The organism is Burkholderia sp. BDU5 (genome assembly GCF_001522845.1).
Lineage (GTDB): Bacteria > Pseudomonadota > Gammaproteobacteria > Burkholderiales > Burkholderiaceae > Burkholderia > Burkholderia mayonis.
The window spans coordinates 1-57,671 of the sequence record NZ_LOWC01000157.1 but is presented as its reverse complement, the minus strand read 5'-3'; the positions used below and the strand labels follow the sequence as shown (position 1 = coordinate 57,671).

38 protein-coding genes and 2 pseudogenes (1 of these 40 running past the window's edge) are annotated in these 57,671 nt (G+C 68.2%); 18 read left to right on the top strand and 22 right to left on the bottom strand.

The window, feature by feature from the left end:
* Nucleotides 1-943, top strand: the 3' portion of a protein-coding gene (locus WS69_RS24345; protein WP_059473217.1) for a sensor domain-containing phosphodiesterase. The gene continues 344 nt to the left of window position 1, outside the view; 943 of the gene's 1,287 nt are visible here — the last part of the coding sequence; its start codon lies off the left edge, out of view; it ends in the stop codon at nt 941-943.
* Between the two features lie 573 nt (nt 944-1,516).
* Here the strand turns inward: WS69_RS24345 and arfB are convergent.
* Genes arfB through recC form a run of 4 tightly spaced genes read right to left on the bottom strand, consistent with a single transcriptional unit; the run spans nt 1,517 to nt 11,620 of the window.
* Nucleotides 1,517-1,921 (bottom strand): alternative ribosome rescue aminoacyl-tRNA hydrolase ArfB, encoded by a 405-nt coding sequence (arfB, locus tag WS69_RS24340; RefSeq protein ID WP_059473216.1) that lies wholly within the window; start codon nt 1,919-1,921, stop codon nt 1,517-1,519.
* Nucleotides 1,918-4,500, bottom strand: coding sequence for an AAA family ATPase (locus WS69_RS24335; protein ID WP_059473215.1), 2,583 nt, complete (start codon nt 4,498-4,500; stop codon nt 1,918-1,920). Before WS69_RS24335 ends, arfB begins: the two co-directional genes overlap by 4 nt.
* A complete protein-coding gene (gene recB, locus WS69_RS24330; RefSeq protein WP_059473214.1) occupies nt 4,497-8,285 on the bottom strand; it encodes an exodeoxyribonuclease V subunit beta in 3,789 nt (1,262 codons plus the stop codon). Before recB ends, WS69_RS24335 begins: the two co-directional genes overlap by 4 nt.
* A complete protein-coding gene (gene recC / locus WS69_RS24325; protein WP_059473213.1) occupies nt 8,282-11,620 on the bottom strand; it encodes an exodeoxyribonuclease V subunit gamma in 3,339 nt (1,112 codons plus the stop codon). The genes recB and recC overlap by 4 nt, the downstream gene beginning before the upstream one ends.
* Before the next feature lie 402 nt (nt 11,621-12,022).
* Here recC and WS69_RS24320 point away from each other — a divergent pair, with 402 nt between their 5' ends.
* From WS69_RS24320 to WS69_RS24315, 3 genes are read left to right on the top strand one after another with little or no spacing between them, the layout of a single operon-like run.
* Nucleotides 12,023-14,299, top strand: coding sequence for an FUSC family protein (locus WS69_RS24320; RefSeq protein WP_059473212.1), 2,277 nt, complete (start codon nt 12,023-12,025; stop codon nt 14,297-14,299).
* Entirely contained in the window at nt 14,296-14,487 is a 192-nt protein-coding gene (locus WS69_RS32135; protein ID WP_082716446.1) for a rod shape-determining protein MreB, read from the top strand. Before WS69_RS24320 ends, WS69_RS32135 begins: the two co-directional genes overlap by 4 nt.
* A complete protein-coding gene (locus WS69_RS24315) occupies nt 14,484-15,845 on the top strand; it encodes an amino acid permease (protein WP_059473211.1) in 1,362 nt (453 codons plus the stop codon). The genes WS69_RS32135 and WS69_RS24315 overlap by 4 nt, the downstream gene beginning before the upstream one ends.
* Before the next feature lie 16 nt (nt 15,846-15,861).
* On the opposite strand, the gene WS69_RS32130 is transcribed toward WS69_RS24315, so the two are convergent.
* On the bottom strand, nt 15,862-16,035 hold the full coding sequence (locus tag WS69_RS32130; RefSeq protein ID WP_082716445.1) for a hypothetical protein: 174 nt from the start codon (nt 16,033-16,035) through the stop codon (nt 15,862-15,864).
* Between the two features lie 254 nt (nt 16,036-16,289).
* On the opposite strand from WS69_RS32130, the gene WS69_RS24310 reads away from it, so the two are divergent.
* Genes WS69_RS24310 through WS69_RS24300 form a run of 3 tightly spaced genes read left to right on the top strand, consistent with a single transcriptional unit; the run spans nt 16,290 to nt 19,813 of the window.
* Nucleotides 16,290-17,327 (top strand): Fe(3+) ABC transporter substrate-binding protein, encoded by a 1,038-nt coding sequence (locus tag WS69_RS24310; protein WP_059473210.1) that lies wholly within the window; start codon nt 16,290-16,292, stop codon nt 17,325-17,327.
* Nucleotides 17,317-19,032 (top strand): ABC transporter permease, encoded by a 1,716-nt coding sequence (locus WS69_RS24305; RefSeq protein ID WP_059473209.1) that lies wholly within the window; start codon nt 17,317-17,319, stop codon nt 19,030-19,032. Before WS69_RS24310 ends, WS69_RS24305 begins: the two co-directional genes overlap by 11 nt.
* A gap of 10 nt (nt 19,033-19,042) precedes the next feature.
* On the top strand, nt 19,043-19,813 hold the full coding sequence (locus tag WS69_RS24300) for an ABC transporter ATP-binding protein (RefSeq protein WP_059473208.1): 771 nt from the start codon (nt 19,043-19,045) through the stop codon (nt 19,811-19,813).
* Between the two features lie 30 nt (nt 19,814-19,843).
* Here WS69_RS24300 and WS69_RS24295 read toward each other — a convergent pair whose 3' ends face one another.
* On the bottom strand, nt 19,844-20,311 hold the full coding sequence (locus WS69_RS24295) for an Lrp/AsnC family transcriptional regulator (RefSeq protein WP_059473207.1): 468 nt from the start codon (nt 20,309-20,311) through the stop codon (nt 19,844-19,846).
* 146 nt (nt 20,312-20,457) lie between these two features.
* Between WS69_RS24295 and WS69_RS24290 the strand changes: the two genes are divergently transcribed.
* Complete coding sequence (locus WS69_RS24290) at nt 20,458-21,108, top strand: cysteine dioxygenase family protein (protein WP_059473206.1); 651 nt, start codon at nt 20,458-20,460, stop codon at nt 21,106-21,108.
* Between the two features lie 381 nt (nt 21,109-21,489).
* On the opposite strand, the gene WS69_RS24285 is transcribed toward WS69_RS24290, so the two are convergent.
* From WS69_RS24285 to WS69_RS24270, 4 genes are all read right to left on the bottom strand, one after another.
* Nucleotides 21,490-24,009: a mechanosensitive ion channel family protein gene (locus WS69_RS24285; RefSeq protein WP_082716444.1), complete on the bottom strand. Its 2,520-nt coding sequence runs from the start codon at nt 24,007-24,009 to the stop codon at nt 21,490-21,492.
* A gap of 193 nt (nt 24,010-24,202) precedes the next feature.
* Nucleotides 24,203-24,844 (bottom strand): NAD(P)-dependent oxidoreductase, encoded by a 642-nt coding sequence (locus tag WS69_RS24280; protein ID WP_059473205.1) that lies wholly within the window; start codon nt 24,842-24,844, stop codon nt 24,203-24,205.
* A 266-nt stretch (nt 24,845-25,110) separates the two neighbouring features.
* Nucleotides 25,111-25,572, bottom strand: coding sequence for an Rrf2 family transcriptional regulator (locus tag WS69_RS24275; RefSeq protein ID WP_059473204.1), 462 nt, complete (start codon nt 25,570-25,572; stop codon nt 25,111-25,113).
* A gap of 90 nt (nt 25,573-25,662) precedes the next feature.
* Entirely contained in the window at nt 25,663-26,136 is a 474-nt protein-coding gene (locus WS69_RS24270) for a hypothetical protein (RefSeq protein WP_059473203.1), read from the bottom strand.
* Nucleotides 26,137-26,456: 320 nt separating this feature from the next.
* Here WS69_RS24270 and WS69_RS24265 point away from each other — a divergent pair, with 320 nt between their 5' ends.
* The 6 genes from WS69_RS24265 to WS69_RS24235 all read left to right on the top strand — a co-directional run bounded on the left by WS69_RS24265 (nt 26,457) and on the right by WS69_RS24235 (nt 39,116).
* The gene (locus WS69_RS24265) at nt 26,457-28,412 is read left to right on the top strand and encodes a PhoX family protein (RefSeq protein WP_059473202.1); all 1,956 of its coding nucleotides are present in this window, start codon (nt 26,457-26,459) and stop codon (nt 28,410-28,412) included.
* A gap of 540 nt (nt 28,413-28,952) precedes the next feature.
* Nucleotides 28,953-29,780, top strand: a complete 828-nt coding sequence (locus WS69_RS24260; protein ID WP_059473201.1) for an IclR family transcriptional regulator — start codon at nt 28,953-28,955, stop codon at nt 29,778-29,780.
* A 437-nt stretch (nt 29,781-30,217) separates the two neighbouring features.
* On the top strand, nt 30,218-31,567 hold the full coding sequence (locus WS69_RS24255) for an MdtA/MuxA family multidrug efflux RND transporter periplasmic adaptor subunit (RefSeq protein ID WP_059473200.1): 1,350 nt from the start codon (nt 30,218-30,220) through the stop codon (nt 31,565-31,567).
* Nucleotides 31,568-31,580: 13 nt separating this feature from the next.
* On the top strand, nt 31,581-34,691 hold the full coding sequence (locus WS69_RS24250) for an MdtB/MuxB family multidrug efflux RND transporter permease subunit (protein WP_059473199.1): 3,111 nt from the start codon (nt 31,581-31,583) through the stop codon (nt 34,689-34,691).
* Nucleotides 34,692-38,006, top strand: a complete 3,315-nt coding sequence (locus tag WS69_RS24245; protein ID WP_059473198.1) for an efflux RND transporter permease subunit — start codon at nt 34,692-34,694, stop codon at nt 38,004-38,006. It abuts the gene before it with no gap.
* Between the two features lie 480 nt (nt 38,007-38,486).
* A complete protein-coding gene (locus tag WS69_RS24235) occupies nt 38,487-39,116 on the top strand; it encodes an SDR family oxidoreductase (protein ID WP_059473337.1) in 630 nt (209 codons plus the stop codon).
* Nucleotides 39,117-39,237: 121 nt separating this feature from the next.
* Here the strand turns inward: WS69_RS24235 and WS69_RS24230 are convergent, their stop codons facing one another.
* Nucleotides 39,238-39,786: a peroxiredoxin gene (locus WS69_RS24230; RefSeq protein WP_059473196.1), complete on the bottom strand. Its 549-nt coding sequence runs from the start codon at nt 39,784-39,786 to the stop codon at nt 39,238-39,240.
* 290 nt (nt 39,787-40,076) lie between these two features.
* On the opposite strand from WS69_RS24230, the gene cdpA reads away from it, so the two are divergent.
* Nucleotides 40,077-41,819 carry a cyclic di-GMP phosphodiesterase CdpA gene (gene cdpA / locus WS69_RS24225; RefSeq protein WP_082716462.1) on the top strand — a complete coding sequence of 581 codons (1,743 nt, stop codon included), beginning with the start codon at nt 40,077-40,079 and terminating at the stop codon, nt 41,817-41,819.
* Between the two features lie 34 nt (nt 41,820-41,853).
* A complete protein-coding gene (locus tag WS69_RS24220; RefSeq protein WP_059473194.1) occupies nt 41,854-43,311 on the top strand; it encodes an HDOD domain-containing protein in 1,458 nt (485 codons plus the stop codon).
* Between the two features lie 379 nt (nt 43,312-43,690).
* Here the strand turns inward: WS69_RS24220 and WS69_RS24215 are convergent, their stop codons facing one another.
* The 7 genes from WS69_RS24215 to WS69_RS24185 form a co-directional block, all read right to left on the bottom strand.
* The gene (locus tag WS69_RS24215) at nt 43,691-44,473 is read right to left on the bottom strand and encodes a c-type cytochrome (RefSeq protein WP_059473193.1); all 783 of its coding nucleotides are present in this window, start codon (nt 44,471-44,473) and stop codon (nt 43,691-43,693) included.
* Nucleotides 44,470-46,095, bottom strand: a complete 1,626-nt coding sequence (locus WS69_RS24210) for a b(o/a)3-type cytochrome-c oxidase subunit 1 (RefSeq protein ID WP_059473192.1) — start codon at nt 46,093-46,095, stop codon at nt 44,470-44,472. Before WS69_RS24210 ends, WS69_RS24215 begins: the two co-directional genes overlap by 4 nt.
* Nucleotides 46,082-46,639: a cytochrome C oxidase subunit II gene (locus WS69_RS24205; protein ID WP_059473191.1), complete on the bottom strand. Its 558-nt coding sequence runs from the start codon at nt 46,637-46,639 to the stop codon at nt 46,082-46,084. The genes WS69_RS24210 and WS69_RS24205 overlap by 14 nt, the downstream gene beginning before the upstream one ends.
* Nucleotides 46,640-46,664: 25 nt before the next feature.
* A complete protein-coding gene (locus WS69_RS24200; RefSeq protein ID WP_004534842.1) occupies nt 46,665-46,847 on the bottom strand; it encodes a hypothetical protein in 183 nt (60 codons plus the stop codon).
* A 7-nt stretch (nt 46,848-46,854) separates the two neighbouring features.
* On the bottom strand, nt 46,855-48,153 hold the full coding sequence (locus WS69_RS24195) for a c-type cytochrome (protein ID WP_059473190.1): 1,299 nt from the start codon (nt 48,151-48,153) through the stop codon (nt 46,855-46,857).
* Complete coding sequence (locus WS69_RS24190; RefSeq protein WP_059473189.1) at nt 48,153-48,869, bottom strand: c-type cytochrome; 717 nt, start codon at nt 48,867-48,869, stop codon at nt 48,153-48,155. The genes WS69_RS24195 and WS69_RS24190 overlap by 1 nt, the downstream gene beginning before the upstream one ends.
* 411 nt (nt 48,870-49,280) lie before the next feature.
* Nucleotides 49,281-50,390: an aspartyl protease family protein gene (locus WS69_RS24185; protein ID WP_059473336.1), complete on the bottom strand. Its 1,110-nt coding sequence runs from the start codon at nt 50,388-50,390 to the stop codon at nt 49,281-49,283.
* Between the two features lie 238 nt (nt 50,391-50,628).
* Between WS69_RS24185 and WS69_RS24180 the strand changes: the two genes are divergently transcribed.
* On the top strand, nt 50,629-51,654 hold the full coding sequence (locus WS69_RS24180) for a sulfonate ABC transporter substrate-binding protein (RefSeq protein ID WP_059473335.1): 1,026 nt from the start codon (nt 50,629-50,631) through the stop codon (nt 51,652-51,654).
* A 386-nt stretch (nt 51,655-52,040) separates the two neighbouring features.
* Here the strand turns inward: WS69_RS24180 and WS69_RS24175 are convergent.
* The 3 genes and pseudogenes from WS69_RS24175 to WS69_RS24165 all read right to left on the bottom strand — a co-directional run bounded on the left by WS69_RS24175 (nt 52,041) and on the right by WS69_RS24165 (nt 55,721).
* Nucleotides 52,041-52,687 (bottom strand): annotated as a pseudogene (locus WS69_RS24175) (transposase).
* A 391-nt stretch (nt 52,688-53,078) separates the two neighbouring features.
* Nucleotides 53,079-54,284 carry a phosphoglycerate dehydrogenase gene (gene serA, locus WS69_RS24170; protein ID WP_226382754.1) on the bottom strand — a complete coding sequence of 402 codons (1,206 nt, stop codon included), beginning with the start codon at nt 54,282-54,284 and terminating at the stop codon, nt 53,079-53,081.
* 399 nt (nt 54,285-54,683) lie between these two features.
* Nucleotides 54,684-55,721 (bottom strand): AraC family transcriptional regulator, encoded by a 1,038-nt coding sequence (locus WS69_RS24165; protein ID WP_059473187.1) that lies wholly within the window; start codon nt 55,719-55,721, stop codon nt 54,684-54,686.
* Nucleotides 55,722-55,907: 186 nt separating this feature from the next.
* On the opposite strand from WS69_RS24165, the gene WS69_RS24160 reads away from it, so the two are divergent.
* The gene (locus WS69_RS24160; protein ID WP_059473186.1) at nt 55,908-56,987 is read left to right on the top strand and encodes a fatty acid desaturase; all 1,080 of its coding nucleotides are present in this window, start codon (nt 55,908-55,910) and stop codon (nt 56,985-56,987) included.
* A 139-nt stretch (nt 56,988-57,126) separates the two neighbouring features.
* Here WS69_RS24160 and WS69_RS24155 read toward each other — a convergent pair.
* Nucleotides 57,127-57,459 (bottom strand): annotated as a pseudogene (locus WS69_RS24155) (M24 family metallopeptidase); the annotation flags it as partial.
* Nucleotides 57,460-57,671: the final 212 nt, after the last annotated feature.

The window sequence follows — 57,671 nt, the reverse complement described above, 5'->3', positions numbered from 1 at the left end:
CGGCGTCGCGCCGCGCGAGTTCATCGAGGCGCTGTGCGCGCACTTCGCACTGCCGCCGACGCGCGTCGTGCTCGAAGTGATCGAGCAGCCGTCACGCAACGAAGCCGCGCTCGCCCGCACGCTCGACATGATCCAGCACGGCGATTTCCTGATCGCGATCGACGATTTCGGTACAGGCTTCTCGAACTTCGACCGCATCTGGCAGATGAAGCCCGACATCGTGAAGCTCGATCGCTCGATCGTCGAACGCTCGCTCGCGGCAAGCGACGCGCACCGGATCGTCCATCACCTCGTCACGATGCTGCACCACGCGGGCACGATGGTGCTCGCGGAGGGCGTCGAGAACGAAGACGCTCTACAGATCCTGATGGATGCCGACGTCGACTTCGTCCAGGGCTTCTGCTTCGGCCAGCCCGATCCGTCGCTCGAGCGCGCGCGCCGTTACGCGCCGACATGCATCGAGGCCGCATGGGCGCGCTTCGCCGAGCGCGTGCAGGAGCGGCGCAGCGGCGCCGTGCATCCCGGGTTCGACACGATCGAGCGGATCGTGCTCGCGGGCGCCGCCGATTACGCCGAAACCCAGGACCTGCGCGGCACCGCGCAACGGCTGCTGACGAATCCGATCGTGCGGCGCGTGTTCGTCGCCGAGGCGAACGGCGACCAGATCGAGCCGTCCGTCACGCCAGAGACGCCGGATGCGCCGAGCGTGACGACGCGGCGGCTCGCGCCGCTGCTGCCGGAATTGCATAGCAACTGGTCGCGGCGCGCGTATTTCCAGCGTGCGGTCGCGGCGCCCGGACGCGTCGCGCTGATGGGACCGCACTTCTCGCTGACGGACGGCCGCGACTGCTACACGGCGGCCGTCGCGATCCATCTCGGAACGACGCTGAAGGTGTTTTGCGTCGACTTCGATTTCTCCTCGTCGGACGGCGACGGGCAGTAGGGGCGCGGCGGAGGCGGCGTGCGGATCGAACACCGCCTCGCTTGCGAGTGCCTCGCGGACAGGGATGGACGAATGGAGATATGAGCGGCGCAGCGATACGCCGCGTGCATTTGTCCATTCGACGTCCGCTCGATGAAGGCGATATGCCATTCGATGTGTATAGACACTCGATCCGAATGCGAGGCGCACGATGGGTGCGGGTGCGGCTGCGGCTCGAGCAGGCAGCTTTCGAGTTGCCATGCCGCGCCGCTCGCTCGAACCTCGGTTTCGTTCGCTGGCCGAGCAACGGGTGTCCCGTTTGACCGCCGTTCACCGGCTTAGGCGCACACACAACAGCATTTGCGGAGCCGTGCGTCGACCTAGCTGCTGCCGGCCTTCGCGCCGGGCCCGGTCGATCGTTGTCATCGGCACGCTCGATCCGCGTGCGACGTGCCGCACATCGAACGTCGCTTGCGGCTTTCGGCTTTGAACTTCCAGCTTTGAACGTCGAGCTTCGAGCTTCGAGCTTCGAGCTTCGAGCTTCGAGCTTCGAGCTTCGAGCGCCGCATATCGAGCGCCAAAAGCCGAACGCGTTCAATCGACGATTCTGCCGCGCCCCGACTTCACCTCGCCGCGCCGGCTCTTCTCGGCAAGCCGGCGCTCCTTCGACGCACGCGTCGGCCGGGTCGCAATCCGCTTGCGCAGCGTCACGCCGGCGCTGCGGATCAGCATATCGAGCCGCGCGAGCGCGGCCGCGCGGTTCTTCTCCTGCGTGCGGTACTCCTGCGCCTTGATGACGACGACGCCTTCGCGCGTGATCCGCTGATCGGAACGCGCGAGAAGCCGCGCCTTCACTTCGTCCGACAGCGACGACGCGCGGATGTCGAAGCGCAGGTGAATCGCACTCGACACTTTGTTGACGTTCTGCCCCCCGGCACCCTGCGCGCGAACCGCCATCAACTCGACCTCATCCGGCGAGAATGCGTAGCGCAGCGTCATCGCGTCCCCTCCGGCCGAGCGCGCAGCGCGTCTGCGATTCGCGCGGCCAACCCGGAATCGCGCGCGGTGCGCGTCGCGATCGCGAGCGCGAGCACCGCGCGCGGGCCGATGATCTGCACCCGCGAACGCGCGCGCGTGATTGCCGTATAGACGAGTTCGCGCGACAGCACGCGATTGAACGACGCGGGCAGGATCAACGCCGCGTCGTCGAACTCCGAGCCCTGCGACTTGTGGACGGTCAGCGCGAACGCCGTGTCGTGCGGCGGCAGCGCGGCGGGCGACACCGCGCGCGCGCGGCCGTCCGCGCCGCGGAACCAGACGCGCAGCGCGCCGCGCGCGTCCGGCAGCGCAATGCCGATGTCGCCGTTGAACAGCCCGAGCGCGTAATCGTTGCGCGTCACCATCACGGGCCGTCCCGCGAACCAGTGCGCGCCGATCGCGAGCGGCACGCGCATCGCACGGCGCACCTCGGCCGCGACGCGCGCATTGACCTCGTCCGCGCCGCGCGCGCCCGTGCGCGTCGCGCAAAGCACGCGGAAGCGGTTGAGCACGTCGAAGAGCGGCAGCGAATCGGGCACGGGCGTCGCGAGTGCGTCGCGCAGCGCGGCCGCGTAGCCGGCGAAGCCCTGCGCGATCCGTTCGATCGTCGCGGCCGACAGCGTCGCGCCGCCGTCGTCGCACAAGCGTGCGGCCGCATCGTCGGCTGTCGACAACGCATCGAGTGCATCCTGCACCGCGCCGCGGCGGATCGCGAGCGACAGCCTGCCGATCGGCGAATCGAGGCCGAAACGATAGTTGCGCTCGAGCCAGACGACGCAGTCGGTCAGCGGCGCGGCGGCAAGTGCTGCCGACGATGTGGATTCGACGGGCGTCATCGATGCCGAAGCGCCCGGTTCCACGCCCGCATCGGCGCTCATGCCGGTTACTGCATCGGCACGCACGCGTGCAACGGCTCCGGCTGCCGATACGGTGCCCGGCTCGCCCGACGCGGCATGCGTCGCGGCGTCTTCGAGTGACGAGAAGGACGCGTTGTCGAGCCACGCGAGCTCGCCTGCGTCGATCCACGCAGCCGGCTCGGCGGCGGACGCGTCCCACGGCAAATCGGCCGGAATTCCGTCATCGGCCGGTGCCGGTCTGCGTTGCGCGCCACCCATGCCGTGAACATCCCGCACGTTCGACGCCCCGTGCACGCCCGATGTGTCGCGCCGATTCTGCTGCGCGTCGCCCAGTGCGTCATCGCCCCGCGTGCTTTCGTCGTCGAACGCGAACAGCGATCCCTGCGCATCGTCGGCCGCGCGTTTCGATTCGCGTGCGCCGCCTCGCCGACCGGCGCGCGGCGGCGCAGGTTCGGCAGCGGCCTTGTCGGCCGCCATGGCCATGGCTCGCGCCGCAGGAACGGCCGCATTGGCCAAAGCGCACGCCGCTGCGCTCGCATCGATGACGGCCTCGCGTGTATCCGCAGTGGCCGTCCGAATCCCCGCCGCGTCGCGGACGATCCCGTCCGGCAGCGCCGCCACGAACTCGGCCTCGTCGATGCCGAGCGCGCGCGCGATCGTCGTGCACGCCGTCGCGCTGAACGCAGGCTGCGCGCTCAGCTCCGCGAACACCGCGCCCGCTTCGACGGCCGCGAGCTGATCCTTGTCGCCGAGCAGCACGAGGCGCGTGTTCGGCGCGAGCGCGTCGAGCAGGTGCGCGGCGAGCGCGACGTCGATCATCGACGCTTCGTCGACGATGACGAGGTCGTACGGCAGCGGGTTGTCGCGGTGATGCGCGAAGCGCCCGCCCGGACCGCCGCCCAGCAGCCTGTGCAGCGTGTACGACTTCTGCGGCAGGCGCATCGCGAGCTCGGCCGGCAGGCTGCCGGCGCGCGCGTGCAGCGCCTCTTGCATCCGCTGCGCCGCCTTGCCGGTCGGCGCGGCAAGCGCGATCCGCAAGTCGGGATGCGCGTCGAGCAGGCACGCGATCACGCCGGCGACCGTCGTCGTCTTGCCAGTGCCCGGCCCGCCGCTCACGATCGTCACGCCGCCCGTCAGCGCGACGAGTGCCGCGACGCGCTGCCAGTCGACGCCCCGCTCCTTCTGCGGTCCGAAATAGCGAACGAGCCGCTCGCCGAGCGCCTCGGGCGCGAGCCCGCCGACGCCGCCCATCGCGGCATCGGCGGAACGGGCTCGCGCGACGAGCGCGGTCGCGAGCCGCGTCTCATATTCGAAGTAACGCGCGAGATACAGGCGCCCGTCACGATCGACGACGAGCGGACATTCACCGCCGCGAGCAATCCCGCCGAACGCGGTCACGCCGCTCGCCGCAAGCGTATCGCTCACGTCGGCGAACGGCTCGTCGTAGCGCTGCGCGAGCGCGTGCAGCGACACGCACACGTGCCCCGCCGCCGTCGCGCGGCTCGCGGCAAACGCTGCGCGCGCCGCCCAGCGCGCCGCCGCGGCGGGTGCGCCGAGGCGGCGCGACAGCATGCCGATCCGGCGCGCGAAGCCTTCGGCGAGCGCGAGGCCGAAATCGGCCGGCTCGGGCAGACGGTCGGCGAGGCCGCCCGTCCAAGCGAAGCGTTCGTCGACCGTACTCATGCCGCCCCCTCGCGCATCAGCGCATCGAGCGCTTCGACGAGCGCGCGCGCCGGCCGTCGCGCATGCACGCCCGCCGGTGCGTCGCCGCTGCGCCAGCCGGGCCGCACGCCGCGCACGAACAGATACAGATAGCCTGCGATGTGCGCGTCGTAGTCGTAGTCGCGCATCCGCACGCGCAGATAGCGATGCAGCGCGACCGTATAGAGCAGCGCCTGCAGGTGATACGCGTGGTGCGCCATCGCGGCGTCGAGCGCGCGCGGGCCGTACGCATCGGGCGTCGCGCCGAGATGATTCGACTTCCAGTCGACGATCCAGAAGCGGCCGTCGTGCTCGACGATCATGTCGATGAATCCTTTGACGAATCCGGCAAGCGTGCCCGCTTCGAGCGCGACGTCCGGATAGCCGTGCGCGGCGAGCAGCCGCCGCAACGCGTTGAAATCGAGCGCGGGCGCGGGAAACAGGAATTCCATTTCCGTCAGGCGCCGCGCCGGATCGAGCGCCGCCAGGCGCATGCCCGGCACGAGCTCGGTTGCAGCGAGATCAGCGACGAGCCGCGTCATCATCGCGGGCAGCCGCGCGGCGAGCGCGAGCTCTGCTTCGACCGGGCGCTCGTGCAGCGCGCGCAGCGCGGCCGCCGGCCATGTGGACGCGTCGGAGAAATCGCTCAGCTCGAACAGCCGGTGCAGGCATTCGCCCGCCGCCGCGCCGCGCGGGAATGCGAGGATGTCGTCTTCGGCGGGCTCGCGCGCGACGGCAGTCGCCGCTCGTGCGGCGGCGTCGGGCGCGTCCGCATCGATCGCGGCGGCGAGCGCGTCGTGATCGGGCCGCGTTTCTTCGTCGGCGACGCCCGCGATACCGCCCTCCTCGCGCGCGAGCGCCGACGTGAGCGAACTGAAACTCGCGATCCGCCATGCGTCGCGCAGCCCGCGCGTCGCGCGTCGCGCCGCTCGCGTCGCGTCCGTCTCGTGGCCGGCCGCGAGCGGCTCGCGATGCGCCGGTACGGGCAGCGCGCCGAGCGTCACGGGGCCGCCTGCGAGCGCCTGCCAGCGCTCGGCGAGCTCCGCGTCTTCGGGCGGCTCCTTGAGCCATGCGTCGAAATCGCGGCCCGCGCCCGCGACGAGCCAGTTCAGCACGCTGCGCCGCGCCTCCTTCGTCGAGCGCGACGACACGTATGTGCCCGCGACCAGATAGCAGCGGTAGACGGCGCGCGTGAGCGCAACATAGACGAGCCGCGCGCGCTCCGCCGCCTGCTCGCGCATCGCTTCGCGCGACGCGCGTTCAGCCGCCTCGTCGTCGCAGCCGTAATGCAGCACCGCGCCGCCCGCTTCGTCGTGATACTCGCGCGCATCGGGCAGGCCCGAGCCGCTCGGCTCGCGCAACCCGCCGTCGTTCAGGAACGGACAGAACACGATCGCGTATTCGAGCCCCTTCGACTTGTGCACGGTGACGATCTGCACGAGGTTGCGATCGGACTCGAGCCGCAGTTGCGCATCGTCTCCACCGCCTTCGAGGCGCTGCGCGGCGAGCCAGCGCAGCGTCGGCGCGATGCCCGGCTGCGCGGATGCGCGCGCCTGTGTCAGCTCGGCCAGATGGTTGACGTCGGTCACGCGCCGCTCGCCGTCCTGACCGGCCATCAGCCGCTCGGCGATCCGCAGCTCGTTCGCGAACGTGCGCCACATCACCGCAAAGCCGCGTTCGCGCCACAACAGCCGATAGCGGGAAAAGCGCTCGACCCAGCCCATCGCGTCGGCATCCGCCGAAGGCGGCGCGGCAGCGCTCGCCGATGCGCGCGCGCGCCCGTCGTCCGCAGCTACGCGCGCTGCGTCCTCGACGTCGCCCTGTGCCGCGTCGCCTTGCTCGAGACGCCAGAGCGCCGCCGCATCGAGCCCGAACCAGTCGGATGCGAGCGCCGAGCGCAAACGCCGCAGGTCGCCGGGTGCATCGATCGCCGCAAGCACGCGTTCGAGCTGCTCGGCGTCGATCGTCGCAAACACCGACGCCTGCGCAAGCTCGACGCTGCCGATGCCCCATGCGGCGAGCACGCGCTTCACGAGACTGCCCTGCCTATGGGTCTGCACGAGCACCGCGATGCCGGACGCCGCCAGCGGCTCGCCGCCGAGCGTCACCTCACGCTCGCGCGCGCCGCGCATCAGCCGCGCGATCTCGGCCGCGCACGCATGCGCCGCCTGCCGCTGCGCGTCGCGCTTCGTCAGCCCGCCGTCGCCGGCGGGCAGCGTCCACACGCGGAAGTCGCCCGCGCCCGCGAGCGGATCGGTCGTATCGACGAGCGGCGCACGCATGCGCGAGCCGGCGCGCACCGGCTCGTAATCGAGTCCGTCAAGCACGAACGCGCGGGCATTCGCGCCGAACACGCGGTTGCACGCGTCGACGATCGCGGGCGTCGAGCGCTGGTTCACCGCGAGCGTGTAGCGCGCGGATGCCCGCGCACGCGCGGCGAGATACGTATGCAGGTCCGCCGCGCGAAAGCTGTAGATCGCCTGCTTCGGATCGCCGACGAGAAAGAGCGGGCCGGCAGGCGCGAAGATCGTGTCGAAGATCGCGAACTGCAGCGGATCGGTATCCTGGAACTCGTCGATGAGCGCGGCCGGATAGCGCGCACGCAGCGTCTCGCGCAGCCATGGATGCGCTTCGAGCGCGTGATACAGGTTCGCGAGCAGATCGTCGAACGACACGACGCGGCGCGTGCGCTTGCGCTGCGCGAGCTCGGCAGGCGCGGTGTCGAGCCATTGCGCGACGATCGACAGCCAGCGCGCGCGCTGCGCGGCCTCGACCGCGACAACGGCCGCCTCGAGCGCCTGCGCGACGTCGAAGAATGCGTGGCGCGGCGTCGCGCCGCCTTTTTTCGTCGCTTTTTCAAGCGCGGCCTGCGTGAGCTTGAGCGCCGCGCGCGGCAACGCGGCCACCACGCTCGCCTGCTCGAAGTAGCGCGCCCACGCGTCGAGCGCCTCGGCCACCGCCTCCGGCTTGTGCGAGCGCTGGTTCAGCGACGGCTGCGCGCCGGCGAGCAACGCGTCGAGCGCGCCGCGTTCGGCGCGCCAGATGCCGGCCGCCGCGTCGAAGTGCTCGCGGGCGGCGGCCTCCGCATCGTCGTCGGCCGTGTGCAGTCCGTCCCAGCGCAACTCGGCGAGCGGCTTTTTCAAGCGCCGCGCGAGCTGCGCGTCGAGCGCAGCAGGACTCGCACCGTATTCGACGAGCCACTCGGCGAACGCCGGATGCGCCGCCGCAACCGGCTCGACGCGCGTACGCCAGAAATCGGCGGCAAGTTCGAAGCGCAGCGCGCCGTCGTCCGCCTCCATCTCGAACGCGAACGGCATCGCGGCCGCGAACGGCGCTTCCTGCAGCGCGCGCTGGCAGAACGCGTGGATCGTGTGGATCGCCGCCTGGTCGAACGCGCGCAGCGCGCGTCGCACGCGCTTTGCGGCCGTCTCCGGATCGAGACCGCGCTCGGGCAAAAGCGTCGTCTCGAACAGGCGCGCGACGAACGGATCGTTGCCGTCGTCGCCCGTGTCGAGCGCATGCGCGAGCTGGGCGAGGCGCCCGCGAATCCGCTCGTGCAGCTCGGCCGTCGCCGCCTTCGTGAAGGTGACGACGAGAATCTCGTCCGCGCCGAGATCCTTTTCGAGCAGCAGGCGCACGTAGAGCGCACAGATGTTCCAGGTCTTGCCGGTGCCCGCCGACGCTTCGATCTGGTTCACGCCGTCGAGCGCGCACGCGAAGACGTCGAGCTCGCTCGTCGACAGGCCGGACAGTGCGGCGCGGCTCATGACGCCCTCCGCAAATGCTCGACGAGCGGATCGAACACGAGATGCGCGAGCGCGCCGAACGGCTCGTCGAGCGACGGATTCGCACCGCGCCATGCGAGGGCGAGCGCGGCATCGTCGGCTTCGCCCGCGACGCGGTCGTTGATCCATACGCCAGCCGCCTTCGATTCGCTCTCCGACACGAGCGCCCATGCGCTCCTCGGGAAAAACGCGAGCGGCATCCGGCGGCCCGCGCGGAACAACGCGGCGAGCGGCGCAAGCTGCTCGAGCGGCGCGGCGACGGGCGCGAATTCGAACGTGTCGCCGCTGCCGAACCACCGCGTGCGGCGCGGTCCGTCGGGATCGATCGTGCAATAGACGAGATGCGCGAGCCACGCGGACAGATAGTCGCGGGCGCCCGGCCGCGCGTAGCGGTAGATCACCTGCCCCGCCGCCGTCAGCCGCGCGAGCGCGCCATGCAGACGCAACGGCTCGCGCGTCGCCGCGAACGCGAGTTCGGCGTCGTGCGCGCCGAACCATCGCGCATCGCCGGCTGCGGGCCAGGCGGGGGCAATCTCGAATGCGAACGGCACGCGCGTCGCGCCGTCGGCAAGCGCGCGCCGAACGTTGCCCGCGAGCTGCGCAAGCGCGTCGAGCTCGTGGTCGCGCCGCACCGCGCCCGTCGCGCCGCCCGGCACCTCGGGGCTCGCGTCGGCGACGCGCAGCACACGCTCGAACGCTGCCGCATCGGCCGTCTCGATCAGGAACGGCAGCACACGCTCGGCGAGCGCGTCGCTGCCCGCGTAATCGAGCTCGAACGGCTCGGTGTCGACGAGTTCCGCCTGTGCGTCCGCGAGCACGATGCCGAGCCGCGCACGCAGCAGCGAGCGCGCCGGATGGCGCCAGAAGCGCTCGAAATCGGCGAAGGCGACGGGCTCCGCAGGCTCGGCCGGCAGCGGCCCGGAGAAAAACGGCTGCGCCGCCGCTTGGCCGCCTTCGGCAAGGAGGCGCGCGAGCGTCGCGCGCGACGCGTCGTACGTGAAGAGCGCGCCGCCCGGTGCAAAGTACTCGGTCGAGAACGGCTGCAGCGGATGCTCGATCACGAACGCGCGGCGCGCGGCGTCGATCGCGTCGGGCGGCGCGTCCGGCCCTGCCGACACCGTCGCCAAATGATCGAGCAGTTCGTCGACGAGCGCCGCGGGCGGCAGCGGTGCGTTGTCGCGAATGCTGCGGCCCGTGTAGGCGATCAGCAGACGGTCGCGCGCCGCGAGCAGCAAATCGAGGAACAGGTTGCGCTCGTCGTCGCGGCGCTGCCGGTCGCCGAGCTTCGCGAACACGGCCATCAAGTCGAATTCGTCCGCGCGCGTGAGGCTCGGCAGCACGCCGTCGTCCATCCCGATCAGGCATACGACGCGATACGGCAGCCCGCGCAAGCTCGTCAGCGACGAAAACGTGACGCCGCCCCACGGCACGCCGCCGCGCGCCGGATCGTCGAGCGCCGCCGCAAGGCCCGCGCGCACGACGGCGGCCGGCAATTCGATGCCGCCCGCGCCCTCCGCCATCGCGGCGAGCATCGCGTCGAGCGCGTCGCGCACGCCGGACAGCGCGTCGGCGAATGCCGGGCCCGAATCGAAGAAGCGCGCGAGCGCGTCGGCGAACGCGTCGCCCCAGCCTTGCGGCGTCAGGTCGCCGGCAATCCGCTGCGCGAAGCCGTCGAGATCGTCGGTGAAGCGCGCGAGCCGGCCGAGCAGCTCGGCTTCCCCGCCTTCCGCGCCGGAGATCGGCAGCCACGTGGAGACGGGCGCCGCGCCGTCCGGCATCGCGTAGCCGAGGAAGAGCCGCGTCAGCGCATCGGCGAACGTGTGGCGCAGCGCGGGCACCGCCGCGTTCGCATTTTCCGGCGCGTCAGGCGCGAGCCCGCGACGCGCGCCCGCCGCCGCGAGCCACGTCTGCACGGTCTCGAGCGCCGCCGCGTCGATGCCGTAGCGCGCGGCGACCGCATCGACGCGCAGCCATTCGATCAGCTCCGGCGCGCCGACGTTGCGCTCGGGCAGCGCGAGCCAATCGAGCAGCACGCGTGCGACGGGATTCGCCTGCGACGGCGGCAAGCCGGTGATCCGATAGGGAATGCGCGCCGTGTCGGCGCCCGGCGTGGTGCCGAACACCGCGTCGATCAGCGGCCCCGCCGCCGCAAGATCCGGCATCGCGACGAGCACGTCCGACGGTGCGAGGCTCGGCTCCGCGTCGAACCACGCGAGCAGACGATCATGCAGCACCTCGAGCTGGCGTGCGAGGCTGTGGCATACGTGCACCTCGATGCCGCGCTCGGCGGGCGGCTCGCCGAGCGCGTCCTCCGGCTGCAGTCCGAGGACCGCGTTCTGCACACGCGCGAGCCACGTCGGCGCGGGATTCTCCGCGTAGCGCGACGCGTCGCTCGCCACCGCGCTCTCGGTCAGCTCGTGCAGCATGTGAAGCTGCGCCTGCGTCTGCCGGCCCCATTCGGCGAGGAGCGGATGGCCGACTTCCTGATAGTCGAGCTGGTCCGCCGCGTCGAGCGATTCGGCGCGCGCGGCGGTCACGATGTCGAACCAGAATTCGCGGCACGGATTGAGCGCGTAGATGCGCACGCCGATCCAGCGCGACAGCTCACGCAGCAGCGCGATGTGCAAAGGCGGCATCGTCGGCAGCGCGAACACGCTGACCGATTCCGGCCACTTCGCGTGCGCGACGATGTCGGGATCGAGCGAGCCGACGTCGCGCAGGAACCGGTGCGCAGGCGGCATTTCGCTGTCGGACAGCTCGGCGAGCAATGCGCGCCAGAGCGCCGCCTGCCACGTCTCGTCGTCGCGCGCAGCATCGCCGCCGTGGCGCGGCGCGCCTTCGAGCGCGAAGATCGATTCGCCCTCCTGCCATTGCGCAAGCCACTCCGGGCGATACGTCAGGTAGTGGTCGAACACCGTCGCGATCCGGTGCGCGAGTTCGTGGCGCATCGGCGCATCGGCTGCGGCCAGATACGCGGCGAGCCGCGGCGACGCGCGCCACGGCGCCGCGCCGTCGCCGGACAGCAGCCGGTAGCAGCGCCACACGAGACGATCGGGCGCGAACGGCGAATGCACGGGCACCGTCAGCACTTCGCCGATCTGCGCCCACAGCCATTGCGCGAGATAGCTGAATCGCACGTTCGCGCACACGCCGTGCCGCTTCGCGACGTCGAGCTCGAGCCGCCGGCGCAGCGCCGCGCTCGGCACGATCACCTGCTGCGCGGCCCACGGCCCCGCGCCGTCCGACGCGGCGGCAAGATCGTCGAGCAGCGCGTCAGCAAGCGTCTCGTGGCGGTTCGAATAGAAAAGATGGAGCATGAAGCGGAGCGAAAGACGCCGGGCGGATACCCGGCAAGTCGAGGAGCCAAGGATAGCAAAGGGAGGACCGCGCGAGAATCTGGCCGATCGGCCGATGCGCGCCCGTCGCGGCGACGCGGCGACGGAAACCGTGCCGCGCCGCCGCCGGATCGCAGGCTGCGCCGGGCCGGCATCGCCATCGCGATGCGCGGGCGACGACGTGCTGAACCTGCGTCCCGCGCCGCGGTCGGAGTCCGAACGCCGAACGCCGAACGCCGAACGCCGAACGCCGAACGCCGAACGCCGAACGCCGAACGCCGAACGCCGAACGCCCCCAACACCGATTTTCGCGACGCAGAAATACGATAGACTCGTCGCCAATCAGCCCCCCCGGCGCCTCGTCGCCAGCTCACTCGCCCATCGATGCGCTATTCGGTCGAAATCAGGAAGTTCTTCTACAGCCAGTATTTCTTCGGCGGACTACGGATCGCGCTCGGCGTGTCGCTGCCCGCGGTGCTGAGTCTCATCGTGCTGCACGACCGCGAGCTCGGCTTCACGATCGCGACGGGCGCGCTCGGCGCGTGCGTCGTCGACATGCCGGGCCCGCTCAAGTACAAGCACAACGAAATGCTCGCGTGCAGCGTGATCGGCTTCTTCTCCGCGCTCGCCACCGGGCTCGCGACGCCGAACATCTTCGCGCTGTGGCTCACGATCGTGCCGCTCACGTTCGTGCTGTCGCTCATCGTCGTCTACGGCAACCGCTGGCCGCAGATCAGCTTCGCGACGCTGTTCATGATGGTGATGACGCTCGAAGAGCAATTCACGCCGCTGCAGGCGCTCGTCAACGCGGCGTGGATTCTCGCGGGCGGGCTCTGGTACACGTACTGGGCGACGCTCGTGTCGCGCTGGCAGGCGCGCCGGATCGAGCAGCAGGCGCTCGCCGAAAGCCTCTTCGCGTGCGCGTCGTACCTGCTCGCGCGGGCGGATTTCTACGATCTCGACGCGGACCTCGACGAATGCTACCGCAACCTCGTCGCGAAGCAGATCACCGCGGTCGAGACGCAGGAAACCGCGCGCGACATCGTCCTGCGCAACCTGCCGAAGCTGCGCCGCGGCAAGCTCGACCCGGGCCGCACGATGATGTTCAACCTGTTCATCAACAGCGTCGACCTGCACGAGATGTTCGTCGGCGCGCACACCGACTATCCGCTCGTGCGCAGCACGTTCGGCGGCTCGGACCTGATCATCTTCTACCGCGACCTGATCCGCAAGGCGGCCGCCGATCTCGAGGAGATCGGCTTCGCGGTGCTCGAGAACCGGCTGCCGCATTCGCGGATCAGCGTGAAGGCCGAGTTGCGCGCGATCGAATACGAGATCGAGCTGATGCGCAAGAAGCAGTTCGCGGCGTCGAACCCGGAAGCGTACGCGGCCGTGCTCGCGACGTTCCGCCGGATCTGGAGCGCGACGCGCCTGATCGACAAGATGCGCCGCAACCTGTCGGGCAGCGCCGATGCGCAGCAGACCGAACTGAAGATCGACAAGGCGCTGTCTCGCTTCCTGCAGAAGCGCCGGATGTCGCCGCTGCTGATCTTCTCGAACCTGAACATGGGGTCGCCGAGCTTCCGGCACGCGCTGCGCGTGACGATCGCGGTCGCGGTCGGCTTCTGGCTCGGGCGCCTCCTGCCGCTCACGAACGCGTACTGGATCGTGATGACGAGCATCATCATCCTGAAGCCCGGCTATTCGCTGACGAAGCAACGCAACGCGCAGCGTATCGTCGGCACGCTGATCGGCTGCGCGGCGAGTCTCGCGCTCATCTACACGGTTCGCGAGCCGCACGTGCTGATCGCGTTCATGTTCGCGTCGATGGTGATGAGCTACAGCCTGCTGCTCTTCAACTACGCCGCGAGCGTCGTGTTCACGTCGTCGTACGTACTGCTCCTCTTCCATCTGCTCGCGCCCGGCAACATGCGGATCATCGGCGAGCGCGCGATCGACACCGTCGTCGGCTGCATGATCGCGATCGCGGCGAGCCGCCTCTTCCCGTACTGGGAATACCGCGCGATCGGCAATCTCGTCGCCGACGTGCTCGCGACGACCCGCAAGTACTTCGAAGCGACGTGGCGCGCGGGACGCGGCAAGACCGCGCCCGCCGTGCCCGTCGCCGACGGCGCGGCGGCCGTGCCCGCGGTCGCCGCGGCGGTCGAGGCGGTCGCGCCCGGCCTCGACGCCGACTACCGATACCGGCTCGCGCGCAAGAACGTGCACATCGCGTTCGCGAACCTGGGCCAGGCGTTCCAGCGGATGATGCTCGAGCCGAAGGCGCACCAGAAGTTCGTGCCGGAGCTGAACGATCTGCTCGTGCAGACCCACGTGCTCGGCGCGCAGATCACCGCGGCCGCGCCGCTCCTGCGCCATGCGTGCTCGGAAAGCAACCCGCCCGCGCTCGAGCGCGGGATGGCCGCCGTGCGCGAGCATCTCGAGCGGGCCGAGGCCGGCACGGCGCCGCCGTCGAACCAGGCCGAAGCGACCAGGCAATTGACGCGCGAGCTCGATTCGATGGTCGTCGACGCCGAGCGCTCGGACGCGAGCGCCGATCTCACGCACGACCTGAAGGTGCTCGCGCACCAGTGCAAACAGATGCTCGCGTCGTCGCTGCTGATCCGCAAGGACGCGAGCGTGATCCGCCTGCCCGAGTGAGCCGTCCGCTTCACCCTGCCCTTTCCACCGTTTCGCGCCGTGCGGCTACTCAGGGATTCCCTGACTACTGCCCGCGCGCGCCGATTGGTATGATCTTTCGCGCGCCATGTTGTCTATACAACTTTGCGAGCGCGAGCGCCGGGCCGCTGCGTCCGGCCGACGACATCAATCATTCGGAGACACGATGAAGAACTTGCAACGCCACCTGAGCGCGCGGCACATCCGCTTTCTCGCGCTCGGCTCGGCGATCGGCACGGGCCTCTTCTACGGCTCGGCGTCCGCGATCCAGCTGGCGGGTCCCGCCGTCATCCTCGCGTACATCCTCGGCGGCGCGGCCGTCTACATGGTGATGCGCGCGCTCGGCGAAATGGCCGTGCGCGAGCCCGTGCCGGGCTCGTTCGGCCATTACGCGACCGAGAACCTCGGCCCGTTCGCGGGCTTCGTCACCGGCTGGACCTACACGCTCGAGATGGTGATCGTCGCGATCGCCGACATCACCGCGTTCGGCATCTACATGGGCTTCTGGTTTCCGGACGTGCCGCAGTGGATCTGGGTGCTCGCGGTCGTCGCGATCATCTGCGGGCTCAACCTGTGCCACGTGAAGGTGTTCGGCGAGCTGGAATTCTGGCTGTCGATCGTCAAGGTGGGGGCGATCGTCGCAATGATCGGCGGCGGCGCGGCCATTCTTTTCGCCGGCATGAAGCTCGGCGGCGGCGCGCCGTCGCTGTCGAACCTGTGGTCGCATGGCGGCTTCCTGCCGAACGGCATCGGCGGCCTCGTCGCGTCGCTGTCGGTCGTGATTTTCGCGTACGGCGGGATCGAGGTGATCGGCATGAGCGCGGGCGAGGCGAAGAACCCCGAGCGCGTGATTCCGCGCGCGATCAACGCCGTGCCGGTGCGGATCCTGCTTTTCTACGTGCTGACGATGGTCGTGCTGATGTCGATCTTCCCGTGGACGGGCGTCGGCTCGAGCGGCAGCCCGTTCGTGCAGATCTTCTCGGCGCTCGGCGTGCGCTCCGCCGCCGAGATCCTGAATCTCGTCGTGATCAGCGCGGCGATCTCCGCGATCAACAGCGACATTTTCGGCGCGGGCCGGATGATGTACGGGATGGCGCTGCAGGGCCAGGCGCCGCGCGCACTCGGCGCGATGTCCGCGCGCGGCGTGCCGTGGGTCACGGTGCTCGTGATGGCGGGCGCGCTGCTCATCGGCGTCGTGCTCAACTATCTGATGCCGAAGGACGTGTTCCTGATGGTCGCCGCGATCGCGACGTTCGCGACCGTCTGGGTCTGGCTGATGATCCTGCTGTCGCAGGTCGCGATGCGCCGCCGGCTCAACGCGGCCGAAACCGCCACGCTGAAGTTCAAGGTGCCGTTCTGGCCGATCGGCCCGGCGCTCACGATCGCGTTCATGGCGTTCGTGATCGCGATGCTCGGGTATTTCGACGATACGCGCATCGCGCTCTTCGTCGGCGCCGCGTGGCTCGTGATTCTCGCGCTCGTGTTCTATACGCGGGTCAGGCCGCGGCTTCCGGCCGTCGCGCGCTGACGCGCGGCGCGCGCGATCAGCCGTGCGCGGACGCGGCGCTCGCCGACACCCCCTGCGGATGGGCTTCGTCGTACTCGTGCTTCTGCGAAATCGCGTTGTACAGAATCGTACCGATCACGAGCACGACGGCCACGACGATCAGAATCGCCACGCCGAACACCGGATTCTTCTTGCTGCGCGGGTCGTTCATCGCCTGCTGCGCTCCGTCAAAAAATCGTCAAGCCGGCATTCTACGCGCAACCGCGCCCGCGTCGCCGCCCGTCCTGCCCGTCCTGCCGGCCACGCGCCATTCGTCAGATGTTTTGCGAACGTTTCGCATATGTGAATCGTTCCCGTTTCGCATTACAATCAAATTCTTTCATTTTGTAATTTTCACTCCGCGCCGGCCACACGTCCCGCCTGCCGGAGCGTTCGTCCATCGCACGTCCCTAGCCGGAGCCTTCCATGTTCCTGAAGCAAGCCCGCCCGCTGCTGCGCACGCTCGCGTTCGCACTCGCCGCCGTCGCGCCCGCCGCGCATGCGGCGAACGAAGTCAATCTCTACACGACCCGCGAGCCGAAGCTGATCCAGCCGCTCATCGACGCGTTCACGAAGCAAAGCGGAATCGCCGTCAACACGGTGTTCGTCAAGGACGGCCTCCTCGAGCGCGTGAAGGCGGAAGGCGCGCGCTCGCCGGCCGACGTGCTGATGACGGTCGACATCGGCAACCTGCTCGATCTCGTCGACGGCGGGCTCACGCAGCCGGTTCGCTCGCGGCCGCTCGACGACGCGATCCCCGCGAACCTGCGCAGCGCGCGCGGCGACTGGTATGCGTTGTCGCTGCGCGACCGCGTGCTGTACGCCGACAAGAACATGAAGCTCGACGCGATCACGTACGAGTCGCTCGCCGATCCGAAATGGAAAGGCAAGGTCTGCATCCGCTCGGGCCAGCATCCGTACAACACCGCGCTCGTCGCCGCGATGATCGCGCACGACGGCGAAGCCGCGACCGAGCAGTGGCTGCGCGGCGTGAAGGCGAACCTCGCGCGCAAGGCGACGGGCGGCGATCGCGACGTCGCACGCGACATCCTCGGCGGGATCTGCGACGTCGGGCTCGCGAACGCGTACTACGTCGGCCACATGAAGCACGCGGAGCCGGGCACCGACGCGCGCAAGTGGGGCGACGCGATCAAGGTCGTCCGCCCGACGTTCGCGAACGCGAAGAGCGGCGGCACACACGTCAACGTGAGCGGCGCGGCCGTCGCGAAGCACGCGCCGAACCAGGACAACGCGGTGAAGCTGCTCGAATACCTCGCGTCGCCGCCCGCGCAGGCGCTCTATGCGCAGGCGAACTACGAGTATCCGGTGCGCGCGGGCGTCACGCTCGATCCGGTGATCGCCGGCTTCGGGCCGCTGAAGGTCGATCCGCTGCCGCTCGTCGAGATCGCGAAGCACCGCAAGCGCGCAAGCCAGCTCGTCGACAAGGTCGGCTTTGACAACTGACGCCGGCACCGTCGCACGCCGCCCGCTCGCGCGTGTTCGCGCGTGCGCCGGCGAGCGTCTGCGCGCGCTCGTCCTGCGTGTCGCCGCGCGCGGCTGGCTCGTCGCCGCGGCGGCGATCGCGGCGCTCGTCGCGACGCCGCTCGCCGCGCTCGCGTGGTCCGCGCTCGGCGCCGATCTGTCGCACTGGCGCCACCTCGCCGAATTCGTGCTGCCGCAGGCGACGGCCAACACGCTCGCGCTGCTCGCGGGCGTCGGCGCGATCGTCGCGTGCGTCGGCACGGGCGCCGCGTGGCTCGTCACCGCCTACGACTTCCCCGGACGCCGCACGCTCGCGTGGGCGCTGCTGCTGCCGCTCGCGGTGCCGTCGTACATCGTCGCGTTCGCGTATCTCGACCTGCTGCATCCGATCGGCCCCGTGCAATCCGCGCTGCGCTGGATGCTCGGCTTCGACAGCCCGCGCGCGTTCCGCCTGCCCGACCTGCGCTCGCTGCCGGGCGCGATCGCCGTGCTCGGCTTCGTGCTGTATCCGTACGTTTATCTGTGCACGCGCGCGATGTTCGTCACGCAATCGGCGAGCCTGATCGAAGCCGCGCGCACGCTCGGCGCGGGCCGCATCGAGACGTTCCTGCGCGTCGTGCTGCCGCTCGCGCGGCCGGCGATCGCGGTCGGCGTGAGCCTCGCCCTCCTCGAGACCCTGAACGACATCGGCGCGTCCGAGTTCCTCGGCGTGCAGACGCTCACCGTCTCCGTCTACGCGACGTGGGTCACGCGTTCGGACCTCGCGAGCGCCGCGCAGATCGCGCTCGCGATGCTCGCGATCGTGTTCGGCGCAATCGCGCTCGAACGCTACGGCCGCCGCCGCGAGCGCTACGCGCACGGCCGCCGGATGCGCGCGATCGAGCCGCGGCGGCTGTGCGGCGCGGCCGCCGCCGGCGCGGCGACGCTCGGCTGGCTGCCGGTCATCGCCGGCTTCGGCGCGCCCGCCGCGTATCTGGTCCACGAAACCGCGAAACGGCTGCATCTCGTGGGCGGCGTGTCCGGACAATTGCTCGCGAGCCTCGCGAACACGCTCGCCGTCGCGCTCGCCGCGACCGTCGTCACGCTCGCGTGCGGCATCGTCGTCGCGTGGGCGACGCGCCGCGCGCGCGACAGCGCCCGCTTCCAGCCGAGCCGCGTCTGCGCGCGGCTCGCGAGCGTCGGCTACGCGGTGCCGGGCACCGTGCTCGCGATCGGGCTCCTCGCGCCGCTCGCGCTCGCCGATCGCGCGATCGCCGCCGCGTTCGGCCAGGATGGACTCGTGCTGATGGGCTCGGCGGCCGCGCTCGTGGTCGCGTATGCGATCCGCTTCCTCGCGATTCCCGCCGGCAGCATCGAGGCCGGACTCGCGCGGATTCCCGCGTCGCTCGAGCAGGCGTCGCGCACGCTCGGCGAGACGGCGGGCATGACGCTCTGGCGCGTGCATCTGCCGCTGTTGCGCCCCGCGCTCGGCGCGAGCGCGCTGCTCGTGTTCGTCGACGCGATGAAAGAACTGCCCGCGACGCTGCTGCTGCGCCCGCTCAACTTCGACACGCTCGCGACCTGGCTCTACGCCGAAGCCGCGCGCGGCACCTACGAAGAAGGCGCGGTCGCCGCGCTCGCGATCGTCGTGGCGGGACTTGCGCCCGTGATCGTGCTCGCGCGCACCCAACTGAAATCCGGATCCTGAGAGTCACGCCATGCTGCTCGAACTGAACGCCGTCACGCTCGCCTACGACACGCCGCGCGGCCGGCGCACGATCGTCGACCGCCTGAACCTCGCGCTCGAGCGCGGCGCGATCGGCTGCCTGCTCGGCGCGTCCGGCTGCGGGAAGACGACGGTGCTGCGCGCGATCGCGGGCTTCGAGCCCGTGCGCGCGGGCGAGATCGTGCTGGCGGGCGCCGCGCTCGCGAGCCGCGAAGCCGACGTGCCGCCGGAAAAACGCCGCGTCGGGATGATGTTCCAGGACTACGCGCTGTTCCCGCATCTGTCCGCGCAGCAGAACGTCGAGTTCGGGCTGCGCCGCACGCCGAAGGCGCAACGCCGCGCGCGCGCCGCGCAGATGCTCGAGCTCGTCGGCCTCGCCGACGCGGCGAACGCGTATCCGCACGAACTGTCGGGCGGCCAGCAGCAGCGGATCGCGCTCGCCCGCGCGCTCGCGCCGTCGCCGGAGCTGCTGCTGCTCGACGAGCCGTTCTCGAATCTCGACGTCGACACCCGCGAGCGGCTCGCGTTCGAGGTGCGCGACATCCTGAAGGCGGCCGGCCACACGGCGCTCTTCGTCACGCACAACCAGGCGGAAGCGTTCGCGCTCGCGGACCGGATCGGCGTGATCGACGACGGACGGCTCGCGCAATGGGACACGCCGTACAACCTCTATCACCATCCGGCGAGCGGATTCGTCGCGGATTTCGTGCGGCGCGACGCGCTCGCCGACGAGCGCCGGCGTGCGCTCGAGCGAGGGCGCTGAGCGGCAGCGTCGAGCGGGCTCGCCGCCCCTTCAACCGGCGACGCGGTCACGCACCGGCAGCGCGGTCGAGTACTTGATCTGCTCCATCGCGAACGACGAGCTGACGTCGAAGAGCGGCACCGAGCGGATGAGCTTCTTGTAGATGCGGTCGTAGTCGTCGATGTCGGCGACGACGACCCGCAGCAGATAATCGGTCTCCCCGCTCATCCGGTAGACCTCGACGACTTCCGGCATGTCGCGCACGGCCTGCGTAAAGCGCGCCGCCCACTCCTCGGTGTGCTGGTTCGTGCGCACCGCGACGAACACCGTCGTGCCGACGCCGAGCTTGCGCGGATCGCACAGCGCGACTTGCGCACGAATCGCGCCCGTCTCCTTGAGCCGCTGAATCCGCTTCCAGCACGGCGTCTGCGACAGATTCACGCGCTGCGCGAGTTCGGCGATCGGCAGCGTCGCGTCCTCCTGCAGCAGCTCGAGCAACTTACGATCGATCGCGTCCATTTCCCCAGTCCCTATCGGATAGAAAATTATTCTATCCATTGTTCGCGTGAGGGAACAATATGGAATCCGTTTCTCCGAGTCGACCGGTATAAATACGTACCGGACCCGCGCAACGTCACTGCGGGAAAAGAACGACCGAGTCAACGATGAACCACGCCGCCTCCCCCATCTCGCACGCACCGGATGCGCCCTCGGACCCGCGCGAACGCGCGACGTCCGCGCCGTGTCGCGCGCTCGCCGCGCCGACGCCGATCGAGCGTTTCTGCGCACGGATCGACGCCGCGTTCGACGCGCTCGCCAACGAATCCGCGCCGTCGCGGCATCCGGCATTCGCGCGCGAGCTGCGCGCCGCGCTCACGGAAGCCGTCGCAGCGCCGGGACTCCTCACGCCCGCGCAACGCGAAAGCGGCGCGGCGGGCTATCGGCGCCATCTGCTCGCCGCCGACCCGCTCGGCCGCTATGCGGTCGTGTCGCTCGTGTGGCAGCCCGGTCAATGGAGCCCCGTGCACGGCCATCATACGTGGTGCGGCTATGCGGTGTTCGAAGGCGAGCTCACGGAGATCGTCTACGGCTGGAACGACGCGGCCTGCCGTGCGATCGACGCGCGCAAGCACGCGCGGCCGACGGGCGCGGTGTCGTACGTCTGCGCGGGGCGCACGGCCATCCACCGGCTCGGGCACGTGGGCGCGCCGGCCGACGCGCCCGCGATCTCGCTGCACGTGTACGGCGTAACCGGCGAACAGGTGGCGACGCACGTAAACGATGTCGTCGCAGTCGACGTCGGCGCTTATGTGTGAGCGCGCGGCCGTCGACGCCGATGCGAACCTCGCGACGAACCGCGGCGCGACCCTGTGGCGTTCGCGCCAATGCTCGCGGTCGCGCCGGCGCGATCATTTCGCGTCACGAAACTGCGGGAAACGCCATCGCCGCCGTATGACCGCGTCGCATAGACCCGCTCGCTGCCAATCGAGACGGAGAGTGCACGGCGCGCGGCGCGGCAGGCGCTGCAAAGGCATATCGCCGCCCGCGACGCGAGCGCGGCGAACGCGTTTCGGCCGCCCACGTTCGTGCGCGCGTGAAGGCGGCTTCCGAACGCATATCGAATCGAGCGGGAGCCATCGTCCGTCGAACCGCGACTTCGCCGTCGTGCCTCGCTCGCATCGCTCGCGTCATGCGCATCAACCACTTGACGCGTCCCGCTCGTCGGCGCCCCCGCGTTGCCGTTCGCCGTCGCGCGCCGAGTCGTCGCGCGCGGCGCGCTCCCGATCGGACTCGTCGTGCTTCTCGTCGTCGCGCGTCGCCTCGTCCGCCGCGACGCCGCCCGCTGCCGTCGAATAGACGCGCATCTGCGGCAGCGGAATCTCGATGCCGGCGTCGTCCATCCGCTGCTTGATCCGCGCATTGAACGCGCGCATCACGGTCGACTGCTGCTGCGGCCGTGTGCGGATCTGTCCCTTGACGACCATCCAGTTCGGCTCGAAGCGGTCGAGCCCCCATATCTCGACCGCGCCGAGCATCAGCCGGCGCACCGCGACATCGCTCCACAGATCCGCGCCCGCATCGCGGATCAGCCGCGTGAGCTGGTCGAGATCGGCGGAGAACGGCACGCGCACTTCGAACACCGCATAGCCGTAGTCGCGCGACAGGTTCTTGACGATCTTGATCTGCGAGAACGGGATCGAATGCAGCGCGCCCTGCCCGTCGCGCAGCCGCACCGTGCGGATCGTCAGATGCTCGACCGTGCCCGCATGGCCGCCGTCGACGTCGATCCAGTCGCCGACCGAGATCGTGTCCTCGAGGATGATGAAAAGCCCGGTGATGAGGTCCGACACGAGCGACTGCGCGCCGAAACCCACCGCGAGGCCGATCACGCCTGCGCCGGCCAGGAGCGGCGTCACGTTGAGCCCGAGGTTCGCCGCCGTGACGATCGCGGCGATGGTGACGATCGTCACGAACGCGACGTTGCGTACGAGCGGCAGCATCGTGCGCGCACGCATGCTCGGATTGCGGCTCTTGCCGCGCGAACTCGCCGAGTTGAGCGCCTCGAGGATCGCGGTGTCGACGACGATCCACGCGAGCCACGCGACAAACAGCGTGATGACGATCGCCGTCACCGCCTGCGCGATCCCGCGCGCGGCGACGCTGTGCTCGACGATCCGCGCGAGCGAGATCCCCCACAGGCGCGACGTCAGCTCGACGTAACCGAGCCAGATGAAGAGCGTCGCGAGCGAGCCCGCGAAGCGCACGAGCCGCGCGACGTACGCGGAGCGGTGACGGCGCTTGCGGCGGGTCGGGTGCGGGCGCGTGACGCGCAGCACGACGGCCGACAGGAAGAACGCGAGCACGAGCAACAGCGCGCTCACGATCGAAGTGCGCAGCAAATCGGACGACGAACGGCTGCCGAGCAGTGTGCCCGCCACCGCCGCGAACGCGAGCAGCAGCACGGGCGCGGGCCAGAACGCGGCCGCGAAATCGGCCATTTCGGTCGTCGCGCGATGGCCTGTGCGCTGCGCGTAGCCGCGGTTGCGGATCAGGTGCGCGACAGGCCGCCGGTACGCGAGCGCGAAGCACGCGCAGAGCACGGCGGCCGTCATGCTCGACACGGTCGACACGAGGCTCGACAAATCGACGCCGAGCTGCCACGCGACGTCGCGGTTGAGCGCCGCGTCGCCGAGCGCGCCGAACGCGCCGATCAGACGCAGCAGCCCCCACGAGCGCGCAATCAGCACACGCCCCGCCGCGCGCCGGTGGCCCGCGCTGAAGAGCGCGAACATGATGAGGCACAGCGACGCGAACACCGAGCCCGACACGATCGCGTATGCGGCGACGAGCGCGACCGTGCGGCCGAGCGAATCAGGCAGGCCGCGCGCGATCGCGAGCACGGCGACGAACGACACGATCCACGGCCCGACCCGCCTCAGCGCGAAGATCAGCATGTCCTTCGCGCTCGGATTCGGATCGAGCTTGACCGCGATCCCGTAGCGGGCCCAGACCCGGTGCTGCGCCCAGATCAGGAGCGCCGCGCACGCGAGCCAGCCCGCCAGCATCAACGCGAGATCGAGTAGGATCTGCGCGGGCGGCTGCGGCCCCGCCCCGCTTGCGAGCGCGTACAGCTCGCTGCCCGCCGCGCGAAAGCGTGCGGACCAGTAGCGCAGCGGCGTGTCGCGCTCGCGCAGGCTCGCCTCGACCGATGCCATCCCGGACGCGATCGCGCCGAGGAGCCCCGTGCCCGTCGCGCCGGACGCCGCCACGGCAGCGGACGCCGTCTGCACGGCCTGCGCGACGCTGCGCAACTGCTTCAGTTGGGCGACGAGCTGCGTGCGCTGCCGGTCGTTGTCGAGCATCTTGATGACGGAGTCGAACGAGCGCGCGATCTCGGCGGCGCTCGCCGGCGACGGCGCGGACGCAGGCACGGCGGCGGATGCGCCCGACGCCGGCGCGGCGGCATCCGATGCGGCGGCGGGCGCGATCAGCTTTTGGAAGGTTGCGAGACTCGAATTGGTCGCGGCTCGCGCGGCGGGCGGCGCGCCGGCAAGCGCAAGACCGGCGAACGCGAGGATGAGCGCGGCGGCGCGCGCAGTCGAACGCGGCGCGCGCGACCCGGCGGCGATCGACGGACCGGCGGCAAGACAGGCGGCGATCGCGACGAGAACGAAGGCGGCGCCGCGAGCGAAAAGCAAGCGAGGCGAAATCGGCATGCGACCGGATGAGTAATGACGACGATCGCCAGTGTAGCCCCAACGCGTGCGCGCGCCGCCTGCTTCGATGCGCCCGGCATGACGACGCGGCGCACCGGAGCGACCCGGTGCGCCACGCTTACGGCCAGGCGTGTCGGCCAAGCGATATGGATCCGCGAACGCCGCGCGCGATGCGCCGGCGCCCGCGACGCGATCAGTACGCGACCGTCGCGACCTGGCGCACGAAGTGGTGCTGCTCGATCTCGTCGACGAACGCGACCGCGTAGTCTTCGGCCGAGATCTTGCTGTTGCCGTCGGCGTCGACGATCAGCTTGCCTGCGCCCGTGCGGAACGCGCCGGTGCGCTCGCCGGGCGCGATCAGCGCGGCGGGCGAGAAGAACGTCCAGTCGAGGTCGTGCACGGTCGCCAGGTAGTCATATGCGTCGCGATGCGCGAGCGCGACGGCCTTGTACGCGTCCGGGAAGCCTTCGGTATCGACGAGTTGCTTGCCGGGCGCGACTTCGAGCGTGCCCGCGCCGCCCACGACGACGACGCGCTTCACGCCCGCCTTGCGCGCGCCTTCGACGAGCGCCTTCGCCGCATCGACGACCTTCGACGCATCCTCCTGCTTCGGACCGTACGCGCTCGCGACGACGTCCTGGCCTTCGAGCGCGGCGGCGATGCTCGCCGGATCGAACAGGTCGGCTTCCTTCGCGGCCACGTTCTCGGCGCCCGCCGCCGGACGACGCGACAGCGCCGTCACCTGATGACCGCGGCGCGCCGCTTCGGCCGCGATCCGCGAGCCGATCATGCCGGTTGCGCCGAGCAGAGCGATTTTCAAAGTACGTTGCGTCATGTCGATTCTCCTGGTAAGCGAATATGTAACTAAATTAATTACATATTCAATCGAAAAAAGAGGGATCCACGATCCCCATCATAGTCAACTCGTCCGCCCATCGTCATTGTCGAGCAATGTTTCATCGGGCGGCAGCCCTTGGTCCTTCATCCTTGATCCTTCGCGAGCCCGTTATCGGGCCGGCGGCGAATTCCGATCCGATCGGCAGCCGCGACGCGCCGGATGCCATGCGCGCCGCCGTTTCGAATTCAAGCGATCGAGACCGCTCAACCACTCGCCTGCTGCACGCCGCCCGGCTGCCCGCACGCCTCCGAGCGCAGCACGTCGGCCGTCACGTCGGCGAGCGTGCGCGTCGCGAGCGACGCCTCCATCGCCCGCTGCGCGTCGCCGATGTAGTCGGTCAGCACGCCCTGGATGTGCCGTCCGACGAGGCATGCCGGATTCGGCGCCTCGCGATGCAGCGCGAAAAGTTGCGCATCGTCAACCGCGCGGTAGACCTCGAGCAGCGTGATGCTCGACGGCTCGCGCGCCAGCAGCGCGCCGCCGCCCGCGCCGAGCTGCGACGTCGTGAGCCCCGCCGCCGCCAGCATCGACAGCAGACGGCGAATCAGCGCCGGATTCGTGTTCACGCTGCCCGCGATCACGTCCGACGACAGCGGCACGCCTTCCTGCAACGACAACAGCGCGAGCACGTGGACGGCAAACGCGAACCGGCTGCTCGTATTCATGATTCACCTGCGGCGGAATGCTCGCGCATCCCGCTTCGACGACAATATGTAACCATAATAATTACACTTAACCCAGGACGCAAGCGGAATTCACTTGCTCGCCGCCGAATCGCTCGCGGCGGCCGCGCCCGAGGCGCCCAGCGCGGCCGTCTGGCTCCATTGCTGCAGCTTGCGGCCGGCGGCTTCGAGACTCGTGCCGGCCGCGACGGCGGCCTGGCCGAGCACGGCGGACGCGGCGCCCTGCAAATGCGCCTGCGCAGCGGCCGATACCGAGCTCGCGGTGACGGGCGGCACGGCGGACGCCGCCGATGCGACACCCTGCTTCGCCGCGTCGATCTGCTGATTCACGAAGCTCGCGACCTGGTCGAGCTTCTGCGTCGTCTGGCTGGCCGCGCGGGCGGCGGCGCTTGCGGCGGTATCGGGCGGCGGCGGCACACTCGCCTCTTCCGGCTTCTTGCATCCGGCAAGCGCGGCGGCGGCAACGGCCGCGAGCGCGACGGCGTACGTCCGGCGGCGGCCGGTGCGGGAAACGATGGCGGTTGCGTTGGCGATCTCGATCGTCATGGCGAATGGCGCGGCAAAGCGGCTCCGTGTGGCGAAAAAGCCATGATACGACGCGCCGACGCGCGCCTGCCCGCGTCCGTTTCTTTTTTTACATGCCGTTGCCGCATGGGCGATGTCGCGCGCAGCGCCCGCCCGGCCGGTCACCGCTCGCGCGAACCCTGTCCGCGCATGCATCGCAAGACGCCCGTCGATTCATACAAATTCAATTCAAAAAACTTTCATTTATAAAAAATAAACTTCCACTCAGTCTTCATCGCTGTCCGCCGCACCCGACGTCGGCGCGTCCGCGTTTTCCGTCGCACACAACAACTGGATTCCCCATGCCCGCGCTGTCCAATCCTTCCCGCCGCCATGCCCTGAAGATCCTCGCCGGCGCGCCGATGCTGCCGCTTTCCGGCGTCGCGCTCCCCGCCCTGCTGTCCGGATGCGGCGGGGACGATGTCGCCGCCGCGCCGCCTGCGGCCAGCTTCGCGGCCGCCGCGTTCGCGCCGATGACCGCGCCGACGCTCGCCGACCCGGCCGCGATGGCGACGACGACCGTCGGCTCGACGCTGTCGATCTCGTTCAGCGACGGCTCGACGCACAGCTACAAGCTCGCGTACCGGCCGTTCTTCGTGACGGGAGACCAGGTGCCGGACGGCAAAGGCGGCACGATCCTCGCGGGAGGCTACTACGACATCGACAACCGGCCGATCGTCGACGCGACGGTCGCGGGGCGCGAGCGCCAGTTCTTCTCCGACTGCCCGGACGGCAGCTCGCTCCTCACGCTCAAGGACGCGAAGGCGCCGGACGTGAAGGGCAACACGGTGTTCGCGGTCGTCCAGTTCGAATACACGACGCGCAGCCAGAACGGCGATTCGGCGTACGGCCAGTTGCCGTCGCCGATCGCGGTGCTGACGCTCGATCAGGACCCGGCGACGGGCGCGCTCAAGCTCGTCAAGTACCACAACGTCGATACGTCGGCCGCGCACGGCCTGTGGATCACGTGCGGCGCGAGCCTGTCGCCGTGGAACACGCACCTGTCGAGCGAGGAGTACGAGCCGGACGCGACGAAGGCCGCGACCGACGCGCAATTCAAGGCGTTCAGCAAGAACACATTCGGCAGCGACACGGCCGCGAATCCGTACCACTACGGCCACCTGCCCGAGATCGTCGTGAATCCGGACGGCACGGGCGCCGTGAAAAAGCATTATTGCCTCGGCCGCATCTCGCACGAGCTGATCCACGTGATGCCCGACCAGCGCACCGTGATGATGGGCGACGACGCGACGAACGGCGGCCTTTTCATGTTCGTCGCGGACCAGCCGACCGACCTGTCGGCGGGCACGCTGTACGTCGGCAAGTGGACGCAGACGTCGTCGGCGGGCGCGGGCGCGGCGACGCTCACGTGGATCCGGCTCGGCCACGCGACGAGCGCCGAGATCGAGGCGCTCGCGAACCGGCTGAAGGCGTCCGACATCATGGACGTCGCGACGACCGACCCGGCCGACCCGACGTTCGCGAAGATCCACTTCGGCGGCAAGTTCAACTGGATTCGCGTGAAGCCCGGGATGGAACTCGCGGCCGCGTTCCTCGAGACGCACCGCTACGCGGCGCTCGCGGGCGGCAGCATGGCGTTCACGAAGCTCGAAGGAACGACCGCGAACGCGAAGGACAAGATCGTCTACATGGCGATGTCGCGGATCGAGACGTCGATGGTCAAAGGCAACGCGGTGTCGCGCGACGTCGCGCTCGACAAGAAGATCGCGGCGGGCGCCGTCTACGCGCTCGGCATGCGCGGCGGCCAGCGCGACACGGCGGGCGCCGCGATCGACAGCGAATGGGTGCCCGTCGACATGAGCGCGCCCGCGGCGCTCGTCGGCGAGGATCTGGCTACGGCCGACGCGCTCGGCAATCTCGCGAATCCGGACAAGATCGCGAATCCGGACAACCTGAAGTTCTCGGAAAAGCTGCGCACGCTTTTCATCGGCGAGGATTCGGGGATGCACGTGAACAACTTCCTGTGGGCGTACGACGTCGACACGAAGAAGCTGTCGCGCGTGCTGTCGTGCCCGGCGGGCGCCGAATCGACGGGCCTGCACGCGGTCGACGAGATCAACGGCTGGACCTACATCATGAGCAACTTTCAGCACGCGGGCGATTGGGAATCGCCGCTGCACGACAAAGTGAAGGGCGCGCTCGATCCGCTCGTGCGCGCGAACTACAAGGACCGCTTCGGCGCGAGCGTCGGCTATCTGACGGCCGAGCCCGCGGCGATCCAGCTCAAGAAGGCGTGACAACCGATTCTCTTCGTCGTCACGGCTGATTCGCCGGCGCTCGGCGCCGGGTTGGCGCGATGCCCTCGTGGCACCGCGCTTTTTTTATGCGCGCTCGCCGCGTGCGGCGCCGCCACACGGCGAAGATCGGACATGCAGGTATCTTTCCTGCCGTCATCCCAATATATGGAACAGCCACTCAGGCCGTGAACGGCAAAAAAAAGCGCCACGGAGACCGTGGCGCTAAAAAAGTTCTAGCCATTCCGAGGGCCGTGCTAGAACCTGAGAGACTGCATCGAACGTCGTTCCCGACTAAACTAACGAAACAACGTTTCGAAATTGGTAGACATTTTTTCCGTTTCCGGCTGACAAGTCAAGCGAAAAATACATGCTTCCCCGTCATTCCCGATGGTGCGCAACCCGACATTTCTCCAATAAACTCGGGGTATATCAGTAAATATTGCGCATCATGAAAGATTGCGGCGAAGCGCGCGCATTTTCCGGCATTCGTCTTACAATTTATAAAAATCTGAAATCAAGTTTCGAAAAAGAGAGATACCCGTGACGACACGCTCCAACGCCCAACCCGTTTCCCGAGAACGGGAAGCCACCTCCGACGAAATCACGGCCCTCGCGCGCGGCTTGGCCGTCTTGCGTCGCATCGCGACCTCCGATGCCCCGGTCAGCAACCGGGAGCTGGCAGAATTGACAGGCATCCCGAAGCCGACCGTATCGCGGATCACGGCGACGCTCGTCAGCGCCGGCTTCCTGTTCCAGTTGCCCGACAGCGAGCGCTTCGTGCTGACGGCGTCGGTGCTCGAGCTCAGCAACGGCTTCCTGCGCAACTTCGACATCCGCGCGCGCTCGCGGCCGTTCCTCGTCGAGCTCGCCGAAAAGACTTCGCTGTCCGTCCACCTCGCGGTGCGCGACCGCCTCGACATGGTCGCGATCGACGTGATCCGCCCGCGCTCCGCCGTGCTCGTCACACGGCTCGAAACGGGCTCGCGGATGGACATCGCACGCACGGCAGTCGGCCGCGCGTACCTCGCGACGCTCGAGGACGACGCGCGGCGCGAGCTGATCGGCGCGCTGCAGGCCGCGGCGGGCGACGACTGGCCGTTCGTCGTCGCACGGCTGAATGCCGCGCTCTCCGACATCGCGCAGAACGGCTATGCGATTGCGATCGGCGAATGGCGCGAGGAATTGAATGCAATCGCGGCGGGCTTCGTCGCGCCGACCGGCCAGCGCTACACGGTCAACTGCGGCGGTTCCGCGCACCAGTGCACGCCCGATTTCCTGCGCTCGGTCGCGGTGCCGGCGCTGCGCGAGTGCATCGCGAAGATCACGCGCGAGATCGGCGGCTCCGCCTGGCCGGACCGCGCGCGCTGACGCGCAGTCTTTCGCCGTGCTTTCTGTCGCGCGCGGCGCGCGGGCCACGATGCCCGCGCGCGACGCGCAACTGACGCCGCGCCCTTCGTCCTTCGTCCTTCGTCCTTCGTCCTTCGTCCGCAGCCCGCAGCCCGCAGCCCGCAGCCCGCAGCTCCCCAACAGTATCCGAAAACGGCACGATCCCCCCGCAAGCCGCCGCCCCGGCCGCGCGATCGCGCACCGTCATCATCCGTTCATCTGTAACGACCGTAATTCGTTGAAAAATAGGATGCTGGACTGTAACCGCCATGGGGACGTAGCATCATGCAACCTCGCGCCGCAAACGGCGCATCCCGCTCTTTTGCGACGCGACCGGGCCGCAGCCGGCCGCGCCGACCGCGAACGCGGCTCGTCCGCGCCTGTCGTACGCGCTGCACGCCGACCTCCAGATCAAACCGATGGACAACCAAGAAAAGCCTACTCCCCGCTCTCCCGCCCACCCGCCGTCGAGCCCCGACGCGCCCCGCTCGCGCCGCAAGCTGATGACGTTCTGCGCGCTCGCGGCCGTCACGATCGGCGGCCTCCTGTGGTGGCATCCGTGGAAGAGCGGCGCAAGCAGCGCGACCGCCGCGAGCCAGCCAGGCGGCGCAAGCCAGCCGGGCAGAGCACGCAAGCGAGGCGGGCCGGCCGCGCTCGCGAACCTGCCGCAACCCGTCCAGGTCGCGGCCGCGACGCGCGGCGAGATGCCCATCGTCCTCAACGCGCTCGGCACCGTCACGCCGCTCGCGAACGTGACGGTCAGGACCCAGTTGTCCGGATACCTGCAGTCCGTATCGTTCCTGGAAGGCCAGATCGTCAGGAAAGGCGACGTGCTCGCGCAGATCGATCCGCGCCCCTACCAGATCACGCTCGCGAACGCGCAAGGCGCGCTCGCGCGCGACGAGGCGCTCCTCGCGACCGCGCGCCTCGACCTCAAGCGCTACCAGACGCTCGTCGCGCAGGACTCGATCGCGAAGCAGACGGCCGACACGCAGGCGTCGCTCGTCAAGCAGTACGAAGGCACAGTGCAGATCGACCGCGCGGCGATCGACTCCGCGAAGCTCAACCTGACGTACGCGCGAATCACGGCGCCCGTGTCGGGCCGCGTCGGCCTGCGACAGGTCGATCCGGGCAACTACGTGACGCCGTCGGATACGAACGGCATCGTCGTCATCACGCAATTGCAGCCGATGAGCGTGATCTTCACGACGTCGGAAGACAACCTGCCGTCGATCCTCAAGCAGGTGAACGCCGGCAGCAAGCTGTCGATCACCGCGTACAACCGCAACAACACGACGCCGCTCGAAACCGGCGTGCTCGACACGCTCGACAACCAGATCGACACGTCGACGGGCACCGTGAAGCTGCGCGCGAAGTTCGAGAACAAGAGCAACCTGCTGTTCCCGAATCAGTTCGTCAACACGCGCCTTCTTGTCGACACGATGCGCGACGCGACGATCGTGCCGACCTCGGCTGTGCTGACGGGCTCGATCGGCCAGTTCGTCTACGTCGTGAAGCCGGACAACACCGTGACCGTGCGCAAGGTGAAGCCCGGCCCCATCGACGGCGAGCGCACGAGCATCGTCGACGGGCTCGCGGTCGGCGAGCGCGTCGTGACGGACGGCTCCGACCAGCTGCGCGAAGGCTCGGTGATCACGATCCCGGCCGAGCAGCCGAAGCATGCGTCGGGCGCGAAAGGCGCGTCGGCCGCGTCCGGCGCGCACGGCGGGCACAAGCGCCGCGGCGCGTCGCAGGCTCAATCGCAATGACGCCGGCTGACCGATGAATCCGTCCCGCGTCTTCATTCTTCGCCCGGTCGGCACCGCGCTGCTGATGGCGGCGATCCTGCTCGCCGGCCTCGTTGCGCTGCGCTTTCTGCCGCTCGCCGCACTGCCCGAGGTCGACTATCCGACGATCCAGGTCCAGACCTTCTATCCGGGCGCGAGCCCCGAGGTGATGACGTCGTCCGTCACCGCGCCGCTCGAGCGGCAGTTCGGGCAGATGCCGTCGCTCAATCAGATGTCGTCGCAGAGCTCGGCGGGCGCGTCCGTCATCACGCTGCAGTTCAGCCTCGACCTGCCGCTCGACGTCGCCGAGCAGGAAGTGCAGGCGGCGATCAACGCGGCCGGCAACCTGCTGCCGTCGGACCTCCCCGCGCCGCCGATCTACGCGAAGGTCAATCCGGCCGACGCGCCCGTCATCACGCTCGCCGTCACGTCGAAGACGCTGCCCCTCACGCAGGTGCAGGATCTAGCCGACACGCGGCTCGCGATGAAGATCTCGCAGGTGGCGGGCGTCGGCCTCGTCAGCCTGTCGGGCGGCAATCGGCCGGCCGTGCGGATCCAGGCGAACCCGCTCGCGCTCGCATCGTACGGCCTCAATCTCGACGACCTGCGCACGACGATCTCGAACCTGAACGTCAACACGCCGAAGGGCAACTTCGACGGCCCGACGCGCGCGTACACGATCAACGCAAACGACCAGTTGACGAGCGCCGATCAATACCAGGACGCCGTTGTCGCGTACAAGAACGGCCGGCCCGTGATGCTGACCGACGTCGCGAAGATCGTCGCCGGCTCGGAGAACACGAAGCTCGGCGCGTGGGTCGATTCCGAGCCCGCGATCATCCTGAACGTGCAGCGGCAGCCGGGCGCGAACGTGATCCAGACGGTCGACAACATCAAGGCGATCCTGCCGAAGCTGCAGGAATCGCTGCCCGCCGCGCTCGACGTGCAGATCGTCACCGACCGCACGACGATGATCCGCGCCGCCGTGCGCGACGTTCAGTTCGAGCTCGGGCTCGCGGTCGCGCTCGTCGTGCTCGTGATGTACCTGTTCCTCGCGAACGTCTACGCAACGATCATCCCGAGCCTGTCGGTGCCCTTGTCGCTGATCGGCACGCTCGCGGTGATGTACCTGTCGGGCTTCTCGCTGAACAACCTGTCGCTGATGGCGCTCACGATCGCGACGGGCTTCGTCGTCGACGACGCGATCGTGATGATCGAGAACATCGCGCGCTACGTCGAGGAGGGCGATTCCGCGCTCGAAGCGGCGCTGAAGGGCTCGAAGCAAATCGGCTTCACGATCATCTCGCTGACGGTGTCCCTCATTGCCGTGCTGATTCCGCTCCTCTTCATGGGCGACGTCGTCGGGCGGCTGTTCCACGAGTTCGCGATCACGCTCGCGGTGACGATCGTGATCTCGGCCGTCGTGTCGCTCACGCTCGTGCCGATGATGTGCGCGAAGCTTCTGCGCCACACGCCGCCGCCCGAGAGCCACCGCTTCGAGGCGAAGGTGCACGTGCTGATCGATCGCGTGATCGCGCGCTACGGCATCGCGCTGCAGTGGGTGCTGAACCGGCGGCGCTCGACGCTCGTCGTCGCGATGCTGACGCTCGCGCTCACCGCCCTCCTCTACGTCGAGATTCCGAAGGGCTTCTTCCCGACCCAGGACACGGGCGTGATCCAGGCGATCACGCAGGCGCCGCAGGCGGTGTCGTACGGCGCGATGGCCGAGCGGCAGCAGGCGCTCGCCGCCGAGATCCTGAAGAATCCGGACGTCGAGAGCCTCACGTCGTTCATCGGCATCGACGGTTCGAACATCACGCTGAACAGCGGCCGGATGCTGATCAACCTGAAGCCGCGCGACGACCGCAGCGAGTCGGCGAGCGACGTGATCCGCTCGCTGCAGCAGCAGGTATCGAACATCCCCGGCATTTCGCTCTACATGCAGCCGGTGCAGGATCTGACGATCGACTCGACGGTGAGCCCGACGCAGTATCAGTTCATGCTGACGAGCCCGAACCCGGACGAGTTCACGACCTGGGTGCCGAAACTCGTCGAGCGGCTGAAGAAGGAGCCGTCGCTCGCCGACGTCGCGACCGACCTGCAGAACAACGGCAAGTCGGTCTACATCGAGATCGACCGGGCGACCGCCGCGCGCTTCGGGATCACGCCCGCGACCGTCGACAACGCGCTCTACGACGCGTACGGCCAGCGGATCGTGTCGACGATCTTCACGCAGTCGAACCAGTACCGCGTGATCCTCGAATCCGAGCCGCAGATGCAGCACTACACCGAATCGCTGAACGGCATCTATCTGCCGTCGGCGGGCAGCGGCCAGGTACCGCTGTCGACGATCGCGACGTTCCACGAGCGGCCCGCGCCGCTCCTCGTGTCGCACCTGTCGCAGTTCCCGGCGACGACGATCTCGTTCAACCTCGCGCCGGGCGCGTCGCTCGGCGAGGCGGTCAAGGCAATCGACGCGGCGGAGCACGACATCGGGTTGCCCGCGTCGTTCCAGACACGCTTCCAGGGCGCGGCGCTCGCGTTCCAGGCGTCGCTGTCGAATCAGCTGTTCCTGATCCTCGCCGCGATCATCACGATGTACATCGTGCTCGGCGTGCTGTACGAGAGCTACATCCACCCGATCACGATCCTGTCGACGCTGCCGTCGGCGGGCGTCGGCGCCCTGCTCGCGCTGATGATTACCGGGCACGACCTCGACATCATCGGGATCATCGGCATCGTGCTGCTCATCGGCATCGTGAAGAAGAACGCGATCATGATGATCGACTTCGCGCTCGAAGCCGAGCGCGTCGAGGGCAAGCCGCCGCGCGAGGCGATCTATCAGGCGTGCCTGTTGCGCTTCCGGCCGATCCTGATGACGACGCTGGCCGCGCTGCTCGGCGCCGTGCCGCTCATCGTCGGCTCCGGCGCGGGCTCCGAGCTGCGCCAGCCGCTCGGGATCGCGATCGCGGGCGGGCTCATCGTGTCGCAGGTGCTGACGCTCTTCACGACGCCCGTGATCTACCTCGGCTTCGACGCGCTCGCGCGCCGCATCCGCGGCTTCTTCGATCGCTCCGGCCCGGCGGCCGCGCATCCGGACGCGTAAATGAACCTGTCGCGCCCGTTCATCACCCGCCCCGTCGCGACGACGCTGCTCGCGCTCGGGATCGCGCTCGCCGGCCTGTTCGCGTTCGTCAAGCTGCCCGTCTCGCCGCTGCCGCAGGTCGATTTCCCGACGATCATGGTGCAGGCGTCGCTTCCCGGCGCGAGCCCCGAGACCGTCGCGACGAGCGTGACGAGCCCGCTCGAGCGGCACTTGGGCTCGATCGCGGACGTCTCCGAGATGACGTCGATGAGCTCCGTCGGCAACGCGCGGATCGTGCTGCAGTTCAACCTGAACCGCGATATCGACGGCGCCGCGCGCGACGTGCAGGCGGCCATCAACGCCGCGCGCGCCGACCTGCCCGCGAGCCTGAAGAGCAACCCGACATACCGCAAGGTCAATCCGGCCGACTCGCCGATCATGGTCGTGTCGCTGACGTCGAAGACGGCGTCGCCCGCGAAGCTGTACGACGCAGCGTCGACGGTGCTCCAGCAGTCGCTGTCGCAGATCGACGGAATCGGCCAGGTCAGCTTGAGCGGCTCGGCGAACCCGGCCGTGCGCGTCGAGCTCGAGCCGCAGGCGCTCTTTCACTACGGGATCGGCCTCGAAGACGTGCGCGCGGCGCTGTCGTCGGCGAACGCGAACAGCCCGAAGGGCGCAATCGAATTCGATCCGAACCACTATCAGCTATACACGAACGACCAGGCATCGCAGGCGTCGCAGTACAAGGATCTCGTGATCGCGTACCGCAACAACGCGGCCGTGAGCCTCGCAGACGTGTCGACCGTCGTCGATTCGGTCGAAGACCTGCGCAACCTCGGTCTCGCGAACGGCGACCGCGCGGTGCTCGTGATCCTGTACCGGTCGCCGGGCGCGAACATCATCGAGACGATCGACCGCGTGAAGACGGCGCTGCCGCGGCTGACGGCCGCGCTGCCCGCCGACATCGAGGTCTCGCCGGTGCTCGACCGATCGAGAACCATCCGCGCGTCGCTCGCCGACACCGAGCACACCCTCCTCATCGCGGTGAGCCTCGTCGTGATGGTCGTGTTCCTGTTCCTGCGCAACTGGCGCGCGACGTTGATTCCGAGCGTCGCGGTGCCGATCTCGATCGTCGGCACGTTCGGCGCGATGTACCTGCTCGGCTTTTCGCTGAACAACCTGTCGCTGATGGCGCTCATCGTCGCGACGGGCTTCGTCGTCGACGACGCGATCGTCGTGCTCGAGAACATCTCGCGCCACATCGAGAACGGCACGCCGCGGATGCAGGCCGCGTTCGACGGCGCGCGCGAAGTCGGCTTCACGGTGCTGTCGATCAGCCTGTCGCTCGTTGCGGTGTTCCTGCCGATCCTGCTGATGGGCGGCATCGTCGGGCGCCTGTTCCGCGAGTTCGCGCTCACGCTGTCGCTCGCGATCGGCGTGTCGCTCATCGTATCGCTGACGCTGACGCCGATGATGTGCGCGCGCCTCCTGCCCGAAGCGCACGATCCGCGCGACGAAGGCCGCTTCGCGCGCTGGCTCGAGCGCGGCTTCGCGCGGATGCAGCGCGGCTACGAGCGCACGCTGTCGTGGGCGCTGCGCCATCCGCGCACGATCCTCATGACGCTCGTCGCGACGATCGCGCTCAACGTGTTCCTGTACGTCGTCGTGCCGAAGGGCTTCTTCCCGCAGCAGGACACGGGCCTCATGGTGGGCGGCATCCAGGCCGATCAGACGACGTCGTTTCAGGCAATGAAGCTCAAGTTCGCCGAGATGATGCGCATCGTCAGCGCGAATCCGAACGTCGCGAACGTCGCGGGCTTCACGGGCGGCGCGCAGACCAACTCGGGCTTCATGTTCGTTGCGCTGAAGGACAAGCCGGGGCGCAAGCTGTCGGCCGACCAGGTGATCCAGCAACTGCGGCCGCAGCTCGCCGACGTCGCGGGCGCGCGCACGTTCCTGCAGGCCGCGCAAGACATCCGGATAGGTGGCCGGCAGAGCAACGCGCAGTATCAGTTCACGCTGCTCGGCGATTCGACCACCGAGCTGTACAAGTGGGGGCCGATCCTCACGGAAGCGCTGCAGAAGCGCCCCGAGCTCGCCGACGTGAACTCCGACCAGCAGCAAGGCGGCCTCGAGGCGATGGTGACGATCGATCGCGCGACGGCCGCGCGCCTCGGCATCAAGCCCGCGCAGATCGACAACACGCTGTACGACGCGTTCGGCCAGCGCCAGGTGTCGACGATCTACAACCCGCTCAATCAGTACCACGTCGTGATGGAAGTCGCGCCGCAGTACTGGCAAAGCCCGGAGATGCTGAAGCAGGTGTACATCAGCACGTCGGGCGGCAGCGCGAGCGGCGCGCAGACGACGAACGCCGCAGCGGGCACCTACGTCGCGACGTCGGCGGGCACGTCGGCGGCCGGCACGTCGGCGCAGAGCGCCGCCGCGATCGCCGCCGATTCGGCGCGCAACCAGGCGCTCAACTCGATCGCGTCGAGCGGCAAGTCGAGCGCGTCGTCGGGCGCGGCGGTGTCGACGTCGAAGTCGACGATGGTGCCCCTGTCCGCGATCGCGAGCTTCGGGCCGAGCACGACGCCCCTCTCGGTCAACCACCAGGGCCTCTTCGTCGCGACGACGATCTCGTTCAACCTGCCGCCCGGCGTGTCGCTGTCGAAGGCGACGCAGGCGATCTACCAGACGATGGCGGAGATCGGCGTGCCGCCGACGATCCAGGGCAGCTTCCAGGGCACGGCGCAGGCGTTCCAGCAATCGCTGAAGGATCAGCCGATCCTGATCCTCGCGGCGCTCGCGGCCGTCTACATCGTGCTCGGGATCCTGTACGAGAGCTACATCCATCCGATCACGATCCTGTCGACGCTGCCGTCGGCGGGCGTCGGCGCTCTGCTCGGCCTGCTGCTCTTCAAGACCGAGTTCAGCATCATCGCGCTGATCGGCGTGATTCTCCTCATCGGCATCGTGAAGAAAAACGCGATCATGATGGTCGACTTCGCGATCGACGCGTCGCGGCAGGGCAAGTCGTCGTTCGATGCGATCCACGAAGCGTGCCTGCTGCGGTTCCGGCCGATCATGATGACGACGATGGCGGCGCTCCTCGGCGCGCTGCCGCTCGCGTTCGGCCGCGGCGACGGCGCCGAGCTGCGCGCGCCGCTCGGGATCGCGATCGTGGGCGGGCTCATCGTGTCGCAAATGCTCACGCTCTATACGACGCCCGTCGTCTATCTGTACATGGACCGGCTGCGCGTATGGGCCGAGAAGCGGAAGCATCGCGGCGCGGCGGGCGGCGCGGCGGGCGGCCCGGCGGGCGCTGGCGAGTGACGCTCGGGCGGGCGCGACGCGGACCGGGCGGGCCGATCCGCGCGGCGCGCGCCGGCCTCGCGGATCGTCGGCCGTGCGTTGGCATGCCGCCTCTCGCGCCCCGCGCGGGCGACGGCGCCGCGCTGCCCGCGCCGCCTGGAAGCGCGTCGCCCGGCATCCCCATCGCGTGCGAAGCCGCCGTGTCACAAATGCTTACGCCTGATACGAAGCCCGTCGTCTATTCATGAATGAGCGGGCCGCGCGGCCGGCGGGAAAACCGCCGTCGCGCAGCACCGCCCGCGAACGCCCCCGGCACCGGCGATCGGCACGAATCCGCGCACTTGTGCTGTCATGTGCGCCAGCCCACCGCCGCGCCGGACCTTGATCCGAATCTCGTTTCGGCGTCAACGATCGGACGTGAATTCGGCATACACTTGAGCGTTCGTCGTCAGTCCCTCGTGGAGGGCGCCATTGGCGCAGCGCAATGCAAGGAGCGGTTTCATGTCGATGAAGGTACTGCTGATTGGCGCGTCCGGCCGCACGGGCCGCGCGCTCGCGGACCTGCTGCTCAAGCAGCAGGATTTCGAGGTCACGGCGCTCGTGCGCCGGCCGGATTACGCGCTGCCGGGCGCGAAAGTCGTCGTCGCCGATCTGGCGGACGACTTCTCGTCCGCGTTCAGCGGCATCACGCACGCGATCTACGCGGCGGGCTCCGCCGAATCCGAAGGCGCGGCCGAAGAGGAGCAGATCGACCGCGACGCCGTCGCGCGCGCAGCCGAGTATGCGAAGGCGCACAACGTGCAGAAGCTCGTCGTGATCAGCTCGCTCTCCGCGTACTGGCCTGAGCGCAGCCCCGAGTTCCTGCGCCACTACTCGCAGATGAAGCGCGAAGGCGACGACCGCGTGATCGCGTCGGACATCGATTACGTGATCCTGCGGCCGGGCCCGCTGTCCGACGATCCGGGCATCGGCAAGATCGCGCTCACCGAGGAGCGGCTCGACAACGCGCCGCCCGTCGCGCGTCAGGACGTCGCATGGGCGGCGATCGAGGCGATCAAGCTCGGCATCTCGAAGAAGATGATCGGCTTCGTCGGCGGCGGCGTGCCGATCGAGCAGGCGCTGCGCGCCTGAACGAACGGGCCGGGCGCGGCCTCCCGCTGCCGGCATCGCGCCCGGCACGCCCCGCCCGCCGGCGCCCGCTCCAGGCGCGTCTACCGAATCCCGCCGCCGCGCCCGAGACGCGCCGCGGCCGTCACGGCTGCTTGTGCGACGCCGCCCACGCCTTCACCGTGTTCAGCGTGTTCTCGACATGCTTGTCGGGTGACAGGCTCGTGTACTCATAGAGAATCTTCCCCTCCGGCGAAATCACGTACGACACGCGGTTCGCCTTCGAAATCGCCGGCAGCTTCGCATCGTACTCGCGGATGATCTTCGCATCCGGGTCCGCGGCGACCGGGAACTTGCTGCGGCACTCGCTGACCGAAAACTTCGTCAGCGTGCCAATGTCGTCCGCCGACACGCCGATCACCGTCGCACCATACTGTTTGTAAGCATCGACCGCGTCGGCGAACGCGTGCGCCTCGATCGTGCAGCCGGTCGTGAACGCGGCCGGATAGAAGTACAGCACGACGGGCCCCTTCTTCAGCGCTTCGGCGAGCGAGTACGTGTAAGTCTTGCCGCCGAGCGACGCCTGCGCGCTGAAGTCGGGCGCCGCGTCGCCGACCTTCAGCACGGCATGGGCCGCGACCGTATACAGCGCGAAGAGCGCGGCCGCCGCGCCCGTTGCCAGTTTTCGATTCATCTGAGTCCTCGTCTTCGAATGTCCATACGTTCAACAGGATCTGGCGCCCGGCAAGCCGGCCGCACGTGTTCGCATCCCGAACTGCCGCACATGACGAAACGCTCTATGTCGTTTCTTCCCTGACGCTAAAGAATCGGCACAATGCGCCGTTATTGCGTCCGGACACCGGTTCCAGCCCCTTCACGCCAGCGAGAAACATGGAAGCCATCAGGAACAAAACGCCCCGCAAGGGCTCCTGGCGCGCCGCACTTCACAAGCTCCGCCGCTTCGCGTGGTCGGGCGGCGCGCTGATGCCCGCGCGCGCCGGCACGCCGCGCGCCGACGATACGGTCCGAAGCTGGTTGGAGCAAACCGTCGGTACGGTCGATTTCCTCGCTCACGTGGATCGCGATCTGCGCTTCCTGTACGTGTCGGACGCGAGCCTGCGCTTCATCGGCTATCACCGCGGCTATCTGCACACGCTGACGCTGCGCGACCTGATCCCGGAGCAGGATACCGCGACGCTCGACGGCCTGCTCGCACGCGCGTCGGAGACGGGCGACATCGAGAAGGCGACGCTGTGCCTCGTCAAATCGCTGACCTACCCGCTCGACGTCGAGGTGCGCGCGGTGCGCAGCCGCCACCACGGCGTCGACGGTTTCGCGATCGCGGCGTTCGACGTGTCATCGTGGCGCGCGATCGAGGCGCGGCTCACGTACGAGCTGCACCACGATCCGATGACGGGGCTCGACAACCTGTCCGCGCTGCTTCCCGCGCTGATGCGCGCGCAGCAGACGGCCGACGAAGGCGGCGGCTGCACCGCGCTCATCCTCCTCGATCTCGACGACTATCAGCGGATCAACCGCGCGCTCGGCTACGACGCGGGCGATGCGCTGCTGCGCGACACCGCGCAACGGCTGCAGCGGCTCGCGACCCGCGGCGAGCGGCTCGCGCGCGTCGCGAGCGACAAATTCGCGGTGGTGCTGAGCGCGCCGACGCGCGTGGCTGCGATCGACGCGGCGGAGGCGCTCGCGCGGCAGCTTCAGACGGCGGTCCAGCAGCCGTACGCGTACGGCGGACAGGCGGTGCACCTGTCGGCGAGCGCCGGCATCGCGATCTACCCGGATGCGCGCGCCGCATCGAAGCACGCGCAGCACCACAGCCCGCTCTTGCGGCGCGCGGACCGCGCGCTCGCGCAGGCGAAATCGGCGGGCGGCAACGCGCTCGCCTTCCATCAGCCGACCGACGATCCGGCCGACGCCGAGCGCCTGAAGCTCGAAGCCGATCTCTACAACGGCGTGCGCAACGGCGAGTTCTCGCTGCATTTCCAGCCGATCACGAAGAGCCACACGGGCGCCGTCGTCGGCGTCGAGGCGCTGATCCGCTGGCACCATCCGGTGCTCGGACTCGTCGCGCCGGCGACGTTCATCCCGCTCGCCGAATCGATCGGCCTCATCAACTATCTCGGCAACTGGGTGCTGAAGGCCGCGTGCATGCAGCTCGTGTCGTGGGACCGGCAAGGGATCGCGCTGCAATACGTAGCCGTCAACGTGTCGCCGCAGCAGTTTCGCGATCCGCGCTTCACGCAGAGCGTGCGCGACGCGATCAAGCTGACGGGCATCGACCCGTGCCGGATCGTCCTGGAGATCACCGAAAGCCTGCTGATGCACGATCCGAATCACGCGAAGACGCTGCTCGAGGAAGTGACCGAGCTCGGCATCCGCTTCGCGGTCGACGACTTTGGCACCGGCTATTCGAGCCTCGCGTACCTGCAGAGCTTCCCGCTCGCGAAGCTGAAGATCGACCGCAGTTTCGTCGAAAATCTGTTGACGTCGAGAAACGACCGCGCGATCGTGTCGGCGGTCGTCGGCCTCGCGCAGACGCTCAAGCTCGAGCTCGTCGCCGAGGGCGTCGAGACCGAGGCGCAGCGCACGCTGCTGACCGAGATGGGCTGCAACCACATTCAAGGCTGGCTCGTCTGCCAGGCGCTGCCGTCGGAGGAACTCGCGCAGCGCTTCGAAGCGCAGGAGCTGTATCTGCACGAAATCGCATGACGCACGCCGCCGGCTTTCTCAATCACTGATTCGTATGCCAATCACCGCACAACTGCCGCGAACGGCGCTGCTCGACAAGCTCTGGGCCCGGATGAACGAGCGCGGCGATTTTCCGCTGCTGTCGGACGCGCTGCGCGCGACGATGGCCGCGATGAAGAACGACGACCTCGACTTCACGGCGCTCGTGCGCGTCGTGCTGTCGGACTTCGCGCTGACGCAGAAGGTGCTGCGGCTCGCGAATTCGGCGATGTATATGGCGTTCGGCGGCAACATCACGACCGTCACGCGCGCGCTGATGGTGCTCGGGATGGACGCCGTCGGCCATCTCGTCGTCGGGCTCAAGCTCGTCGACCACTTTCATCAAAGCGCGCCGCGCCGCATCGACGCGAAGCTCGAGTTAAACCGCGCGCTGCTGTCCGGCTGCGTCGCGCGCAAGCTGACCGAGCACGTCGACCTGCGCGCGGGCGAAGAAGCGGTCGTCTGCACGCTGATGCGGCAGGTCGGCAAGCTGCTCGTCGTCTGCTATCTCGACGCCGAGTGGGAAGAGATCCGCCAGCGCGCGGCCGAGCATGACGACGACGACGAAGCCGCGTGCCGTGCGGTGCTCGGCGTCGGCTTCGACGAGATCGGCCTCGAGGCGGCGTCCCGCTGGCGGCTGCCGGAACTGATCCGCGCCGGCATGACGCGCTTCGACGCGAACGACGGCGCGCCGCACGACGTCCAATGGCTGCGTGCGGTGAGCCACTGCTCGGCCGACGTCGCGGCCGCGCTCACGTCGATGCACGCGCAGCAGCGCGATGCGCGGATCGCGGCGCTCGCGCATCGCTTTCACGGCGTCCTCGGCGCCGATGCCGACGAGCTCGCCGAGATCGCCGCGTCGCTGTCGCGCGAGGAGACGAGCGACACGGTGATGCGCGAGATCGTCGAGCTGCGCGCGAACGCGGACAAGATCGCGCGCGGCGCGTCGAACCCGCAGGCGTGCCTCGAAGCGGGCCTCGCGGATCTGCGCGCGCTGCCGTCCGAGCACGTGCTCGGCCCGGTGCTCGCGCTCGCGTCCGAAAGCGTGCTCGCGGGCCTCGCATTCACGCGCACCGTGATGTTCGTGCGGCGCGACGACGGCATGTTCGCCGCTCGGCTCGGCTTCGGTCCGGACGTCGACGCACAGCTCGAGCGGTTGCGCTTTCACGAGACGTTCGAGCCCGACGTGTTTCACCTCGCGATCACGAGCTCGGTCGGCATCTTCATCGAGAACGCGCGCGACCCGAAGATGGTCAAGCGTCTGCCCGCGTGGTATCTGGACGCGTTCGACGACTCGAGCGCATTCGTGCTGCTGCCCGTGATCGCGGAGCAGAACGCTGTCGCGCTGCTGTACGGCGACTGGGCGGCCAGCCAGCCGGCGCGCAAGATCGCCCAGCAGGAAATGGGCGTGCTCAACGAGCTCGCGGCCGAGCTCGGGCGCTTCTTTCGCGGTGCGCAGGGCGAAGACAAGTAACGCGCGCGGTCACGCACGACGCAGGACCGCGCATGCGGCGAGCGCCGGCGGGCAAGTCGGTGCGCAGACGCCGCGCACATCGCCGCCGGCGACACGAAACGACGCAGCCACAATCATCTGAATTCAGCGAGACAGCCGGACCATGCGCCGGTTCGCGCGACGTCGCCGCGCCATGCTCGTGAGCGTGCCCGCCGCGAATCCCCCGCGCACCGCACGACGCCCATCGCCCCATCGATCAAAAGCAGCAAACGGGCTCGCCCCGTTTACCGCTTCTTCCTTTCGCGATTCGATCGTGCGCGATCGCACACGAGACGCGCGCCGCCCTGCCCCGCCCGCATGCCACAAACGCGGTAACGCGCAGCCGCCGCGCGCCCCCGCGTTACGGCCGGCCCGCGTAGTACCGCGCGGCGACCGCGATCTCGTCGAGCGTCATCTGCCGCGCGACGTTGCGCATCTGCTCGCTGATGTCGTTATGCCGCGCGCCCGACGCGAACGCCTGCAACTGCGCGTTGATGTAGACCTCGGGCTCGCCTTCGAGCCACGGCCCGCCGACCTTGTTGTCCATCCCGCCGTGGCACGACGCGCACGGTGCGATGTTGCGCATCGGCGCGCCGCTCGCGACGATCTTCGGCCGATTCGCGGCGGGCTTCGCCGCGGCGCGCGGCAGATACGAATAGAACGCCGCGAGATCGCGCATGTCCTGGTCGGACAGATTCACGACCATCGGCGCCATCACCGCGTTCGTGCGCGCGCCCGCCTGGAAGTCCTTCAACTGCTTGTAGATGACGGCCGCGTACTGGCCCGCGAGGTTCGGCGAATTCGCGTCGCTCATGCCGCGCGCGCCGTGACACATCGTGCAACGCATCGCGAGCGTCGCGCCGCGGCCGATCGATAGGCTGTCCGTCTGCGTCATCATCTGCGGCGTGACGACGACGGCGCTCGTCTTGACCGTCGCGGGCTCCGGCTGCGACGGCAGCCACGCGCGCGGCACGCCGGCCGCGCTGCAGATCGCGTTCCAGATGCCCTGGAACTGCGCATCCTTCTGCACCGACGGCAGCCAGACGAAGCCGATCAGCACCGACGCGACGACTGCGAACAGCGTGAGCCCGACGCTGAGCGTCAACCAGCGGTTGCGAATCGAAAACAGACGTTCCGTGCTCATCGTTGCGTCCCCATGTAGATCGCCGGCACCGACGCTTGCTTGAGCGCCATCAACTGCGCGATCGGATAGCCGTAGTTGACGACCGTGAGGCCGATCATCAGCGCGATCCACAGCCCGAAGCTGTTGAGCGCGACGGGCAGCGTCTTCGGCTCGTGAACGGCCGAGCTGAACGTGAACTCGGCGGGCTCGACCTTCGCGCTGCAATGGCTGCGTATCAGCACGACGAAGAACAGCACGGCCGACGCGACGAGGATCAGCGCGCCGACGACCGACATGATCACCCAGATCGCCTGCGGCGCGAGCGCGGGATCGCTGTAGTCGTAATAGGCCATCCGGCGCGGCATGCCGAGGATGCCGACGTAGTGCCACGGGAACGTCGTGACGATCATCCCGACGAACCACAGCCACAGCTGCGTCTTGACGAGGCGCAGGCTGCCGAGCGCGCGGCCTGTCAGATGCGGCCACAGCTCGTATGCGATCGCGAAGTACATGATGACGACAGCGCCGCCGAAGATCAGGTGGAAGTGGCCCGTGATCCACTGCGTGTTGTGGATCGTCGAATCGAGCTGATAGCTCATGTTGATGATCCCGCCCGCGCCGCCGAAGCCGAGCATCACGAACGAGAACGCGACGGCGAGCATCATCGGCTCATGCCATGGCAGCGCGCGCAGCCAGCCGAACGCGCCCTTGCCGCCGCGCAGGCGCGCCGCGATCTCGACCGATGCGCACACCGTGAACACCGTGAGGAGCGTCGGCACCGCGACGAGCGCCGTGAACACCGACTGCAGGAACTTGAAGCCCGAGCCGACCTGCGGATCGGCGAACAGATGGTGAATGCCGATCGGCATCGCGCCGACGAGGAACAGGATGAACGAGATGCGCGCCATCCCGTCGCTGTACAGCTTGCCGCCGATCGCGCGCGGCACGAGCGTGTAGTACGCGATGTACGCGGGAATCAGCCAGAAGTAGACGATCGCATGCAGCGTCCACGAGAAGAACACGCGCGCGAGGCCCGCGTCGATCGTCGACTTGAGTCCGACCGCGACGGGCAGGATCTGGAACAGGATCTCGATCGCCGCGCCGACCGCGGTCCAGCCCCACAGATAGGCGCCTGCGACGTTCGCGAACATCGCGAGCGGAATCGGCTTGCCGGGGTTCTCCTTCTTCCACGCATACAGGTTCACCGACATCAGCGCGACCCAGATCCACGAACCGACGACGACGAGCACGACGCCGAGGTAATAGAACGGACTGCCGATCATCGGCGGATAGAACGTGTACAGCACCGACGACAGGCCGAGCGACACGGGCGTCATCGCGACGACCGAGCCGACCGCGATCAGCCAGAAGCCCGTCCATGCCCAGCGGCGGCCGACGAGCGGCATCTTGAGCGCGAGTTCGCTGATCGCATAGCCGAAGCCCATTGCGATCAGCGTCGGGAACACGTAGCCCATCACCGAGCCGTGCGCCGTCACCGAACGGTAGTAGAGCTCGGGATTGCCGAGCCACGGATGCAGCGGACTGCGCGCGAGCATCTGCCACGCGCCGAGCAGCAGCGCGACGCCGAAGACCGCGAACGCGAGCCAGAAATGGGCGAGCACCAGTCGATTATTCTTTAACACAGCTCAATCTCCGCGCGCTGGACGCCAGTTTGTCGAATTCCGCACGGTCAATGACCTTGACGTGCGCCCACATCCCCTCGTGACCCGTGCCGCAATACTCATGGCACGGCATCAGGTGGTCCTTCGGCTTGTCGAAGGTCGTCCTGAACGTCGCGACGTAGCCCGGCTCGAGCATCGAGTTGATGTTGGTGTCGGTGATGAGGAAGCCGTGCACGACGTCCGCGCTCGTCGCGCGGAACGTGACGGGCGTGTTCGCCGGCACGAGGATGCACTGCGGTGTGAACGAGTACTGCTGGCCGATCACGCGCACCGTGACCGAGCCGTCCGGCTCGCGCGCGGCGCCGAGGTTGCTCTCGATGAATTCGCCCGAGACATGCAGCGTCGTCGGGTCGATCGTCTCGACGCGCGACGGCGGCATCATCGCCCAGTGAAGGCCGGTGTACACCATCATGGCGACGAGGACGACCATCAGGCCGACGGCCAGGATCGCCCACCTGCGCTCGATCCGGGCCGCGAGCTGCGCGCCGTCGAGACGGTCTGGCATAGGTTGTTTGGACATGGCAGCCGGATTATTGGATCACGCCGCGAGGCAGGAAGACGAGAAAGTAGAAGGCGAACCACAGCGCGATCACGATCGCGGTCGCAGTGCCCGCGAGCGCGAGCGCGCCGCGCGGCCCCGCGCGGACGATCTCGTCGACCGCGTCGTCGTGCGGTTCGGGGTCGCCCCCGTGTCGTTGGGAAGTGTCGCTCATGATGTCCTCAATAGAGCGGAGCGGAACGCAGCGCGTTGGCTTCCTTCGCGGAAACCGGCGTGCCGCGATTGCCCCAGGCGGTGCGGATGAACGTCGTCACGGCGGCCACCTCGTCGTCCGACAGCGACTGGGCGAAAGGCGGCATGCCGTAGGGCTCGGGATTCTTCGCGGTGCCGGGCGCGTAGCCGCCGTTCAGCACCATGCGGATCGGATTCACCGCGGACGTCATCTGGATCGACTGGTTGCCCGCGAGCGGCGGGAACGCCGGCGTCTTGCCACGGCCCGTCTTGCCGTGACAAGACGCGCACTGCGCGTCGTAGATCTTCGCACCGAGCTTGTAGAGGCGCGTCTCTTCCGGCGCGGGCATCTTCGTCGGCGGCGCGGACGCGGATTCGCTGCCGCGCTGCGGCAGCGCCTTCAGATAGACGGCCATCGCGCGCACGTCGTCGTCGGACAGGTGCTGCAGGCTGTCGTAGACGACCTCCGCCATCGGCCCGTACACCGCGCCGCGATGCGACGCGCCCGCCTGCAGGAGGCCCGTGATGTCGGCGATGCTCCAGTCGCCGAGCCCCGCTTCCTTGTTCGACGTGAGCGACGGCGCGTACCACGCCTGCATCGGGATCAGCCCGCCTTCAAACGCGTTCGACTCCGAGCTGCCGCCGAGCGCATTGATCGCGGTGTGGCACATCGAGCAGTGGCCGAGCCCCTGCACGAGATACGCGCCGCGGTTCCATTCGGCCGGCTTCGTGTTGTCCGGCTGATACTCGCCTTCCTTGAAGTACAGCGTGCGCCAGCCGATCAGCAGTTGCCGGTTGTTGTACGGAAAGCGCATGTCGTGCGGCCGGTTCGCGAGCTTCACGGGCGGTACCGAGCGCAGGTACGCGAAGATCGCGTCCGAATCCGCGCGCGTCACTTTCGTGTACGCGGCGAACGGCATCGCCGGATACAGCAGCGAGCCGTCGCTCGAGCGGCCAGTGTGCATCATCGAGTAGAACTCGTCGGCGGTCCATTTGCCGATGCCCGCCTCGTCGTCGGGCGTGATGTTCGGCGAATACAGCGTGCCGAACGGCGTCGGCATCGCGCGGCCACCCGCGAAGAGCTTCTCGTCCGGCACCGTATGGCACGCGATGCAATCGCCCGCGCGCGCCAGATATTCGCCGCGCCGGATGGTCGCCGCGTCGTTCGACGGCTGCGCGGATGCGACGGACGCCGTGAACGCCGTGCCCGCGGCTGCGAACAGCACGCCGGCGAATGCAAGCGCGCTGCGGAATTTGACGGTCAGTTGCTTGTGCACCGAGGCCTCCATTAGCGCGGTTCGCCACCGCATGCGAGCGGCATGTCGAGCGAGTCCGCGGGGGCGGGCGACGGATTGGCGGGCGCGGGCCGCGACGCGAGCCACGCGGAGATCGCGGTCACGTCGATGTCGGTGAGCCGGGATGCGACCTGCTGCATGCAGTCGGGCCCGATCGACGTACGCGTGCCGTAGCGCCACGCGCCGAGCTGCGCGCTCAGGTATTCCCCGTGCAGGCCGAGGAGGCCCGGCACAGCGGGCTCCATGCCCGTCAGCGCCGCGCCGTGGCACGACGCGCACGCGGGAATCTTGCGCGACGGGTCACCCGACTTCACGAGCTGCTGTCCCCGCTCGAGCACCGCGGGCGCGGCGGCGGGCGCCGCGATCGCCGGGAACGGCGGACGCCGGCTCGCGAAGTGGTCGGCGATCCGATGCAGGTACGCGTCGGGCAGATACGCGAGCAGGTAGTTCATCGGCGGGTACTTGCGCCGGCCGTCGCGGAACGCAGCGAGCTGGTTGTACAGATAGCCGGCGGGCTTGCCGGACAAGCGCGGGAAGTAGTCGTTCGACGTTCCCTCGCCCTGCCGGCCGTGGCACGCGGCGCATGCGAGCACGCGCGCCTCCATCGTATCGGGCGCGCGTTCCGTCTGCGATTCCTGGGATAGCGCCGTCTGGCTCAGCAACGTGCACAGCACGGCAAGTACAGCGGTGGGTCTCGAGGTCACTGTCATCCTCTCCGGCAAGGCCTCCCGTTCCCGCCATCGACGCGAACCGCCCCTGCGGATCGTGGGGGAAGCGGGTACGCCGCAGGCACCATCGCTTTCTTTGGTCTCATGGGAACTTGTTGTTCAAATTTTCGATGTCGCGAAAATCTCATGAGCACCGTTGCTTTGCGTTGATTCATGTCAATCAAATACCTCTTTAAATTGATAATCGATCGGATGCGCAATCGCAAATTTCATGTTTTTGAATTTGGCCGCCCATGCACAAAGCGCAACATTTCGCGACGCCTCACACGACGTCGCGATTTTTTTCTTATGCACCAATGCATTCCGCGCGGCGATCCCGCGCGAGTCGTCGTCGCAGCAGCGCGTGGAGCGCGCCGCCCGCGGCCGCGCGAGCGGCCAGATGAAGGCCGTGCGTCAAATCCGCACGGTGCGGCGCGCGCCGCCGCGCTCAATCGCAATCTCGAGCGAGCCTGCCGGCGCGGAGCTCAATCGATCGCGCACGTCGTCGATGGCCGACGGGTCGACATGCTTGCCGTCGATCTCGACGAGCACGTCGCCGTTTTCGAGACCGTAGCGGCCGAGGTCGTCCGGTCGGTTGTGGAACAGCTGCACGCGGCCGTCGACATAGCGGATCGCGATCGTGCGCAGCGGCCGCGGATCGTCCTGCGTGAAGCGGCTCGCGTCGTAGCAGAACTCCATCGTGCTCGGCACGAACATGTAGCGATCGAGCCGCGCGAGGAAGTTCATCCCGAGCATGTCGCCGCCGCCTTCGGCGACGCGCAGGCCGCCGACCAGCTTGCCGTCGAACGACAGCCCCTTCGCGAAGTAATCGAGCGACTGCCCGACGCCGTTCGCCGACAGGCTCGGCACCGTGTCGCCGAGCGGCTTCGCGGCCTTGCGGCTCGCGAGGAACGCGAGCGTCGGCGCGGACACGATCGAATGGCGCGCGCCGGTATCGAAACGGAACATCGTCCATTGATCGCCGAAGTCGACGCTCACGGCGGGCGACTGGCCGAAGCTGTCCTGATGCGGGACGCAATGCTGGAAGCGCTGCCCGACGGGCGGATGACGCCAGACCGTCAGCGTGCCGCTGCGATTGTCGGCGATCCGGCTCAACTGGCGAAAGATCTCGATGCCGACGACGCCGTCGATCTGCGCGCCGAACGCCTGCGACAGCAACGACAGATCGAGGCCGAGCCACGGATAGAAGCTCGGCACCTCGAAGCTGCCGAGCGCGAGCGGCAACGGCTGCCACAAGCGCACGCGCTCCTGCGGGAGCACGCCGTCTGTCGTCGTGGGGCCTTTCGCGAGCATCGCCCGATATGCAATCGGAATCTGCTCGTCGGTCGACGGCTGCGTGATCGACTGCGCGAGCTGGTTGTCGATCACTGTGTGACTCGCGCCCGTGTCGACGAGAGAGCGATAGGTCTTGCCCGCGATCGCAACGGGCACGACGAATCCGCTCTTCGGCCTGAACGATACGGTTCGCCGCAAACGCGCAAGCATCGGCACGCGCGCATCCATTGCAGTGCGCACACCCGAGCGGCGCACTGCGAGGCCAGCCACGCGCCTTCGCTCGAGCGCGCGCATCCGCAAATTCCCTTTCGCGAAATCGATAGCAGAACAAAGTCGAAGCTGGCCATTGACCCGTTTTACGCGCGCCGACGATGATGGCTGCGGATTCGCGGCACGGCCGCGCGGCCGTGCATCACGCCGCGGCACGCCGCACCGCGCGCAAACGCCGCATCGACACACGAGCCACATGACCTCTCACGACACGCCCCGCTCCACCTCTCCCCAATCCGTTCATGACGGCACGCGCCGCCTGCTGCTGAAGGCGGCGGGCGCGGCCGCGCTTGCCGCACCATTGTCGGGCGGCCTCGCCGCACTGTCGGCGAGCGGCGCCGCGCACGCACAACGCAGCGCGAAGACGCTGCGGATTGGCTATCAGAAATACGGCAACTTCGTCGTGCTGAAAGCGCGCGGCACGCTCGAGAAGCGGCTCGCCGATCAACATGTTGCAATCCAATGGATTGAGTTTCCCGGCGGCCCCCAACTGCTCGAAGGCCTCAACGCCGGCGCGGTCGACGTCGGCACCGTCGGCGAGACACCGCCTGTCTTCGCGCTCGCCGCCGGCGTCGACTTCGTCTATGTCGGCAGCGAGCCGCCCGCACCGCAGGGCGAGGCGATCGTCGTGCCGCACGATTCGCCGGTTCGCGCCGTCGCGGATCTGCGTGGCAAGAAGATCGCGCTCAACAAGGGCTCGAACGTCCACTACCTGCTCGTCAAGGCGCTGCAGCGCGCGAAGATCGATTACCGCGACATCACGCCCGTGTATCTCGCGCCCGCCGATGCGCGCGCGGCGTTCGCGCAGCGCGGCGTCGACGCTTGGGTAATTTGGGATCCTTATCTCGCCGCAGTCGAGCGGCAAATGAACGCGCGCGCAATCGCGAACGGCGAAGGGCTCGTGAACAACACACAGTACTATCTCGCGAGCCGGCAGTTCGCCGAAGCCGAGCCGCAACGGATGCGCGTGCTCCTCGACGAGGTCGGCGCGGTCGACCACTGGGCGCGCGAAAACGTCGCCGCGGTTGCCGCGCAGCTATCGCCGCTCGTCGGTCTCGACACCGTGACGCTCGAACTCGCGTTGAAGCGGGCGAGCTACGGCGTGCAGCCAATCGACCATGCGACGCTCGCGTATCAACAGCAGATCGCCGATACGTTCGCAAGCCTCAAGCTGATTCCGCGCAAGATCGACGTCGCCGCCGCACGATGGCAAGCGGCGTAGGCGCTCGCGAATCTTCGCGAATCCTTACGAATCGCAACGCAATCACGTCGAGCGAAGCGCCGACGCGTTTTGCCACGCAGCGTCAGACAATGCGTCGGCATGCCGCCGCGGGGGCGACGGCATGCCCCGATGCGATTTTTCTCCGCATCGGGCCATCGCTGGCCACATCAAGATCATCCGGGCGAAAAGGCCAGAGCGCATCGCTCGATGCATCGATAGGCCCGACGCAGGTGTGTAGCCGCGCGATGCGCGCGAGCCGACACACGCGACAAGCCGGCCGTTCGCGGCCGATTGATTGCGCGTCGATCGCCGATTGCCGATTGCCGATTGCCGAGCAATCGCGAAGACGTGTTCGAGACGATGCGTCACCCGATGCACGGCGCGACTCACCCGCATGGCTTTCCGTCAGCCGCGCCGGCTTCGCCGCGCTCCGGCATGCGGCCGTCCCTGCCCTCATCGGCCGCACCGGCGGCGGCGACGACAGGCCTGCACCATGATTCAGGGCTGCTCCAGAACGCGTTGAACTGGAACCGGCGACGCGTTCGCGCGGGAGCCTTCGCGTCGACCGCTCCGCTCCGCTCGCGCAGCTCGACCTGTCGCCCGCCGGCCTTCAGGCGCTCGACGATCGCGGCGAGCGTGCCGTCCGCGGACCATTCGTCGAAGCGGCGGCGGCAAGTCGGCAACGACGGATAGCGGCGCGGCAACGCGCCCCAACATTCGCCCGTCGTCAGCACCCACAGCACGGCGTTCGCGACCGCACGCGCCTGCGCGCGCGGCCGGCCGCAGCGCGTATTCCGCACCGGCTGCGTCGCCAGCAGCCCCTCGATACGCGCCCATTCGTCATCGCTCAACTCTTCGAATTGCATCGTCAGCCCTCTTCGAGAAATCGGCGGAAACACGCACGCACACGACGTGCGCAACGCCGATGAAACGCCTGTCAGCCACGGCAAACGCAGAGCGTCTGCCGCGCGGGCCTCGTGCAATCGTTCGGAATGTGGGCAAGCGCACGCCGCGCCGCCGAAGGCGACGTCACGCGGACGCCGGATGGAATACCGACAGCGTGCGGATCAAAAGCCGCACGATACACGAACCCTCTTCCCCAGATAAATTCGTTGTTGTTCTAAGTAAATCTCAGGATCTCGATTCGACTCCATCGAGCGTGCATCGCGTCGCAGCGATGCGATTCGCCGCGACCGGCTGCGCCATTTGCAGCGGGACGCGGATGGGCAGACGCGTTCGTTCGGACGCTCCGGATTCGGTGCCCCGTTCGAGCGTCGTTCTCAAGCGGCGATTCGATTGGAGCGCAATATTACACGCGGGCCGTGAGAAATCCAATGCTGTCAATATCGGCAGCGCTGCGGCGGCGCATCAATGGTATGCGTGAGACCACGCGCGAGCCTTGTTCCGACGGCCCGCGCGCCGCCTCATGCGCTGCGAAGCAGCCGGCTGCGCGTGAACGCGCGATCGCCGCGCAGCTTGTCGAGAAACGCGTCGGACGGCACCCGGTCGAGGTCGGTCACCACGTAGCCGATGTCGCCGCGCGTCTGCAGATGCTGTGCGACGATGTTCGCGCCGTCCTGCGCGAGCAGCGTGTTGAGCACCGCGAGCACGCCCGGCGTGTTGCCGTGCACGTTCAGGAGTCGCGCGGCCGACGTGCATTCGCCCGGACTCACTTGCGGAAAATTGACGGCGCCCGCGCTATCGCCTCGCGTCAGGAACGCGACGAGCTTCGACGACACTTCCGCACCGATGCTCTCCTGCGCTTCTTGCGTGCTGCCGCCGATGTGCGGCGTCAGGATCACGTTCGGCAGTCCTTGCAGAACGGATTCGAAGCGATCCACGTTGCTCTTCGGCTCGTGCGGAAACACGTCGATCGCGGCGCCGCCCAGACGCTTCTGCACGAGCGCATCGCGCAGCGCGTCGATGTCGACGACGGTGCCGCGCGACGCATTGATCAGGATTGCGTTGGATTTGAATTGCGTGAGCGCGTCCGCATCGATCATGTTGTGCGTCGATGCGTTCGCCGGCACGTGCAGCGTGACGACGTCCGCGAGCGCGATTGCGTCGCCAAGCGAGCGCGCGGGCTGCGCGGAGCCGAGCGACAGCTTCGCCTGCACGTCGTAATAGACGACCTTCATGCCGAGCGCCTCCGCGAGCACGCCGACCTGCGCGCCGATGTTGCCGTAGCCGACGATCGCGATCGTCTTGCCGCGCGCCTCGAACGATCCGCCCGCGCCCTTCGCCCACTCGCCCGCATGCGCGAGCACGCTCTTCTCCGGTACGCGCCGCAGCAGCAGGATCGCCTCCGCAATCACGAGCTCCGCGACCGATCGCGTATTCGAAAACGGCGCATTGAACACCGGAATGCCGTGATGCGCGGCCGCCGACAAATCGACCTGCGACGTGCCGATGCAGAAGCACCCGATCGCGAGCAGATGGCGGGCGGCGTCGATCTCGTCGCGCATCAGGTGCGTCGCCGAGCGAATGCCGATCAGTTGATGGTGCTGCAGCGCGTGCTTGAGTTCATCGCCGGCGAGCGCACCCTTGCGCCGCTCGATGTCGACGTGCGCATCGGCGAAATGCAGGGATGCGCTGTCGTGGATGTTTTCGAGGAGGAGAACGGAAGTCATGTCACCCAGCGTGATGGTCGAACCATGGAGGAAGTCGGGAATTTCGGCGCGGCGCCCGCTGCTCGCACACGAGCTACGTCTGCCGCTCGCACCGAGCGCGCCGTGCGCAATGCAATTCGCGTCGCCGTTCGAAAATCGTAAGCCTTGCGGGAATACAACACAAGGTTGCCGACATCTCCTACTGTGTGTGGGGAATTGCCGCTTGATATGGCTGAAGGAATGCGGACGATGTGTCGTGAAAACGCATCGATGCGAACACAAACATCCCTGCTCTCGATAGGTGTACTCGGAATGCGCATTGCGCGCACTTCACGCCTGCATCGTACCCCGTCGCGCTCGACCGACCCGCAACGCATGTCGGATACGACGCTTCGCGGATCGCAAGACCGCGTGCGACGCTCAGCGCCTGCTGCTCGGCGACGCACCGGTCCAACGCCTGAATGCCCGGCTGAAATTCGCGCGATCGGTGTAGCCGACACGCACCGCGATCTCCTCGACCGTCAGTTGCGTGCCCTCGAGCAGGCGCAGCGCGTCGCGCAGCCGGATCTCATCGAGCAGCGCCGAATACGTCGTGCCGTAGTCGCTCAGCTTGCGCTTGAGCGTGCGCTCGGACAGATGCAGCTCGCGCGCGAGCGCGTCGAGCGACGGATAGCCGTCGCTGCCGCGGATCAGCAGATTTCGCACGCGCTCGACGATGCTCTCCGCGTAGCCGAGCCGCGCGAGCTCTGCTTCGCACTGCTGGACGATCATCTGCGCGGTCTGCGCGTTCGCGGTCTTGATCGGCTCGTCGAGAAGCGCCGCTTCGCAGCGGATCTGGTTCGCGGGCGCATCGAAATGACAGCGAGGAAGACGATCGCGATAGCGCGCGAAGTATGGCGGCTCGAGCCACTCGAAGCACAGCTCGGCGTTCGCCTTCATCGTCCTGTCATGCGACGGCGTGAGCAGCGAGTTGAACAGGATCGCCGTCTCGACCATGAAATTCTCGACCGCGAACTGGCGCAGCCTGCCGAGCGGAAACGCTTCGAGGATGTCGATCTGCACCGTGTGCTCGAGTTCCGTGAGCCGTATCGAAAAGAACGGCACGCGCGTCGGCAGATAACGGATGCCGAGCTGGATCGCCTCGCCGAGCGTCGCGCAGCTCATCAGCCCGAAGCCGATCATCCCCGATTTCGTCAGGCTGCTGCGCAGCCCGATCTCGATCGCGATCGACGGATCGTTCGTTTTCCCGAGCAAATTGAATACGATCGCCGCCTGCTGCAGCGGCGTGATGCGCGCGTCCGGCTCCTCGAGCTTCGCGCGCGTGACGCCCGTGTTCGCGAGAATGTCCGCGTCGGCGATGCCGCGCTCCTCCGCGAGCATCAGCATGAAAAGCGCATAGGCGGACGAGACGGTCGCCTTGTTCAATTGCCTCGTAGGATCCGGAACGGACGTGGCCATGCATCGACTCCGAGCGGTAACCGGCCGATTATAGCGACTGATGGCCCGATATGACTCATCGCAACGCTGCAAATTGGCCTCAAATGACTCGATCTTTGGCACGACCGGCCCTCGCGGCGGAGGCGCGGACGGTTCTAAGATGGCGTCATCGGCATACCGCCGATTTCAGGGATACGGATTCGAACAATGAGTAAGTCCAAGACTTTGCGCTTCAAGAACGACGCGGAAAAGGTCGCGTACGTCCGCAACGAGGTCAATGCGGCGAGCGACGCGCTGCGCGCGAAATATCCGCTGCTCGACAATCAGAATCTGGTCGGCGCGACAGCGATGGCGCTTTGCGTCGCGACGATGCTTGCGGCGGCGTATCTGTACGCAAAGGGCATGATCGCGTGGTACGTCGCGCTGCCTGTCGCGACGCTCGCGACGTCGCTGATCCACGAACTCGAGCACGACCTGATCCACTTGATGTACTTCAAGAAGACGCCGTGGGCCTATCATCTGATGATGACGCTCTGCTGGCTCACCCGGCCCGGCACGATCAATCCGTGGACGCGCCGTCGGATGCATCTGCACCATCACAAGGTGTCGGGCAGTGAATCGGACCTCGAGGAATACGGGATCACCAACGGCGAGCGCTGGGGCGTGAAGCGCGTGCTGATGCTCGCGGACGGCATGCTCGCCGTCGCGCTGCGGCCGCTCGGCATGCGCCGAAAAGTGTTGCAGTACGTCGCGGCGCAGCCCGCGCAAGCGCGCGGCGATCGCGTGCGGCTGCGCATCGAGCAATTGATGTCGTACATGCCGATCGGCCACGCCTACTACGTGCTGTGGCATGCATTCATCGCGTATCACGCCGGACTCTTCGCACTGCATGCGCTCGGCCATCAGCCGGACGTGCCGGCGCTCGTCCAGCAGGCGATGCACGCCGTCGACTTTCTCGCGGTGACCTGGCTCGGGCCGAACTTCGTGCGCAGCTTCTGCATCAACTTCATCAGCTCGAACATGCACTACTACGGCGACATCGATTCGCGCAACGTCATCCAGCAGACGCAAGTTCTGAATCCGTGGTGGCTGCTTCCGGTGCAGCTGTTCTGCTTCAACTTCGGCAGCACGCACGCGATTCACCACTTCGTCGTGCGCGATCCGTTCTACATTCGCCAACTGACCGCGAAGCGCGCGCATGCGGCGCTGCGCGCGGTCGGCGTGCGCTTCAACGACATCGGCACCTTCCGTCGCGCGAACCGTTGGAACGAGCCGCGCGTCGCGTGATGCGCGCGCGACGGCGCGGCCTTCAATCGCGCCGTCGCCGGCGCTCACTGCGCGTTCATAAAAAAAACGCCGCCGGACGGTTTGTCCGACGGCGCTTCTTTATTTCCGGCGCATATCCGGACGCGCAGCACGCTACTCGCTACAGCAACGCACAATGCGTCACATTCGTGCCGTGCTCGATCCACAATTGTTCGTAGTCGAGAAGATACGCACGCTCGTCGTCGGTGAGCAGATCGAGAGCGATCAGATCCCAGTCGTAACCGACCGTCACGAGGTTCTCGAGCGCCATCTTGCCCGGTTCCTGCTCGCTCGGATGGATGACGACGATGTTCTCGATACGCACGTCCCCCTTGCCCGGCACGTAGATGCCCGGCTCGACCGAAATCACCGCGTTCGGCAAGAGACCGTACTGCGAACCCAAACCGAATCGCACGCCGCCTTCGTGCACGTGAATGCCGATGCCATGCCCCGTGGCCGCATGAATGTGCAGCATGAACGCATTGCCGGCCTATGCACGCAGCTCAAGCTCGACTGTGTGGCCCGCGACCGGGGCTCGCTCGCGCAGCACGCTGCAACGCGCGATGCGAGCTTGGCCGACTCCCTAGGTTCTGTTCACATTCTCACCAGCGGCCCAAAGGCACAGGCAAGCGAGGCGAAGGCGAAATAGTTGCCTGAAAGCTTGTC

Coding starts and splice junctions, on each gene's coding strand:
- arfB (WP_059473216.1), bottom strand. CDS start 1,921: ATGACGCTGCGCTACGCATTCTCGCCGGATGAGGTCGAGTTGATGGCG.
- WS69_RS24335 (WP_059473215.1), bottom strand. CDS start 4,500: ATGAGTACGGTCGACGAACGCTTCGCTTGGACGGGCGGCCTCGCCGAC.
- recB (WP_059473214.1), bottom strand. CDS start 8,285: ATGAGCCGCGCCGCACTGTCCGGCCTGTCGACGAGCGAGCTCGACGTC.
- recC (WP_059473213.1), bottom strand. CDS start 11,620: ATGCTCCATCTTTTCTATTCGAACCGCCACGAGACGCTTGCTGACGCG.
- WS69_RS24320 (WP_059473212.1), top strand. CDS start 12,023: ATGCGCTATTCGGTCGAAATCAGGAAGTTCTTCTACAGCCAGTATTTC.
- WS69_RS24315 (WP_059473211.1), top strand. CDS start 14,484: ATGAAGAACTTGCAACGCCACCTGAGCGCGCGGCACATCCGCTTTCTC.
- WS69_RS32130 (WP_082716445.1), bottom strand. CDS start 16,035: ATGAACGACCCGCGCAGCAAGAAGAATCCGGTGTTCGGCGTGGCGATT.
- WS69_RS24310 (WP_059473210.1), top strand. CDS start 16,290: ATGTTCCTGAAGCAAGCCCGCCCGCTGCTGCGCACGCTCGCGTTCGCA.
- WS69_RS24300 (WP_059473208.1), top strand. CDS start 19,043: ATGCTGCTCGAACTGAACGCCGTCACGCTCGCCTACGACACGCCGCGC.
- WS69_RS24295 (WP_059473207.1), bottom strand. CDS start 20,311: ATGGACGCGATCGATCGTAAGTTGCTCGAGCTGCTGCAGGAGGACGCG.
- WS69_RS24290 (WP_059473206.1), top strand. CDS start 20,458: ATGAACCACGCCGCCTCCCCCATCTCGCACGCACCGGATGCGCCCTCG.
- WS69_RS24285 (WP_082716444.1), bottom strand. CDS start 24,009: ATGCCGATTTCGCCTCGCTTGCTTTTCGCTCGCGGCGCCGCCTTCGTT.
- WS69_RS24280 (WP_059473205.1), bottom strand. CDS start 24,844: ATGACGCAACGTACTTTGAAAATCGCTCTGCTCGGCGCAACCGGCATG.
- WS69_RS24275 (WP_059473204.1), bottom strand. CDS start 25,572: ATGAATACGAGCAGCCGGTTCGCGTTTGCCGTCCACGTGCTCGCGCTG.
- WS69_RS24270 (WP_059473203.1), bottom strand. CDS start 26,136: ATGACGATCGAGATCGCCAACGCAACCGCCATCGTTTCCCGCACCGGC.
- WS69_RS24265 (WP_059473202.1), top strand. CDS start 26,457: ATGCCCGCGCTGTCCAATCCTTCCCGCCGCCATGCCCTGAAGATCCTC.
- WS69_RS24255 (WP_059473200.1), top strand. CDS start 30,218: ATGGACAACCAAGAAAAGCCTACTCCCCGCTCTCCCGCCCACCCGCCG.
- WS69_RS24250 (WP_059473199.1), top strand. CDS start 31,581: ATGAATCCGTCCCGCGTCTTCATTCTTCGCCCGGTCGGCACCGCGCTG.
- WS69_RS24245 (WP_059473198.1), top strand. CDS start 34,692: ATGAACCTGTCGCGCCCGTTCATCACCCGCCCCGTCGCGACGACGCTG.
- WS69_RS24235 (WP_059473337.1), top strand. CDS start 38,487: ATGTCGATGAAGGTACTGCTGATTGGCGCGTCCGGCCGCACGGGCCGC.
- WS69_RS24230 (WP_059473196.1), bottom strand. CDS start 39,786: ATGAATCGAAAACTGGCAACGGGCGCGGCGGCCGCGCTCTTCGCGCTG.
- cdpA (WP_082716462.1), top strand. CDS start 40,077: ATGCCCGCGCGCGCCGGCACGCCGCGCGCCGACGATACGGTCCGAAGC.
- WS69_RS24220 (WP_059473194.1), top strand. CDS start 41,854: ATGCCAATCACCGCACAACTGCCGCGAACGGCGCTGCTCGACAAGCTC.
- WS69_RS24215 (WP_059473193.1), bottom strand. CDS start 44,473: ATGAGCACGGAACGTCTGTTTTCGATTCGCAACCGCTGGTTGACGCTC.
- WS69_RS24205 (WP_059473191.1), bottom strand. CDS start 46,639: ATGCCAGACCGTCTCGACGGCGCGCAGCTCGCGGCCCGGATCGAGCGC.
- WS69_RS24200 (WP_004534842.1), bottom strand. CDS start 46,847: ATGAGCGACACTTCCCAACGACACGGGGGCGACCCCGAACCGCACGAC.
- WS69_RS24195 (WP_059473190.1), bottom strand. CDS start 48,153: ATGGAGGCCTCGGTGCACAAGCAACTGACCGTCAAATTCCGCAGCGCG.
- WS69_RS24190 (WP_059473189.1), bottom strand. CDS start 48,869: ATGACAGTGACCTCGAGACCCACCGCTGTACTTGCCGTGCTGTGCACG.
- WS69_RS24185 (WP_059473336.1), bottom strand. CDS start 50,390: ATGGATGCGCGCGTGCCGATGCTTGCGCGTTTGCGGCGAACCGTATCG.
- WS69_RS24180 (WP_059473335.1), top strand. CDS start 50,629: ATGACCTCTCACGACACGCCCCGCTCCACCTCTCCCCAATCCGTTCAT.
- serA (WP_226382754.1), bottom strand. CDS start 54,284: ATGACTTCCGTTCTCCTCCTCGAAAACATCCACGACAGCGCATCCCTG.
- WS69_RS24165 (WP_059473187.1), bottom strand. CDS start 55,721: ATGGCCACGTCCGTTCCGGATCCTACGAGGCAATTGAACAAGGCGACC.
- WS69_RS24160 (WP_059473186.1), top strand. CDS start 55,908: ATGAGTAAGTCCAAGACTTTGCGCTTCAAGAACGACGCGGAAAAGGTC.